The following is a 57317-nucleotide window of genomic DNA, read 5'->3' on the forward strand; positions in this document are numbered from 1 at the left end:
ATCGGGCTGCAGTACCAGTACTCGCTGCTCGATCGCGGCGTGGAACTCGAATTGCTGCCCGCGGGTGACGCGCTCGGCCTCGGCCTGGTGCCGTGGAGCCCGTTGGGTGGCGGACTGCTGACCGGCAAGTACGCCCGCTCCAAGCTCGCCGATGCCGCACGCAGCGGAGGACTGCCCGGTAATGCGTCGGGTGGCGAGGCGACACGCAGCGACGACGACGGCCGGCTCGATGGCGACAATCCCTTCGGCGGCATGCTGTTCACCGAGCGCAACTTCGACATCGTCGACGTCGTGCGCGAGGTGGCCGATGCGCAGGCGCGTTCGATGGCGGAAGTCGCGCTGGCCTGGACGGTGGCGCAGCCCGGCGTGTCCTCGGTACTGGTGGGCGCCAGCCGCGTCGAGCAGTTGCACCAGAACATCGCGTCGCTCGACATCACGCTGACCGCGGACCAGCAGCAGCGCCTGGATGAGGCGAGTCGCCCGCCATCACTCAACCCCTACTTCATCTTCCAGCTGCCGCCGCAGATGCGCTTCGGCGTTGAACATGCGACGGGGTGGGCACAGCGGTAGCGGTGCAGCGCGAGCGCGCGGGGCGCCAAGGGGGCGCAGGCGAACCGTGATGCGGACCTGGCGTTACGGGAGCAAGCCACTCTTGGTCAGGAGTGGCTCGATATCGCGAAGGTCAGGCAGACGGATACACGGGCCAGCGATGGCAATCAGCCCAGCGCGTCCAGCGTCACATCAATCCCGTCGCGCAGCACCCGGAAATCGATCGGCTTGTAGTGGAAGTTGTTCGACTGTCCCGCGGAGCACGCGGTCATCGCGGCGACCAGCGGCATCTCCGCGCGCAGGCGGATGAAGTCGCCGGGCTTGCTCAGCGGCGGCAGGACGGACACCTTGCCCGATGCGTCGAACGCGACATGCATGAAGACGTTGAACGCGATGGGGATGCGGTCGACGCCGATGCCGTAGGGCGCCAGGGCCGAGGCGAGGTTGCCCTCGCAGCCCGGGCGGCCTTCGGTCTCGCCGTAGAGCTTCTCGAACATCGTCTTCGAGCACGGCGTCAGGGTGAAGTCGTGCCGCCCGCAGGTGTCCTCGACGATCGAGAACATGGGGTTGCTGCGGTTCGAGTAGAGCGTGTCGCCGGTGCTCAGGAACAGCTTGGACGCGTAGTCGATGGAGCGTCCCGACGACAGGTATTCGGCCGTGTCGTCGCGGGCGAAGGCGGTCAGGTCGCTGACTTGCTCGCCCATCGGGTCGATGATGATCAGCTCGTCGCCTGCCTCGAGTGTCACCGCACGCCCCGAGCAGGGCGGAATGCGCTGGGTGTTCGATTCGCTCACTTCGGGCTCCTCACGCGGAACGGGCACACCCAGTCCGCACCGGTCTTGCGACCGCTGTACTGGCGCGTCTCGGCCGCGGCGCCGAAGTCGGCGAGGTTCGGGTTGATGGAACCCTGCAGCGCAATATCGCGTTCGCGGGTGGCGACCTGCATCTTCTGGTAGCGGCCGTCCTCACGCAGCTTCTCGAACTGCTGGTGGGAATTGAACACCAGTACCGGCGTGTCGAACTGGCGCGCGATGCGCGACGCCCCGGGATGCAGGCCGATGACGAAGAAGGCGTGACCGGCCAGGCTCAGGCTGAAATGCGGATCGTCGGGGTCGCGGCTCACGTCGGGGGCCCAGCGCGTGCCGCCCTTGATGTCGAGATCGTGCAGACGCTGGAGCTGCGACCAGAGCATGGCCTCGAAACGGGACTCGTCCGTGTCGCGCGGACCCTCGAAGATCGCGACGAAGGAATGCACTGTCTTGCTGTCGTCCGGTTCCTGCTCGATCTTCCGCGCGAAGCGCGCGAGCCCTTCGAGCAGCGGCGCATCGTTGATCCGGTCCCCCATCCGCCCGAACACGTGTGGCTCCAGCGCATCCTTGGCCAGGGCAGCCTTGGAGCCGACGCAGGGCCAGTCGGCCGCGCGGATCTTCTCGAAGAACAACTCGGGCAGATGGGCGGGGGACGCAATGCCTGGCGACGTGACGGGACGCGAGACATGCGGACAACGTGCGGGTGAAGAGGCCATGAGTGCATCAGATCGGCTTGCGGGACTCGGAGCCTAGGCACTGGGTCGGGATGCGACTGTGTACGAACGGGACAAGCGGGACGGGTCGGTTAGAAGCAGGACAGCTTTGTGCGGCGACTGTCATAGGCCCCGACATTGCCGCGGTCAGAACGTGCAGACACTGCATCCTTTTCACTGCGGACGCGGCGGCATCCGCGATTCGCGCCTGTCTGCAAGCGCAGACGCGTTGTCGTGATAACGCGGCGCATCACTCAAGCGAGGGTGACGGGAGGGTGCCCGGTTTCGCCACTGCTGTTGCTTAACGACCGCGTTGCGGCTCGCAGCCCACGCCGTCGTCGTCGCGATCAAGATGCGGGCCGTAACCCGGCTCGCCGCGATGCACCGGTGCGGCGCCGGCCTCGCGTGCCTCGGTGCAGTTGCGGAACGCACCCTGCGATCGCTGCGGCTGCAGGCCGAAGCGGGGTGACGCGGGTGCGGAGCGCGATGGCAGCGGCTGCACGGACGGCGGCGCCGATGCGGCAGGGCGATGGCAGTGGTAGTCGCCGTTCTTGCGATCGTTGTGGCAGCCGTGCCGGTCGAGCCCGCCGCCGTGCGCATGCGCCGCGCCGACGCCCAGGGCGAGGACGAGCGCGATCAGGTGGCGAGGCGGTGCGGGCATGGGTATTCGCAGTGGTGATGTTACCGACAGCCTGCACCTTCCATGCCACGGCGCGCGACCGGCACCGGGGGAACCGCGGCCCCTTTCGCACGCGACCAAGGGCGCGAATGGTCAGTCCCGCCATCGGCCGAAGCCGAAGGCCGAGGTCGATTTGATATCGTCGCGGCGGCCCAGACCGATGGACGCACCCGACGCGAGGCGATGCAGGCGTGAACGACGTAGACCAACCCCGGGTTGCCGTCGTCGAGGACGACGACGAGCTGCGCGAGCAGATCCTGCTGCCGTTGCTTCGCGATTCGGGTTTCAGGGCGACCGGGGTGGCGAGCGCGCTGGCCCTGTATCGCGATCTCGTCGCGAACCGTTACGACCTGGTGCTGCTCGACGTCGGGCTTCCGGACGAGGATGGCGTCGAGATCGCCCGCCATCTGCGCCAGGTGGCGCCGGCGACGGGCCTGGTGATGCTGAGCGGGCACGTCTCGGACCGCGATCGCCTGCGTGGACTCGAAGCCGGCGTGGACGCCTACCTCGACAAGCCTGTCGAGTCCGACACGCTGGTCGCCACCCTGCGCAACGTCTACCGGCGCGTGGGAACGGGCGCCGGCGAGGCCACCGGGCGCTGGCGTCTGGATGCGGCAGGCTGGCGCATCCTGTTGCCCGATGGCCGCGCGGTCGCGATGTCGCTGCCCGAACAGCAGATCATGCGTCTGCTCGCGGCAGCGCCCGGCACGCCGGTGCGCCGCGATGCGCTCATCGCCAGCCTGTCGGATGATCGGGACGGTTTCGATCCGCACCGGCTGGAAATGCTGGTCTACCGCCTGCGCCGCAAGTGCCAGGACTCGACCGGCCTGGCGTTGCCGTTACAGACGGTGCGCGGCGTGGGCTACGTCCTGGCCTGGTAGGGCCCGCGACCGGCAGGTCGCATCTTCAAGGGCATCGCGGCGTCTCCCCTTGGTGGGACCCCACGGCCCTTCTGGGCTTCGCGATCCCGTGATGTCCGGGTGTCACTCGCCGATGGCCGAGTTCCCTCACCTGGCGTGAGGTTCCGCAACACAAGGTGCGTGATTCTGGGATGCGCATCACATATAGTGCGCGCCGCACGTCTAATCAGTCCGCGGCATCGCGGTCCGGTCGGGGCGTCCGGGGAGGCGCGTGTTGGGCAACGCGCCGAAGCAGTGATGAGAGAGGCGCCGTTTGGCGCCGGAACGCATGCGCCGTTTCTGACGGCGCAAAGGGGCAGCTACGTGTTCGAACAATCGCTTTCCGGCCGGGCGCGGACGACCGCGTCCGGCTTTCTGCTGGCGCTGGCCTTCACGCTGATCGCGGGCGTCTCGCATCTGGCGATCGCGCAGTCCTCGACGGTCACCAATGTCGCAACCGTCACTGCCCCTGCGGGCCGGAACGACGTCGACCCGACCAGCAACACCGGCAGTGCCACGGTGGCGATCGGCGCGAGCGGCCCCGACTTCTGTGCGGCGGGCGATGTCTTCAGCGTCATCAACGGCGTCGGCATCTACCGCTATTCCACGGCGTCGCAGACCGACGTCCGCGTTCCGGAACTCGATGCCCCCATCACGGGCGATCTCAATGCGCTGATGGTCGATCCGAGCGGCGATCGCAGCCGGCTGCTGTTCCACGCCGCGGGCACTGGCGTCATCTGGGCCTTCGACCCGACCCATCCCACAAGCCCCGGCTGGTACGAGACGGGCGCGGTGGTCAGTGCCAACCTGCCGCGCGCGGGGATGACGGAGTCTGGTGTCGGCTATCTGGTCAGCGCCGTGACCGGTCCGGTCACAGCCCGCGTCGCCAGCATGTACCGGCTGGAGCGCAACGGTGCCTACGGCTACACCGTCAGCGGCCCGACCACGCTGCGCTACGACGTGAGCCCGAGCGATCTGGGCTCCGGCGACATCGCGTTCGACGACCAGGGCTTCGGCTGGCTGGTCGCGGGTTCCGATCTCTATCGGGTCGACGTCACCGCCGGCACCGCCACCCGCCAGCAGAACTTCACCGGCGCGCCGACCGCCGTGAACTACGCCGGCGCCGCTTTCGGCAGTGACGGCCGCCTGTACGTGGTGAACAACAGCGGGGGCGCGTACTACGCGATGGACCTCGACACCGGCACCATGGCGCCGGCGGGCACCTCCACGAGCGGCATGGGGCGCGATCTCGCCTCCTGTGCGTTCCCGAACATCGTGCCGCCGACGCTGCAGGCGACCAAGTCGCTGGCGTCGATCACCCGCGGCGGCACAGCGGTGCCGCTCAGCGAGCCAGCCGCCCCGGGCGACGTCCTCGGTTACGACATCCAGATCCGCCACGTCGCGGGCACCCAGGCGGCGACCGTGTTTCCCGGCGATGTCGTCGAGACCCTGCCCGCGAATACGAGCCGCGGCGGCGCCTCGGACGACTTCACCTGCACCGGTGCGACCTGCACCAACACCGCGTCGCGCAACATCGTCGCCGGCGCCAGCACGACCTTCCGGTTCGAGGTGCTGGTCGACGCGAGCCTGCCCGCGACCACGACCGGGATCACCAACACGGTGGCGGTCGACGGCGTCGACTGCAGCACTGCGGGGAACGACTGCACCGAAACCACACCGATCGCCCTCGCGCCGGGTCTGGACAGCGAAAAGACGCTGACGGCAGTCAACGGGGTTCCCGTCACCGTGGTCGAACCCGTCGCCCTCGGCGACGTGCTGACCTACACCATTACCGCGACGAATGTCGGCAACGTCGTGCTGCCGACCGTGACGCTGACCGATGCCCGCATCACGCCTGGCGCCATCACCTGTGCGCCGCTCGCGACCGCTGCGGTCTGCACGCTCACGGGCACGTACACGGTCATCGCGGCCGACATCGTCGCGGGCACCGTTTCGAACACGGCCGTCGTCACCACGCCGGACACGCCCGAGCTGTGCCCGGCCGGTGCGACCGACGTGGCCTGCCGTCCGAGTCTCGATGTGCCGACTGCCGCCGCCGCGCCGTCCCTGACCGTGGTCAAGACCGCCGGCACGCCGACCGGCACCATCGCCGGCAGCACGATCGCGTATTCGTTCCTGGTGACCAACACCGGCAACGTGCCGCTCGCCGATCTCGCGATCGACGACGACCGGCTCGATGCCCCGGCGGTCTGTCCGGTCACCACGCTGGCACCCGCGGCGTCGACGACCTGCACCGGCACGCACACGATCACCCAGGTCGAAGTGGACGCGGGCGAGGTGCTGAACACCGCGACCGCGACCGGCACGCCGCCGGGCGGTGGCACGACGACCAGTCCGCCGGACGATGACGACGTGACGCTGGCGGCGACGCCGTCGCTGACCGTCGTCAAGACGGCGGGCACGCCGAGCGGCAACGCGGTCGGCAGCACGATCGGCTACACGTTCCTCGTCACCAATACCGGCAACGTCACGCTGACGGGCCTCGCGATCGACGATGCCCAGCTCGATGCCGCCGCCGCTTGCCCGGTCACCACGCTGGCGCCGGCCGCGTCGACGACCTGCACCGGTACGCACACGATCACCCAGGCCGAAGTGGATGCGGGCGAGGTACTGAACACCGCGACGGCGACCGGCACGCCGCCGGGTGGCGGCACGACGACCAGCCCGCCGGACGACGCCGACGTGGACATCGTCCGCAGTCCCGGGCTTGCGACCAACAAGGCGCTGGGCGCGAACGCCGACGAGGATGGCAGTGGCACGGTCACGCTCGGCGATACGCTGACCTACACCGTCACCGCGACCAACACCGGCACGGTGACGCTGGCCGATGTCGACGTGCGCGACGATCGCATTACGCCCGACCGCATCGTCTGCGCCAGCCTCGCGCCGGGCGCGAGCTGCGTGCTCACCGGCACGTATGCGGTGACGCAGGCCGACGTCAATGCCGGCCAGCTGGTCAACACCGCCACCATCGCCACGGGCGAGCCCGGCGTCTGTCCTGCAGGCAGCACGTCCGCCGCGTGCAGCCCGACCGTCACTGTCGGCATCACGCCCTACGAGATCGCCGCCAACGACGACAGCTTCGGCCCGGTCAACGGGACGGACGGCGATCCGTCGGTCGGCAACGTGCTCGACAACGACACGCTCAATGGCGTGCCCGCAACGCCGGGCACGGTGACGATCACGCCCGGCACGGTGCCGCCGGGTCTGACGCTCGATCCCACCACGGGTGTCGTCGGTGTCGCGCCCGGCACGCCGGCGGGCAGTTACACGTTCGATTACACGATCTGCGAGACGGCGAATCCGGCCAATTGCGACACCGCGACCGTGACGGTCGTGGTCGAAGCGGCCGAGATCGTCGCCACCGATGACAGCTACGGCCCGGTCAACGGCGCCGACGGCGATCCCTCGGTCGGCAACGTGCTCGACAACGACACCCTCAATGGCGTGCCGGCAACCCCGGGCACGGTCACGATCACCATTGGCGCGTTGCCGGATGGCGTCACGGTCGATCCCACCACGGGTGTCGTCGGCGTCGAGCCGGGCACGCCGGCCGGCAGCTACACATTCGAGTACACGCTCTGCGAGACGCTGAACCCGGCCAATTGCGACACCGCCACGGTGACCGTCGTGGTCGAGGCGGCCGAGATCGTCGCCAGCGACGACAGCTTCGGACCCGTCAGCGGCGCCGATGGCGATCCCTCGGTCGGCAATGTGCTCGACAACGACACGCTCAATGGCGTGCCGGCGACGCCGGACACGGTGACGATCACGACCGGCACGCTGCCGCCCGGGATCACGGTCGATACGACGACGGGTGTCGTCGGTGTCGAGCCGGGCACGCCGGCGGGCAGCTACACGTTCGAGTACACGATCTGCGAGACGCTGAACCCGGACAACTGCGACACCGCAACCGTGACGGTCGTGGTCGAGGCCCCGGCGATCGACGCGGTCGATGACGGCGCGACGACCGACCAGAACACGCCGGTCACGATCCCGGTGCTCGACAACGACACCCTCAACGGCGTCCCGGTCGATCCGGATGCGGTCACGGTCATCGAAGTGACGCCGCCGGCCAACGGTCGCATCACGATCAATCCGGACGGCACGATCACCTACACGCCCAACCCCGGCTTCTCGGGCGACGACGTGTTCGAGTACCAGATCTGCGAGACCAACAATCCGTCGAACTGCGCCACCGCGACGGTCACGGTCACGGTCATGCCGAACATCGTCGAGGCGATCGACGATGACGCGGGCACGGTCGAGTCCGGTGTCCCGACACCCGTCCTCGTGGTCGGCAACGACACCAGTACGGGTGCGCCTCTGGATCCCGGCTCGCTGACGATCCTGACGCCGCCCGGTCACGGCGCGGTGGACTGCGCGAACGGGATCTGCACCTACACGCCGGCGTTCGGCTATACCGGCGAGGACAGCTTCGTCTACCGCGTCTGTGATACCTCGTACCCGACGCCGGTCTGTGACATCGCGACGGTGCTCGTCCGCGTCGAAGGCGTGGCGCCGTTGCGCGTGACCAAGACCGCCGCCGTGCGCGAGGTCAAGGTCGGCGATCTGGTGCGCTACACGGTGACGGTCGAGAACATCGGCAATACCGTGGTCTCCGGCGCCAGCGTGGTCGACACGCCGCCGGCGGGCTTCAGCTACGTCGACGGGTCGCTGGCCGCCAGCGATGGCCGCGCGCTGTCGATGACGGGCGCGCGTCCGATCCGCATCGCCAGTCTCGATCTCGCGCCGGGCGACAGCCTGACGATGAGCTACCTGCTGCGCGTGGGCGCCGGCATCCGCGCCGGTGGTCACGTCAACCAGGTGCAGGCGCAGAGCGCAGGCGGCATCGCGCTGTCCAACGTCGCGACCGCGCAGGTACAGACCGCGTTCGATCCGCTGCTCGACGACAGCCTGGTGTTCGGCACCGTGTTCGACGATCGCAACGGCGATGGCTGGCAGGCGAGCGCGGCGCTGCGCGATGTGCGCGTGCAGGGCGGCTTCGCACCGGGTGCCTACATCGCAGGTTCGACGACGATCGATCATGGCGACGGCCCGCAGCCGCTCGCCGACGCCAGCGCGCCGCTGCTGCACGGGGTAGCGCTCGACACGATCGCCGGTCGCCAGTCGGTGGCCGATCCGATCGAAGCGAACCAGATCGTGATCCGCCAGCGTCTGCGCAGTGCGGACTTCACCGGCGACTTCGTGCTGACCAGCGTCGACGGCGCGACGCTGCGCATGGCGGCCGACGGCAGCACGCGCCTGGAGCGCACTGGCGACGTGGCGAATGGGCTGTCGGCTGCCGAGCCGGTGGCGACCCGTCGCGTCTCGCAGGACGGCGAAGGCGTGCTGGTCGAGTACGTGATCGGCAACGTCGGCATCGACGAGCGCGGCATTCCGGGCGTGCGGATCGCGTCGGTGGAAGGTCTGCTGATCGAGACCGACCAGTACGGCCGCTACCACCTGGTCGACGTGCCGGGCGGGACCGCCGCGCATGGCCGCAACTTCATCCTCAAGGTCGATCCCGCGACGCTGCCGCCGGGCACCACGTTCACCACGGCCAATCCGCTGGTGCGTCGCGTGACCGCCGGTCTGCCGGTGCGCTTCGATTTCGGCGTGCGTCTGCCGGTGGTCGAGCTGCAGGCACCGGGCGAGACCGTCGAGATGACGCTGGGCGACGTGATGTTCGATCCCGACAGCAGCGCGCTGCGCGCGGACATGCTGCCGGCGATCGAGGCGATGGCGCGCGAGGTCGACCGCCATGGCGGCGGCAGCCTCGTCATCACCGGCGAAGGTGGGCAGGAAGCGCTCGCGTTCGCACGTGCGGCGTCGGTGCGCGATGCGCTGCAGGGCAAGGTCTCGCCGGCGGCCGCGCAGGCGCTGCAGGTCGAACTGCGCACGCGGGTCGAGGATCCGCACGCGTTGGTGGCCGGTGTCGGCAACGGCGACGTGCTGCTCGGCACGGTGCTGTTCGAGACCGACCGCGCGACGATCCGGCCCGAATTCGCGGCACTGCTCGATGCCGTGGCCGCACGTCTGGAGACCCTGGGCGGCGGCGTGGTCGGCATCGTCGGACACACCGACGTGCGCGGCCCACATGCCTACAACGTCGATCTGGGCTTGCGCCGCGCGCGGGCGGTCTACGACGCGCTCGCAGGACGCCTGAGTCCGGAGGTGCGTGCGAAGACACGGGTCGAGGCCACGCGCGATCCGGCTGCACCGGTCGGGGAGGTGCGCAAGTGAACGGGAACCGCAACATGAAGATGAAACTGCTCGACGCCACCCTGCTGGGCATTCTGGCCAGCATGGCGTCGGCAGCCGCGACGGCGCAGGACGCTGTCGCGACGGACGCAGCGAACGCAGCGCCGACCGGTACCGCAATCGATTGCGACGATTCGGGGTGCCGCGACGGCGATACGACGCTGTTCCAGCTGCGCACGCGCAGCTTCGGCCAGCCGGTGACCACGGGCACGTCCGCGCGTTCGTCGTCGGCCGCGTTGCAGCCCGATCGCCGCGTCAGCGTGGCGCTGGAGCAGCCGGGACGCGCGACCGCGCTCGGTCGCTTCTCGGTGCAGTTGCCCGGCGGTGGCGCGATCTGGGCGACCGAAGATCCCGATCTCGGCCAGCCCGAGCTGTCGGTGTCCGGCCCGTCGCTGGCGCCGTTCGAAGCCGGCCGCATCACGCGTCCGGTGCGCTTCTACGCGCGCAGCAACTATGTCGACTTCATCGATCGCCTCGAGCTCACGCTGTATCGCGCCAGCGATGCCGATCTGATCGAGCCGATTGCGCAGTTCGACCTGCCGCACGCGGCCGTCGCCGATGCGGAGTGGGACGGCACGCTGCCCGCCGGTCGCCAGTTCCGTCCCGGTGACGAGCTGGTCTACGTGCTGCGTGCCTACGACGCGCAGGGCCACTTCGACGAGACGTACACGCATCGCCTGCAGCTGGTCACACCGGCCGAGGCCGATCGCGGCGACCAGATGCTGCGCTCCGGCACCGAGCGTGCACTCGGCACCGCGCTGACCGCCGACGAGGCGGCCACGCAATCGCTGGTCGATGCCGTGTTCTCCGGCAACGGCCTGCGCCAGCAGAACATTCCGGTGTACGGCTCGCGCGTGCGTATCCAGGGTCGCAACCTGGCCGAAGGCCAGACGCTGCTGATCAACGGCGACAGCTACCCGGTCGATCTTGAACGCAAGTTCGTCGCCGAGTATCTGATGCCCGTCGGCCAGCACCGGTTCGACATCGGCCTGCAGAACCGCAATGGCGACACCGCGCACCACGCGCTGGATGTCGACGTCAGCGGCCGCTATTTCTTCGGCGTCGGCATCGCCGATGTCACCGTGTTCCAGAACAAGGCCAGCGGTCCCGGCCGCGAACTGGCACTGGCCGGACGCGAAGACGACATCCTCAGCGATGGCCGCCTGGCGTTCTACGGCAAGGGCAAGATCGGCGGCAAATACTTGATCACCGCGCAGGCCGACACGCAGAACCGGCCGCTCGGCGATCTGTTCGACGGCTTCACCGCCGCCGATCCGCAGGACATCTTCCGCCGCGTCGATCCGGATCTCTACTACCCGAGCTACGGCGACGATTCCACGACGTATCGCGACGTCGACACCATGGGCCGTTTCTACGTGCGCATGGACTGGGACAAGAACCAGGCGCTGTGGGGCAACTTCTCGACCGGCTTCACCGGCACCGAGTACGGCCAGTACCAGCGTGCGCTCTACGGCGCGGCGCTGGCGTGGCGTTCGCGCGCGGCCAATGTCTGGGGCGACCCGGTCAGCGAACTGCGTGCGTTCGGCTCCGAAGCGCAGACCGCGCCGGGTCACAGCGAATTCGTCGGCACCGGCGGCAGCCTGTACTACCTGCGCCACACTGACGTGTTGCCGGGGTCGGAACAGGTGGTCGTCGAAACGCGTGACCCGACGACGGGCCGCGTCGAAGTTCGCAGCGTGCTGCTGCGCGGCGCCGACTACGAGATCGACGAGCTGCAGGGCCGCATCATCCTGACGCGTCCGCTGATGCCGGTCTCGCGCGACAACGTGCCCACGATTACCCGTGACGCACCGCTCGACGGTTTCGAACAGCGCCTGATCGTCGACTACGAATGGGTGCCTGCGGGCTTCGATCCCGACGAGATCGCTGCCGGCGTGCGCGCCAAGCAGTGGTTCGGCGATCACGTCGGCCTCGGCGCGACCTGGGTCGACGAGAACCGCGCCGGCGAGGACTACACGCTGATGTCGGCCGACCTGACCCTGCAGGCCGGCAAGGGCACCTACCTCAAGCTCGAGCACAGCCGCACCGAGTCCACCGGCGCGCCGGTGTTCTTCTCCGACAACGGCGGTTTCACCTTCACCCAGCTCAACCCGGTCGGTCCGCGCGAAGGCGAGGCGAGTGCGGTCGAACTGCGCGCGAACTTCCGCGAGCTCGGCTGGACCGCGCAGGACTGGAGCACGGGTGCATGGTGGCGCCGCGTCGATGCCGGCTTCTCGGTCGCGCGCTTCGACACCGGCGCCGACATCGAGGAATACGGCGCTGAAGTGCTGGGCGAGTTCACGTCCGACATCGGCTTCTACGCGCGCTACAGCCGCGCCGAACGCGGCGTCGATGCGCTGGTGCAGGCGCAGGCGACGACCGAGTGGCGCTTCTCCGATGTCTCCGCGCTCGCCGCCGAACTGCGCCGTGTGCAGGAAGAGCGCGCGGCGACGGCGGACATCGCCGGCACGCTCGGCGCCTTGCGCTACACGCATCGCTTCGGCACGTCGCTCGACGTCTACGGCGTTGCGCAGCTGACGCTCGACGATGACGGCGGCCGTTACGCGGACAACGATGCGTTCACGCTCGGCAGCCGCTACAACTTCGCCAACCTCTCCACGCTGGGCGGCGAAGTCACGACCGGTGATCGCGGTGACGCGGCGCAGGTCAACGGCGAGTACCGGCTGTCGCCGCAGCATGCGCTGTACGGCGCCTACACCTACTCGACGGACACCACCGAGTACGACCCGCTGTTCAATCCGACCCGCCAGAACGGCTGGACGCTCGGCCAGCGCTGGCGCCTGTCGAACCAGGTCAACATCTTCAACGAAAGCCAGTTCCTCAAGACCCGGCAGGAGTCGGGCCTGGCGCACACCTACGGCATGGATTTCTATCCGGGCGTGGGCTGGAACCTCGGCTTCACGCTGTCGGACGGCGAGTTGACCACGCGCGATGGCGGCCAGGTCGACCGGCGCGCGATCAGCGTCTCGGGCGGTCGCGCGTCGAACGTCACCGACTGGCAGAGCAAGATCGAGTGGCGCGAGGACACCGGCGCGGAACGTCGCACGCAGTGGATCACCACCAACCGCGTGCAGCATCGTCTCAACGAAAGCTGGCGCGTCGCCGCGCGCTTCAACTACGCCGACACCCAGGACGATCTCGATCCGCGCGCCAGCGCGAAGTTCATCGAGAGCAACCTCGGCTTCGCGTACCGCCCGTGGGACGGATCGCGCTGGGGCCTGTTCGGCCGTTACACGTATCTGTACGACCTGGCGACGCTGGGCCAGCTGGGCGGCGCGGACTACGACCAGAAGTCGCAGGTGCTCTCGCTCGAAGGTGTGTACCGCATCGACGACCGCTGGGAAGTCGCCGGCAAGCTCGCACGCCGCGAAGGCGAAGCGCGCTACGGCCGCGGCACCGGCGCTTGGTTCGACTCGGCGACGACGTTCGCCGCCAGCCAGCTGCGCTACGAACTGCTGCAGAAGTGGCACGCGCTGGCCGAGTACCGCTGGCTCGACGTCGATGACGGCGGCACCCGCCAGGGCTGGATGGCCGGCGTGGACCGCGACATCGGCCGCAACTTCCGCGTGGGCGTGGGCTACAACTTCACCGATTTCAGTGACGATCTCACCGATCTCGACTACGACCACCGCGGGTTCTACATCAACTTCGTCGGCAGCTACTGACGCCGCTCCGGTAACGCACAGGCTTCGCTCATGATCGATCATCGCCCCGCTTCCGCCCGTTGCCGTGCCGCGCTTTCCGTGGCGACCGCACTGGCGCTCACCGTTGCTGCAGGCGGCGCGTCCGCGCAGGTCGGCATCGCGGCCGTGCAACGCAGCTTCATCAATCTCAGCTTCGAGCAGCCGAACCTGCAGACGGTGGGGTGTCGCGTCTATATCGGCGAGCAGTACGTGCCCGGCTGGACGACGACGCACAGTGCGCAGCCGCAGGAAAATTCCGGAGGCTGCGTGACGCCGCCCGGCTTCGTCGTCGGCGCTTCAGCACCGATCATCGAGCTGTGGCGCACGCCACGTACGAATGGCTTGACCGTGAACGCGCGCAATGGGTCCCAGCTGGCCGAGCTGAATGCTTCGGAGCTGTCGCGGATCTCGCAGAACGTCTGCCTCGTCCCGGGTGACGACGTGCGCTGGCGCTTCAGCCACAAGGGACGTGACAGTGCCACCATCCCGGACCGGATGCAGTTTCTGCTCGGCACCGCACCCATCGTGGAGGTGGGCACCACCAATACCGGCGACGGCGGCGTGACCTCCACGTTCATCGGCACATCTGGTTCCAGTGCAGGCCCCGACGGCTGGCGCGACTACGACGGCGAGTTCGCCTACGCAGGCGCTGGCGGTGTCACCAACATCGGCTTCGAAGCGCTCTCGGGCACGGCGACGACGGGCAACTTCCTGGACGAGATCCAGGTTCTGCTCAAGCCCTTCATCGAACTGGCGGGCGCCGGCTTCGAAACGGTCGAGGGCGCGGGTGCGGGCGCACCGTCGCTGCGCATCGTCGGCACGCTGGAGGCCGACCTGACCATCGAGGTCACCATCACCGGCGGCACCGCGGAGAACGGCGTGGACTACACGACGCCGTCGGGTGGCGCGACCTTCAGTGTGGTCGTCGCTGCGGGCACGTACGAGGGGGACGTGCTGCTGCCCCTCGGGCTCACGTCCATCGGCAATGCCCTCATCGACGGCAGCCGCACCGTGGAACTCGCACTGGCGCCCAGCCCCGACGATTTCCTGCTGAGCTCGACGGAGGCCTGCGGCGGTACCGCCAACCCTGCTGGATGACGATCTCGACCTGCAGATCCAGAAGACCGCCTCCGTGGCCAACGCGGCCGTCGGCGATCCGGTGACGTTCACTCTGCTCGCCACGCACGCCGGCGGCGCCGATGCCGACGGCGCCGTGGTCCGCGATCCGGCGGTCGCGGGTCTCGACTGCAGCGCGGCCGTGCCCACCTGCAGTGCGACCGCAGGCGCGGTCTGTCCGGCCTCGCCGACGATGTCCGCCCTGCAGGGCGCGGGACTGGTCATTCCGACCTGGCCGGCTGGCGGCACGATCGAAATCGGGTTCACCTGCGAAGCGACCGGCACGCCCTGATGTGATGGCCGCACGCACGCGAGCGCATCGACGCTAGGCCGCGACCTGATCGGTCGCGAGCGGCAGACGCATGCGGAACCGTGTCCCGCGGCCGGGGGTGCTGTCGACGGTCAACGTGCCACCGGCATCCTCGACGAGGCCCGAGGCGACGGCCAGGCCTAAGCCCGTGCCCTGACCTGCCGGTCGGGTGGTGAAGAACGGCTCGAAGATCCGCGCCTGCAGGTCGGGCGGGATGCCGTGGCCCGTATCGACGAGATCGAGCTGCATCTCGCCGTCTGCATCCGACGCGCTCAGATGGATGCCGAAGCGGCCCCCGTCGGGCATCGCCTGCGCGGCGTTGGCGGTCAGGTTGAGGACCGCGAGGGCGAACTGCGCCCGGTCGAAGAGGATCGGGCTGGCGATTTCCGTCAGGTCCAGATCCAGCGCGATGCGCGGTCCCAGCGTCTGCCGCAACATCGGCACGGTCTCCCGCAGCGCGTCCGCCGCGTCGAAATATTCCAGATGGCTCGGGTCGTTGCGGGCGAAATGCAGGAGCTTGTGGGTGATCGCAGTGGCCCGGCGCACGGCCACGTCGAGGCCGCTCAGCACGGCATCGATCTCATCCGGGTCGCGGCTGCGACGTCCCCGCTCCACGTACCCGAGCATCAGCGTCAGCAGATGATTGAAATCGTGGGCCACGCCGCTGGCCATGCGGCCGACGGCTTCGACTTTCTGCGCATGCAGCAGCTGGGTCTGGGCGCGCTCGCGCGCGGCCATCTCTTCCGACAGGCGCGTGTTCGCCTTGGCCAGCGCCGTGGCCTGCCGGGTCGCCTCGGCCAGACTGCTGCGCAGGGCCGAGGACCTACGGTCGACGACGATCGTGATCAGCAGGAACATCACCGAACGCACACCCACGTCGGCGAACGTCGGGACGAGGGGCTCGCCGGTCCGGCCGGCATCGGTATAGCCGCCGGCCACCATGGCGACGACCAGTACGCCGTACATCGCCCACAGCGCGCCACGTCCGATCATCATGCCGGCGACCAGGAGCCACATCACCTGGATCGGCTGCTCGAACGTGTGCGACATCAGACCGGCCATCGCGTACGAGACCAGCATCATGCCGGCGACCACGACGAGAAGCTGACGGATCGCCCACTGGAAACGCCCACGACGAATCAGCAGCAGCGACCAGACGGCGACCGCGCTGATGACCAGGCTGGTGACCAGGGACGCGGTCTCGCCCGGTTGCCAGGGAAGGCCGCTTCCGAAGACCCGGTACAACCAGAGCAGTGGCGGGATGCTGCCCAGCAATCCGAGCACGAGCTGCAGCATCGGCGCATTGCGACGATCCACGGGATCGTGGATTGCCGGCACATCCAGCCATCGGGAAATCGGTCGCATCCGGGGTGCCCTCGTACGTTCTGACGTCGCTGCCCACGTGCGCGGCAGCGACTGGTGTGTGGTTGTAGCGTCGTGCGCGACGCCCGAGAAGCGGGCGTCCTGCATCCCGAGGACGGTCGCGCGGTCCTGCGTGTTGCGAATGGTATCGCCGGGAGCGCGTCGTCGTGATGTCCGCCCCGTTGCGCGCGTCGACGTCGTGGCGGCACGTGTGGCGAGGACCCGTTCGCGGATCGTGCGCAAGGCGGATCGCAATCGCGAGACGGTCGGTGCAGGCAGCGGCCTCACTCCTCCCGCGTCTCACCCCGTGACCCGCACCCGGCGCACCCTGCGCCGATGGAATGGCAGACCGACCCCCTGCTGCGGGAAGAGATCGAAGCGGTGCGCAAGCCGTCGCGTGGCATGACCGTGCCCTACCAGTGGAGCGCCAGCGCCGGCGTGACCATGCTGACGTGGAAGGGCCAGGCGGTCGGCGCGGTGTATCCGGGCGGGCGCTACTGGCTGCACTGGCGCCGTCGCGAACATGCCGGCCGGGCCGCGTCGGCGGCGCAGGCCAAACGCTTCATGACGCGCTGGCTCGGCGCGCATCGCACCGCCGCGCCCCTGCTCGACGACGACCTGCCGCCGCCGACCCTGGTGCCGCTGGCGACCTTCCTCCGCGAACACGAGGAGCAGATCGGCTGACGACGCGGAGACGCCGGACCCGGCTCCGCACGGACGCTTCCGGTCCTTTGCCGGACGCGCCAGTTCGCCGGAGCAGACGCTGCCGCGGTCCGGAAACGCGGATCCCGGCGTGCCGATCCGCACGCTGGAGGCGCCGGCACGGGCATGGGCATCGCGTCGCAAGGTGATCGAATCCATGGGCCGCAGCGCTACCATGCGCCCTCCCTGGGGAGGCGCGTCATGAGTCGAGCAGGTTTTTCCTTCCACCATCCCATCGCATTCTGGCTGGGCTGCGCACTCATCATGGCGGGCGTGCTGTCGCACGGCCCGATGTTCATGATGGGCGAGCACACGCAGTGGCAGATGGTCGGCATGGCGATGACCACCGCGATGTGGATCGGCATGGCGATCATTCCGTTCGGCCTGGCGCTCTCGGCTTACGGCATGTTGCCGCGTTCCCCCGCGAACCTGCATCCCGGCATGGGCACGCCACTCGATTTCCACGTGGCCGATGGGGTGCCGCTCAGTCGCGCGCACTGGACGCTCGTGACCGTGCTCGTGGTGACGCTTGCGATCGATGTCATGAAGCCCGCCACGCTGGGCTTCGTGATGCCGGGCATGCGCGCCGAATACGGCATGGACACGTCCGGGGCCAGCGTGCTGGCGCTGTTCGCGTTGACAGGCACGACGGTCGGTTCGGTGGTGTGGGGGCGCGTGGCGGATCGCTTCGGCCGTCGCTCCGCCATCCTGCTGTCGGCGCTGATGTTCATCGGGACGGCCATTTGCGGCGCGATGCCATCGTTCGGCTGGAACCTGGCGATGTGCTTCCTGATGGGCGCCTCGGCTGGCGGCCTGCTGCCGATCACCTTCACCCTGATGGCGGAGACCGTGCCGGCCCTCCATCGGGGTTGGCTCCTGGTCGCCTTGGGCGGCCTCGGTACCTCCGGCGGCTATCTGCTGGCGGCCGGTGCCGCGGCAGCGCTGGAGCCGATGTTCAGTTGGCGCGTGCTGTGGCTGCTCGGCCTGCCTACCGGTGCGCTGATCATCGTGCTCAACCGGTTCATTCCCGAATCGCCGCGCTTCCTGGCGAGCATGGGAATGCACGCGCAGGCACGGGCACTGCTCGCGCGCTTCGCGGGGCCGGACGGTCGCGTCGAACGTGACGACGCGGCGCATCCGGCGCCGCCCGTCATCGACGAGGGGCATCCGGTCGCGGGCGTCCGGGACCTGATGCGCGGCCGGCACGCGCCCATCTCCATCAGCCTCCTCGTCGCGGGTACCGCCTGGGGACTCGTGAATTTCGGCTTCCTGCTGTGGCTGCCGACGAATCTGACCGAGTTGGGTGTCGATGCCGCCGCCGCGAGTGCCTTGCTGGCCAGATCGGCGATCTATGCGTTGCCGGGCATCGCTCTGGTGATCTGGCTCTACTACCGCTGGAGCAGCTTCAAGTCCCTGGTGCTCTTTCTCGGGCTGACCGCCGCATCACTCCTGGTCTTTGCCGCGCTGGATCTCCTGGGCATTCGCTCGTCCACCCTGACCACGAGCGCGATTGCCGCATTGCTGGTCAGCGTGAGCGGCGTCATCGCGATGCTGATTCCCTACGCGGCGGAAATCTATCCACTGCGGCTGCGCGGAACGGGCTCGGGTGTCATTGCGGCCAGTTCCAAGTTCGGCGGCATTCTGGGCGCAGGCCTGGGCGTGCTCGGCTTCTTCGACCATTTCGCGCTGTCGGCCGCATTGCTGGCACTGCCGATGGCCGCCGCCGCGATCATGCTCGGCCGCAGCGGCGTGGAGACGCGCGGGCAGGGGCTCGAGGAGATCCAGACGCGGTTCGCCTGATCGGGCATGGCGAGAAACCGCCAACCTGGACGCTGACGTCACCACACCGGGCGTATCTGCGCCGAGGGCGGCGGCCCAGCGCGCCGCCGCTCTCCGCCACCGGGCGGTCGCGCTCCAGCCGCTTCCTTGCCTAAGTGCGGAATCGCGATGACTCGTCTGAAGCCGGTCTGCTCTAATGCGCGACCGCAGCTCCACTTGGAAGGACCGAACGCATGCGATTGGCCGACTTCATCAGGCAGCACGCCCCGGACATCATGGACGGTGCCGAAGCGTTCGCGCGGACGCAGTCGCCCGCGGGTGTGGAGCTGAGCGCGAAGGCGCTGCGCAACCATATCCCCGAGATCCTCAAGGCCATCGTCCTCGACCTGTCGGAAGACCAGAGCGCGCAGCAGCAGCTGGCCAAGGCCGAAGGCCGCGCGCCAGTGAGTACCAGCGGCGAGACGGCGGCCAGCATCCACGGCCGGATGCGGGCGGCCGACGGCTTCGACGTCAACCAGATGATCGCGGAATACCGCGCGCTGCGGGCGTCGGTGCTGCGGCTGTGGATCGCCGAGGCGCCGCTGACCACGGACTCCGTCGAGGACGTGATCCGCTTCAACGAAGCCATCGACCAGGCCATCGCGGAGTCGCTGGCGCGCTTCAACACCGAGGTCGAATCCTGGCGCCAGGTGTTCCTCGGCGCGCTGGGGCACGACCTGCGCGGCCCGCTGACCGCGATCGTCTATTCGGCGGACCGGCTGTCCGACACCGTGCAGGGCACGCCGCACGCGAAGTACGTCGATCGCATCGTCAGCGGCGGCGCGCGTATCCACGACCTGCTCGACGACCTGCTGGTCTACACCAAGAGCAAGCTCGGCGCGGGCATGGTCATCAGCCGCGATACCTGCGATCTCGCCGACGCGCTGCACGAGGAAGTCGACCTGATCCGCGCCGCGCTGCCGGACGTGCCGCGCTGCTTCCATCCGCGAAGCGCTGCACAACCTGCTGACCAACGCGGCGAAATACGGCGCCGCGGGCGAGGACGTGTGGGTGACGGTGAAGGGCGATGCGGACCGCGTGGTCGCGACCGTCTGCAACATGGGCGAACCGCTGCAGGAAGGTGCGCTGCACGGCATGTTCGATCCGCTGCGTCGCGGGTCCAGCACGGCGGCCGTCGGCGAACACACGAGCCTGGGGCTGGGCCTCTTCATCGTCCGCGAGATCGTCAACGCGCACGGCGGCGAAGTCACGGCGAGCTCGTCGAACGGCAAGACCGAATTCACGTTCTCGCTGCCGCGCCACGCCTGAGCGCGCACGCCGGAAATGGCCGGGCGCGCCGCCGCGCGGGCCGGTCGATCGCGGGCAACACGGCATGGCAACGCGCGCCCGCTTAGGGTGACGCGCTCCGGGCTCGCGCCCGCACTGCAGGAACGTGCCATGCCAGAGCCGACCATGACCGCCATCGCCGTCCGCGGTGGCACGGGCGAGGCCGATGCCTTGCATCCCGTGTCGCTGCCGCGGCCCGTGCCGCAGGACGGCGAGGTGCTGATCCGCGTGCGCGCGGCCGGCGTCAACCGCCCGGACATCGCCCAGCGTGGCGGCCACTACCCGCCGCCGCCGGGTTCCCCCGAGACTTTGGGTCTGGAAGTCGCGGGCGAGATCGTGCGTGGCGCGGGGCGCTGGAAGGAAGGCGACCGCGTCTGTGCCCTGCTGGGCGGCGGGGGTTACGCCGAATACGCCGTCGCCGATGCGCGCCACGTGCTGCCGATTCCCGACGGTCTCGACTGGGTGCACGCGGCGGCGCTGCCGGAGACCGTGTTCACCGTCTACGCCAACGTGTTCGAACACGGCGCGCTGCAAGCGGGCGAGTGGCTGCTGGTGCACGGTGCGACGTCGGGCATCGGCGTCGCCGCGATCCAGATGGCGAAGGCCGCCGGCGCGCACGTGCTGGCGACCAGTCGCGGCGCGGACAAGGCGGCGCGCACGCACGCGCTGGGCGCGGACGTGTCGGTCGACACGACGACGATGGACTTCGGCGTAATCGCCAGGGAACACGGCGGCATCGACGTGGCGCTGGACATGGTCGGCGGGCCGACGCTGCGGGCCACGCTGGACGCGCTGAACCCGAAGGGCCGCATCGTCTACATCGCGACGCTCGGCGGGCCGACGCTGGAGGTGCCGGTCATGCAGCTGATGCAGAAGCAGGCGGTGATCACGGGTTCCACGCTGCGTCCTCGCAGCGCCGATGAGAAAGCGCGTCTGGCCGTCGCAATCGAGCGCGTGGTCTGGCCGTGGATCGCTGCGGGCCGGGTCAACGCGATCGTCGATCGGACCTTCCCGCTGGCGGATGCTGCCGCCGCGCACGCGTATCTCGAAGGCGGCGCGCATGTCGGCAAGGTCGTGCTGGAGGTCGCATGAGCGCAGCGCCCACGTTTCCGGTCGGCGACGTCGACGCACTCTGGACTCCACGCGACGACGACGTCATGGGCGGACATTCGCGCAGCCACGCCGAGGTGCGGGACGGCGTGCTGACGTTCGCTGGCGCGACATCGCTCGACGACAACGGCGGCTTCGCCTCGATCCGCGCGCGCGGCGCGTTCGGTCTCGCCGACACGACCGCGCTGCGCCTGCGGCTCCGCGGCGATGGCCGCGCCTACCAGCTGCGGCTCGCGACCGATGCACGGCATCGCGGCTCGCCGGTGTCCTGGCGCGGCGACCTCGACACCCGCGCCGGCGTCTGGCACGAGGCCACCGTCGCGTTCGCCGACATGCGGCCGACGTATCGCGGCACGACGCTCGACGGCCCGGCGCTGGACCTGGCGAAGGTCGAGGAAATCGGCCTGCTGATCGCAGATGGCCACGCCGGCGACTTCGCGCTGGACGTCGCGTGGATCCGGGCGGTGCCCTGAGGGCACGCAGGGCGTCACGACCGCGCCGTGCACGCGCGCTGGCGTGACGGCGGCGCGTCCGCGAACCTGACGGGCATCGAGTACATCGTGTCGGCGCGCGTGTTCGCCGGCTTGCCGGATGGCGAGCGCGACTACTGGCACCCGCACAACGGCGAGATCCTGTCCCGACAGCTCGTCGCGCCCGGATTGCCCGAGGTCGCGGAGCGTGCGCGGATGGCCTCGAAGATCAACGGCTACGGCAAGACCTGGCACACGTGGCATCCGCACGGCGACGCGGGTGCGGACGGTGCGATGCCGCTCGGGCCGGCCAGGCTGGCCTGGTCGTTCAATCGCGATGGCGAACTGGACCCGGCCCTGCTGGCGGCACGCGATGCGCGCCTGGACATCGACAGCGCCGCCCTGCGCGCGGCGCGTCAACCGCTGACTGCCACCGCCAGGCCGCAGTCCGGCGTGGATGCACTGGCGCCCCGGTTTCCGCAGGCGACACCGATGCCCGGCGTGACCGACGCCGACGCGCCACCCGCGACGGGGCTGCCGCGCTGATCGCGGCGCCGCCCGTGCACCGCATGCCGATGCACTAGGCGTCCCGCGATCACGCCGTCGAAAGCCGCGGAAACTCGCGTCTGTTTCACCTCGTCGCGAAGACGCTGCACGTCCTCCTCCTTCGGCGCCACCCCATGAAATTTATCCACGTCCTCACCCTGATCCTTCTCATCGTCGGCGGCATCAACTGGGGCCTGGTCGGCGCGGCGCAGTTCGATCTCGTCGCGGCCATCTTCGGCGGCCAGGATGCGATCGGCGCACGGGTCGTCTACATCCTCGTCGGCCTGTCCGCGGTGTGGCAGGCGGTGACGCACCTGATCCGCAACGACGCCACCGGCACGCGGGCCACGACCGGGCGTCTCTGACCCGCACCGTGCACCCGGGCACGTCCCGGGTGACGCCCCGACGGACGGGCTCCAGGCCATGGGCATCCGAGACTGCATGCTGGCCGCCGCCATCGCGCTGGTCCTCGTCGCGGCGATGGCGATCCTCGCCCTGATCGTCTGCACGCTGCGCAAGATCGCCGCGCACTGCGATGCGAGCTGCATCCATCCGACGCTCGCCCACGAGGACCTAATGGCGCGCGTTGCATCCAACGCGCGTCTGCAATGCGGCGTCGTCGTCGTCGCGCTCGCGGCGTCGATCGCGGCGCTGGTCTGCGCCTGGCTGTCGCAGTACGCCTGCTGTCCTGACGGAATCGGGAGCCGCGCCGCGGCGTTCCACCGGGTATTGCGAGGCGGCGGCGTTTTGCGGCGGCCCTCCGGAATCCGAGGCCGCGCAGGTGCGTTCTTCACGATGGCAACAGGTGGGCGTGGCGAGGATGCGCACTCCCGGCCGCGCCGATCCGGCGCCACGGCCGCATCACAGGAACCGACGCATGCGCATCCCCCGCTCCGTATTCGACGCCACGCGCTTGTCGCAGGCGATCAGCCTCGGCCTGGTGGCCTGCGCCCTGCTCGCCGGCTGCACGCCGGCCGACGACGCGACACCGGCCCAGGCGACGGCGACGCCCGCCCCGGCCGATGCCGCGCCTGCGCCGATGGACGCGACCACGCCCGATACGGCGGCACCTGCCGCGACCGGTGCGACGACCGGCGGGGACGGCTCCGAGATCCAGCTCGACGCCCTGACCGAATCGGACCTCGCAGGCGCCACGCTCGCCGGCGAGCTCGCCTGCAGCTTCTCGCTGGACGGCGCGCAACCGCTGCTGCTGGCGAAAGGTGATGTCGCGTCCGACGCGCCGGCGCAGGGGGTCGTCAAGGTGGCGGGCTACGTGGAACCGGTGCGCGCGCCCGGCGGCTTCGACGGCATGACGAAGGATCCGACCTTCAGCGGTCAGGGCAAGACCCTCCGCATCGTCGAGACCGGCGCGCCGATCGGCGGCGGCGAATCGCCCGCACGTCCGGCGACGCTGACCTACCAGCGTGCCGACGGCGCCAGCCGCACCTTCGACGGTCGCTGGCAGTGCGGTCCCTGACCGCGGCCGTATTGCGTAGATGATCCATCGCAGGTCCACGCCGCGTGCGTGGGCCTGCGTCATCGAGATCGTCGGGGATCTGTTCGGCGCAAGCCGCCGTAGTCGGCGTGTCGCCCGCGCTCGCGTGCTGCAGCCCCTGATCGCGTTGGTCGTCCGACACCGGCGCGGATTCATACGCGGCGAGCGGATGTGCGCGATCGCGGCCAGGCGTGTTCCGGACGCCGGATGTACGGCCATCGCGGGACCCCCGCGATGCATCCGCGTCGCGCATCCGCCCGCGCGATGCGCACGGTGCACGACGCGTCACGCGTCCGGCGGGGTGTCGTCAGTCTCGGCGTACCACGCCGCGTATGGCGAATTCTTCACCAGATGGCGGTTCCAGTCCTGCGCGCCGTCCGTCCACCACACCGGCCCGCGTTCGCCGAGCTCGACTTTCGCGGCGTCGACCTGGCAGCGTGCAGCGGCCAGCGCCGCCGCATCCTCCGCGCGCATCGCCGCCTTGACCGCGCGGCGCGCGTCCATCAGCGCCGCGACGAGACGCGTGCGGGTCGCGTCGGAGAGGTGCGGATTGGCGGCGCGCCACAGGTGCCCGCGCACGATCAGATAGCGCCCGTCAGGCGTGGTCTGCGCCGGCATCGTCGGTCCGGGCAGCGCACGGGCGCGCTGCGCCCCGCGTGGATTCCCTGCGCGGTCCCGGGGAACGCAGTGTGCGATCCGGACCCGATGAAACCGTACCGGCCGGCATGCGACCCGCTGCGGTGGTCCGCGCCGTATCGCCGTCAGCGCGCATGCTGCAGGCAGAACGCCAGGATCAGCGCCGAGGCATCCGGCCCCTGCGCATCGGTGTGGCTGCCCGCAGCATCGCCGCCGCTCCAGGCGTGGCCTGCGCCGGCGATGACCACGTGCTCGACCTGCACGCGACCGGCGTCGTCGACATAAGCGGTGCGCGTCGCCTCGCGGCCGTTGACGCGCAGGGTCTCGGTCGGCCCGGCGCGCAGCGGTGGCGTGGCGGCATTGCCCGCGGTCGCGTCCTCGACGATCGCGGTGCCGTTGCCGGCCTGCACGGTGTGATCGGCGCTGCCGTGGAGGACGATCGTCGGCATGCGCTGTGCGGCGACGGCGTTGGCGCCCGGCGCGGTGCGGGCCGTGCCGCGGCCCTGCATCGCGGCGAAGGCGCCGGGAACATCCTGCGCGGCGCCGAACGGCAGGCCGGAATGCGCGCCGACCGCCGCGAAGACATCGGGATACGTGCGGCCGAGAATCACCGCCATCGCGGCGCCGGCGGAAAGGCCGGCGACGTAGACGCGGCGCGGATCGACGCGTTGGCGAGCGGCGATGTCCGCGACGATGCCGGCGAGGATCGCGGGCTCGCCCGAGCCGCGCTGCTGGTCTTCGCGGCGGAACCAGTTCCAGCAGCGCGAGCCGTTGTCGCGCGCGGTCTGCGACGGATACGCGACCAGCACGCCATGCGCATCGGCGAGCGCGTTCATGCGCGTGCCGGTGGCGAAGTCGTCGGGCGACTGGGTGCAGCCGTGCAGCATCACCAGCAACGGAGCGGGCGCAGCGTCGCTGGCGTCCAGACCGGGCGGGACGTACAGGGTGTAGTCGCGCGCGCCCGCGGCCCCGCTGTAGCGGAAACCGCTCGAGGTGCCGCGCGCGGCAGCGGTCGGCGACGCGGACGGCGCGGTCCAGGTGCGCGGCTTCGCGGGACCCGCCGGGGTGTCCGCAGTGCTCGCGTCGGATTGCGCACCGGGCGATGGCGACACCAGGCCGCTCTGCTGCAGGGCATCGCGGATCGTCTTCTGGGACGGCGGGGACGCTGGATGGTGGCCTGCACGCGCGCGGCGTCCGGCGCGACGGCCGCCGCCTTCTCGCGCAGTTTCGGCAGCACATCGGACACGGACTTCGGCGGCTTGAAGCGCCGGAACAGCGGATCGAAGGGATTCAAGGGCATATCCAGGCGGTGGGGGAGTCCCGCCGGTACAGGCTAGCCCGTGCGCCGTGAGCAGGGCGGGTGCACCGCACGCGTCATCGCGGCATGGGGCTGCACGACATGCACGCGTGGACCCGGCCGTGGCGACGAGATCGCCAGCTCACAACGCCAGATCTGCAGCAAGCGCGCGTGCCGGCGACGGACCGGCCGCCGGCACGCACGGCGCTCAGTCCTCGCCGCCGAAACCCGGGCTCGACTGCGCACCGGCACGCGGCGTCGCGGTCATGTCGGCCGACACCTTGGTCAGCAGGGGCGTCCGCGGCGCCGGCGCCCGCTCCGTGGCGTCCTCCAGCGAGGCCGGTTCTGCCGTCGGCTGGCGGCCTTTCCACGCCTTGTACGCGAAATAGCCCAGTGCGCCGACGGCGGCGATCTTCAGCATGCCCATGTCGAATCTTCTGCAGTTGTGCGGGGCGGGCAGGATGCGATGGCCGCGGTGATCCGGGCGTGACCTGCGGCGCGCGGCGCATCGCTCGCAGTGCGACGAAGCGGTGGTCGACGCCGCACGCCGTGACATGGCTGCGCACCCATCGCGGGCGTGTGCACAACTTTCAGGCTTGTCTGATTGCGCCCGGTGGCGCCCGCGCCGCAGGCTCTGCGCCCCGGGCCCCGTCCCGTCCAGGAGCCGGTGTTGCGGAGTCCACGTGTCCTGCTGTTGCTGCTGTGGTGCTGCGGGCTGGTCGCGGGCTGCGATCGGGGTCCGCGCTGGCCTGCGCACAGCGCAGCCGATCCCGCGGTCGCCACGCCGGCGATGCCGGTGACGATCACCGGCGAAGACGGATTCCTGGCAGAGGACGTTGCGCAGGCTACGGCTGCGCGTTCGACGCTGCGCAGCGGCATGGCCTACGGCGACTTCCGGGCACAGCTGCTCGACCACGGCTGGACGCCGGTCGTCGATCGCGACTGCCGTCCGGATTCGCCCGACGCCGCCGCCGTCGCGTGCGCACTGCAGCCGGACCTGTCGGATTGCGGCCCCTGCGCGGCGCTGCCCGAACTGCAGGCCTGCAGCGCCGACGGGCGCTGTCGCGCGCGCTTCCGGCATGCGGTCTCCGGCCATCGTCTGGAGGTGCGGGTCGCCGGCGACATCGACGCATGGCAGGACACGGGTGTGGACCCTGGCCTGCACCTGCGCGACTGGACCCTCGTGCCGGCGTCCGGCTGACGCCGCGCGGGCGTGCACATGCCGCGCGCGGCAGCGGGTGACGCCTGGCGACACGATGGGACGCGGCGCGATGCACGCGCGTCTCGACCGCGATGGCGGCCACGGGCCGAAACCGCTGGCGTCCGGACCGCGATCGGTCGTACCGTCGGGTGTCCGTCAGCCAGGCCGAAGTCGTACGCAATGCAGAATCCCCTCGCCACGCCGGCCACCGCATCGACGCAGGGCCGCCGTGCGTACGCGGGTGGCGGCATGTCGGCGTTGTCGCCGCTCGGCTGGGCGGTGCTGGCCCTGGTCGCGGGCCTGGCGATCACCGGCATCCTGGCGCGTCGCGAATGGCTGGAGGCCCAGGCGCATGCGGCGGCGATGCACGAGGCGCTGGCCGATGCCGCGCAGGGCCGGCTGCTCGCCTCGCTGGATTCGGCCTCGATCGCGCTGCGCGCGATGCAGACCGTCTTCCTGTCGAACGACACGATGGACCAGGCGGCGTTCGACCGGTACCAGTACAACCTGCGCGCGGCGGACGAAGTGCCCGGCTACCGCCTCATCGGCTTCGCGCGTCACCGGCCAGGCACCGGCGGCGTGCCGCCGGCCTACGTTTACGAACTGGTGACGCCGCTCGCCGGCAATGCGCGGCTGCTGGGCCTTGACGTCGCCACGCAGCCGGCCAACCTGGCGGCGCTGCAGCATGCGCGCGACACCGATACGGTGAAGATGTCGGCACCGTTCCGGCTCGCCCAGATCCAGGCACCGGGGACCGCCGCGCTCGGCGTGACCCTGCGCCTGCCGGTGTATTCGCAGGGGCCCGTGCCGGCGGATGTGGCGGCGCGGCGCGCGCGCGAGATCGGCGCGCTCGCGATCAGCCTGCAGCTCGAGCCGATGGTGCGGGATGCGCTGGCCGGACGGATCCTCGAGTTCCTGCACGTCGACGTGCGCGATGCCGGCGCCGCGCCCGGCGCGCAGGCCGTGTTCGTCGGCGGGTCGCGACCGGCGCACGGCGGCCAGGTGATGACGCGAGCGCTGGCGTTCGGCGGGCGTCGCTGGGAGCTGCGGCTGCAGCCCTACGCCGCCCGGCCCGACACCGACCAGGTGCGCGCAGCCGTCGTCGCGGGCGTGGCGATCAGCGTGCTGCTGTCGCTGCTGTTGTGGTCGATGGCCAGCACCCACCGTCGCGCGCTCGCGATGGGCCAGCGCATGGCCGCGCGTTTCAGCGAGAGCGAGGCGCGCTTCCGCACGCTCAACGAACTACTGCCGGTGCTGGTGCTGCTGGCGGACGAGGGTACGCGGCACGTCACCTATGCCAACCAGGCCGCGCGCCAGCGCCTCGGCGACGTGATGGGACGGCCGCTGGCGTCGCTGTTCGTCGACACGGCGATGGTCGATGCGCTGGTGGCCGCCGACGACGACGATGCCCACGAGGCCTCGATCATCGCGAAGGCCGGCCGTTTCTGGGCCCGCGTGTCGCTGGCACCGGTGGTGGTCGACGGCGCGCCGCACCTGCTGCTGACCGCGACCGACATCAACGAGAACCGCGAGCTGACCGAGCGGCTGAGCTACCAGGCCTCGCACGATGCGCTGACCGAACTGTGCAACCGCCGCGAGTTCGAACGCCGGCTCGACGCGGCGTTGGCGCGGTGCGCTGCCGGGCCGGACCAGCCGGGCTTCGCGCTGCTGTATTTCGATCTCGACCAGTTCAAGGTCATCAACGACCTGTCCGGGCACATGGCCGGCGACCAGCTGCTGGTCGAACTCGCCCTGGCGCTGCGCCTGAACATGCGCGAAGGCGATCTGCTCGCGCGGCTGGGCGGCGACGAGTTCGGGCTGCTGGCCTTCGATGTCGATCCGCCGATGGCGCACGCCCTCGCCGAACGCCTGCGCCGCTGCATCGACGCCGTGCGTTTCGTCTGGCACGGGCGCACGTATTCGGTCAGCGCCAGCATCGGCGTGGTCATGGCCGACCGCGCGGGGCTCAGCCTCAAGGACGTGATGGCCTGGGCCGACAGCGCCTGCTACCAGGCGAAGGAGAACGGCCGCAACCGCGTGCATCTGTACCGCGAGGACGACGACAGCACGCGCCGGCACAGCGAGATGGAGTGGGCCAACCGCCTGCGCGGCGCGATGGAGCAGGACCGCCTGCTGCTCGATTTCCAGGAGATCGTGCCGATCGACGCCGATGCCGACACCGGCGCGCACGTCGAACTGCTGCTGCGCCTGCGCGACGAATCCGGCCAGGTGGTCATGCCCGGGACATTCCTGCCCGCCGCGGAACGCTACGGCCTGATGCCTGCGGTCGACCGCTGGGTCATCCGCACCGCCGTGTCGCACTTCGCGCAGCTGCATCCCGCCGGCGCGGACCTGCGCACCTGCGCGATCAACCTGTCGGGCGCCAGCATCGACGACGACGCCCTCGCCGATTTCATCCTCGACTGCATCGCCGAGCACGGCGTGCCCGCGCACCGCTTCTGCCTGGAGATCACCGAGACCGTCGCGGTGCGCAGCCTGTTGAAGGTCGCCGGCATGATCGAGCGCCTGCGCGCGGCCGGCTGCCGCGTCGCGCTGGACGACTTCGGCGCGGGCATGTCCTCGTTCGGCTACCTGAAGAACCTGCCGGTGGATCTGATCAAGATCGACGGCAGCTTCATCCGCGAACTCGACACCGATCCGATGAGCCGCACGATCGTCAGCGCCATCGTGCAGATCGGCCACCAGCGTGGCCTGCAGGTCGTCGCCGAATGGGTCGACGACGTGCGCATCCGCGACGTGCTGGCCGACCTCGGCGTCGACTACGGCCAGGGTTTCGCCCTGCACAAGCCGGCGCGGGTGCTGTTCCAGCGCTGATCGCGTTTTCGCCGCATCGTGCGACGCATGTTCCCGGCAGGCGGACGCAAGGACGTCGGCCTCGCGTCCGGTCGTGCATCAGGGCGTGATGTTGCCTTCGATCGAATCGTCCAGCGTCTTGCCGAGCGCCGCGCCGATGGCCATCTTGGTCGCGGCGACGAAATCGCCGTGCTTGTTGTCCCAGTAGTAACCGGCGGTCGGGTTGACCTCGATCACGGTGATGCGCGGGTCGTCCTTGCCCTCGGTGAACCAGGTTTTCAGGATCGGGTTCCACAGTTCCTCGATCTTGGCGCGGTCGCGGCTGATCGTCGCCGTGCCCTCCAGCGCGAGGAAGCCCGAGTGCTTCGACGACTGCAGGAACAGGCGCACGTGCGGATCCGCCTCGATCTCGGCGTTCTTGTGGCTGTCCGAGGCGCTCATGAACCAGAGCACGCCTGCGGCGTCGGCTTTCTGGATCGACATCGGACGGCTGCCGCCGGTCTCGCTGCGCGCCAGCGGTGTGGTGCAGAAGAAGCAGGAATCCGCGTCGTCGGACATGTCCTGGATGCGCGAGATCGCATCGGCGCCGGCGAGATCCTGGCGGTTGTGTTCCGGCTGGTTACGGTTGATCGAATCCATGGAAAGCTCCGTGCGGGAATGGGGCGGCCGCAGCGCCGACGGCGTCGGCGCATGGGCCGGAGCGGATCAGACGGTGGTCGGGCCGGTCTGCGGGCCGCTGCGCGTCGACGCGGTGGTGTCGGTCGTGGCGGTGGCGAGCGGGTCGCCGTGCGGCGCGGTGCGCGTGCTGTCGTCGGTGACGGCGTTGGTCGCGGGGGCGGCCTGGCGCTTCTGCCATGCCTTGTAACCGAAATAGCTCAGTGCGCCGGCGGCGGCGAGTTTCAACATGCCCATGAGGGGTCTCCAGTGCGGTGGGTCGGAGCGGCAGAGTGGCGAGGCCGCGGTGATCCGCGCGTGACCTGACGCGCGGCCGTGCATCCGGTTCACCTGCGGCTGGGGAATGGCGCGGCGGCGTGTACGCGGTGGCCGGTCGACGTGCCCCCGCGTCGGCACGGCTCGAGGTCGCGCCCGCCAGAACGACGGTCGGCCCCCTTTCCGCGACGCGTTCCGCCAGAATCGCGCCTGGCCATCCGGCCCATTCATCGGGAGTCGCTGCATGCGCGTCGCTGTCCTCGTCCTGGCCGTCTCGGCCGCGCTGGCCCTGTCGGGCTGCCACAAGTTGCTGCCGGGAAGCGGAGACGCTGCCGCCGCGGCCGATGCGCCGGGCGCCGCGACGCCGATCGCACTCGACGGCTCGGTCGCCGGCGAGATCACCTCGTCGAGCGGCCTCAACTACAGCGACGGCCGCCGGCACCAGTTGCACACGCTGGCGCTGAGCGAGGACCAGGCGGTGACGCTGCGGCTCGACCGTCCGCTCGCGGGCGCGCGGTAGGTGTTCCAGGGCACGACCCTGGTCGCGGCGACCACGCCCGAGGCCGAGGAGACGACGCTGGCGTTCCGCGCCGCGACGGCCGGCGACTACACGGTCGCGGTCAGCGGCGACTCCGCCGCGGCCTATGGCCCCTACACGCTGCAGGCGCAGGCACTGGCGGCCTACGACGGACAGGCGCTGGTGGCCGGCAGCGATGTCGTCGACTGGCTGACGCGCGCGCGCCAGGACTACACCCTGCAGGCCGACAAGGCCGGCCTGTACACCCTCACGCTGGCCTCGACCGCGTTCGACACCGTGCTCGACGTGCGCGGTCCGGGCGTGGACGCCAACAATGACGACGGCGGCGATGGCACCGATTCGCGCCTGCGGCTGTATCTGGAACCCGGCACCTACACGCTGACGGCCTCGGCGCTGGAGGGTAAACCCGGCGCCGGCGATTTCGCGCTCGGCGTGCGCTTCGCCGACGTGCCCGGTGGCCTGGTGCGCACCGATGGCACCGCGTTGACGTCGGGGCAGACCGTCCATGGCGAGCTGGGTGGCAGCGGCGCACGGCGTTTCGTGCTCGACGTGGCGGCCGCGTCGACGGTGCATCTGGATGCGCGCTCGGGCGACGTCGACACGGTGCTGCGCGTGACCGGTCCCGGCGGCAGTTTCGAGGACGACGATGGCGGCTCCGGCACCAACGCGCGGATGGCCCTGTCGTTGTCGCCGGGTCGCTACGAGGTCGTCGTGTCGGCGCTCGACGACAGCCCCGGCATGTTCGAGCTCGAGACCCGCATCGAAGGTGCGGATGCCCCGCCGGTGGCGGACGCGGCCGCCGTCGTCGGCGCGGGTTGAGGAGGCAGGTCGCCTCGCCGCGATCCCGCGCGCGGCATCACGCGGCGCTGCGCGCGGCGCCTGCGTCCGGCGCGGCAGGCGCCGCCCGGATCACCGCCGGATCGCGAGGACGCCGTCCAGCGCCAGCTGGGTCCTGAACCCGGCCTTGTCGAGGCGCCGGGCGACTTCGCGCGGCACGTCGCGGCCGGTGGTCAGCTTGTTCGGGCTGCCGGTGTAGTGGAACAGGCGGCCGTCCTTGCGCAGCACGCGCGCGAGTTCGTCGTAGAACGTGCGCGCGTACAGCTCGCCGGCGATGCCGAAGCGCGGCGGGTCGTGCAGCAGCGCATCGACCGAGGCATCGGGCACCGTGGCGATCGCCGCGGTGATGTCGGCGTGGGTCAGCACGAGGCGACCGTCATGTTCGGGCGCGTCGGGATCCGGCGACCACGGATTGAGCGTGCGCAGCCACAGCACGTCGGCGTTCTTCTCGAACGACAGGATGCGCGCCGCGCCGGCCTCGAGGCAGCACGCGGCGAAATAGCCGAGCCCGCCGCAGGTATCGAGCACCACCTTGCCGCGCGGCGCGACCAGCGCGACCTTCTGGCGCGCGTCCTCGATCGGCGAGATCCGTGCCGAGACCAGCATCTTGATGCCGTCGATCTCGAACGTCGGCGCGCCCCATTCGGTCGGCACCAGCTTGATCAGCGATCCGGAGAAGCAGGCGGCACGCGTCCAGTCGTCGCCGTCGCGGTAGTACAGCGTGCGCTCCTTGAGCTTGCCCGGGTAGGGCTGCGGCACGTCGTTCCACAGCCAGTGATCGCGGCGCAGCGTCGCGGTGCCGGTGCTGCGGCCCAGATCCAGCGAGCCCGTCCACACGCCGCGGCGGGCATCCTGCGCGGCGCGCAGCGAGGTCGCGGTCTCGCGGGTCAGCAGGGGGCCGGTGTAGTGGGGCATGACGGGCCGGGGCAACAGGGCCGGGCATCGTAACCGAGGGCCGCCCCGCGGCGCTCGATGACCGGGGGCTGCGGCCGCGCAGGTGCGTCGCCCGCATGGTGGATCACGTGCAGCATGGACAGTGCTCGCACCGGTCGTCCTGTGTCGTTGTCGGAGGCGCGGAGATGCGCATCGAACGAGGCGCCGCATCGCGCGCACGCCTGGACCAGTCACCACCACGTGCAGCGAGCGACGCCGCATCGCCATTCGTGAGTACGCAGGCGTTATGTCGGAACGCGTCCAGGGCGTCTTGTTGGCGCACCGCAAGGCACGCGCAGCAGCGCTGTCGCGCCATCGCACGCCTTCGCAGCGACATCACCCGCTTGAACGCGCGTTGAACCCGGACGTCGAGTTTTCGTCCAGCGGAAGTGAAGGTTTGATTGCGCTTCAGCTGCGGAGGTTCCTACTGCCCACCGCGCGCAGGCCACGAGGGCTTTGTGCGTGACCCAACAGGCTTGCGCTCCCCCGTATTGCGCAGGTCCAAGACCAAGTAGAGAGGAACCTCCCCGATGAAGAAGTTGCTTGTGCCCGCCGCTTTGGCGGCCGCCATGTTCGCCCCGTCCGCATTCGCCCAGAGCATGGGCGGCGATACCTATCGTCCCGACCTCCAGGTCGGCGAAGGCAATGCCTTCGTCGCCGGTAGCGTCGGCCGCACCGACGGCGGCACCGCCGGCCGTTTCGGTACCGGTGATTTCAACGTGTTCGAAAGCCGCGAAGGCCGCAAGACCGGCTATGGCCTGGTCGGTGGTTACCGCTGGAAGGTCGCCGAGAGCTTCGGCCTGGGCCTCGAGGGCGGTTACGCCGATCTCGGCAATCTCGTCGTGCGCAACGCGTTCAACGACGACGCCGTCAACCAGCGCGAAGACGAGAATGCGCTGCGTGGCTGGGTGGTCGGCGGTAATGCGCGCTTCAACGTGACGCCGGCCTGGTACATCGGTGCGCGCGGCGGCTTCTTCCGCGCCTCGGACAACAACGCCGATTACTACAACAGCGTCGGCGAAGACCTGGGCCTGGAAAGCGGCGGTCGTGATGGCCGTAACAGCTGGTACGCCGGTGTCGGCACCGGCTGGAACGCAACGCAGAACTTCAGCGTCGGCCTGCATTACGACTACTTCCGCGCGAAGTCGGGCGACCTGCGCGATCCGGTCAGCGGCGACAGCTTCGAAGGTCCGAAGCGTTCCACCGCGCTGCTCGGTCTGACCGCGGAATACGCGTTCTGATCGAACCGGTGCCGGGCGTGTCCCGGCATCGAAGGAAGCGGGCGCCCCAGGGCGCCCGTTTTTTTTTCAGTCGTCCTCGCGATTTCGTGGCGCGGCGCACGCAGCAGCGCGCTCGCGCGGCGGGCGCATTTGCGTCAGAGAGCGGGCGGCGCGCGCGACGGCGCCGTGTGGGCGCAGTCTTCTTGACGGGCGCCGGGTGAACCGGTCGGCCTGTCGCGCGCGAGCGCGCTCCTGCAGGGGCGTGGTGGCGTCCGCGTCGACGCGGTGCGCGTGGCGCCGCGTGTTCGTCTCGATGCCGGACCTCAAAGCGCGCGCCGTGCGCGCCGGATCAGGCCGTGGATGTAGGCCATCTTGTCCACCACCGGCTTGCGGATCACGAAGGGATACAGATCCGGCTGGCCCATTGCGCGGTTGAGGCTGTTGACTGCGTAGGTCAGCGGCAACCAGGCGTCGATGAGCCGTTGGATGTCGGCGACGCGGTGGGGATCGAAGCCGATCTCGGTCGTCATCGCATCGTCGTCGGTGATGTCGGGATCGATGCGGATGCCGAACGCGGCGGCCATCTCCAGCGTGTCGACGATGTGCAGGTAATGCGCCCAGGTCTCGGCCCAGTCTTCCCAGGGATGCATGGTCGCGTAGCTGCTGACGAAGGCCTGCTGCCAGTCGTCGGGCGCGCCGTTCTCGTAATGCCGCGTCAACGCATCGGCGTAGCTCGCGCGTTCGTCGCCGAACAGGTCGCGGTAGCGCGCGAGTTCCTCGTCGCCGCCGTCGCGCACCAGCTTGTCCCAGTAGTAATGCCCGACCTCGTGGCGGAAATGCCCGAGCAGGGTGCGGTAGGGCTCGCCCATCCGGACGCGCGCGGCTTCGCGGGTCGCGTCGTCGGCCTCGGTCAGCGCGATCGTGATCAGGCCGCTGGCGTGTCCGGTGATGACCTTCTTCTTCGCGCCCGGCTGGTCGGCGAGAAAGTCGAACTCCAGCGGTTCGGGATCGCCGCTGGCCGCGGTCGGCATCGGCAGGCGCAGCCGCAGCAGGGTGTAGAACAGCCGGCGTTTCGCGGTTTCGATCTTGCGCCAGTGCTCGCGGTTGTCGGCCTCGGCGAGATTGGGGATCGTGCGGTTGTGGCGGCACGCGCGGCAGTAGGTCTCGCCGTCGCCGGCGGGCAGCATCCAGTTGCAGGCGTTCAATTCCCAGTTGCGGCAGAAGCGGTAACGCGGGCCGGGATCGGCATGCGCGATCCAGTTGCCGCCGTCGGGCGTCACCGCGCTGAGCTGGGCCAGGTCGGGCAGGTAACCGAGCCGGCTGTTGCAGCGGGTGCAGGCGGTGTTCTCGAAATAGACCACCTGGTCGCAGTGCTGGCATTTGAAGAGTTGCATGGGGTCTCGTGGTCGGGGCCGTGCGGTCGCGTGCCGGCGGCACGATGGAACACGGCACGCGCGGCGCGCGGCGTGTGGATGGTGCGCCGTGTGCGTGAAGGGCGGGTGGCGGTGCTGCGGACGGATGCAACCGATGCGGCAACACTCCGTTGCAGCGTGCGGTGAATGCGCGCGACATCGCGGTGTGCCTGTCTTCCTCGATGCGCGCATCCGCCACGTTCATGCGGCGGTGCGTTTCGGCGCGCGGGTTTCACGCGCATTGACTCGTCCCGCTCGCAGCATGGCCCTCCCGTTCGTCGACCAGGAGTCGCCATGTCCCCCGCATCCACTGCCGCACCGGTCCGTCTGCACGTCGAAGATTCCGGCGGCACCGGCCGTCCGGTCGTCCTGATCCACGGCTGGCCGCTGTCGGCCGCGTCGTGGAGCAAACAGGTCGGCCCGCTGAAGGACGCCGGCTATCGCGTCGTCGCCTATGACCGCCGCGGCTTCGGTCGCTCCGAGAAGCCGGCCGACGGTTACGAGTACGACACGCTCGCCGCCGATCTCGCACGTGTGATCGAAGACCTGGACCTGCGCGACGTCTCCCTGGTCGGGTTCTCGATGGGCGGCGGTGAAGTGGCGCGTTATGTCGCCAACCATGGCGAAGACCGTCTGCACAGCGTGGTGTTCGCGGCCGCGGTGCCGCCGTACCTGCTGAAGACGCAGGACAATCCGGACGGCCCGCTGACCGAAGACAAGGCCAGGGAAATGGAAGACGGCCTGAAGGCGGATCGCGCGGCGTTCTTTGACGGCTTCACCACTGACTTCTTCAGCGTCGATGGCGATCTGAAGGTCGACGAGGCGCAGCGCCAGGACGCAATCGCGCTCGCGCAGCAGTCCGACCAGACTGCCGCGCTCGGTTGCATGCAGGCCTTCGCGACGACCGACTTCCGCGAGGATCTGAAGCGCGTCGCGGTGCCGACGCTCGTGCTGCACGGCGCCGGCGACGGCACGGTGCCCTTCGACGGGTCCGGCAAACGCACCCATGCGGCGATTGCCGGCGCGGAACTCGCGGTCGTCGACGACGCGCCGCACGGCTTCAACGTCAGCCACGCGGACGTGTTCAACCGCGCCCTGCTGGCCTTCCTCGAGAAGTAATCGCGATGCGGCAGGCGGCCCGGCGCGCCCGGGCGGCCTGTCGTCGCCCCTCGGGACCGCCGCGTCACACGCGGCCCGATGCCCACCGGAGCACGTCGATGTCCGCCCCTTCTTCCACGCGATACGCCCGCTACGGCGAACGCCTGGCGCAGCCCGGTCCCGACGAGGCCGCGGTGTCGGCCGAGTTGAACGAGGTCCTGCGCTCGATCTCCGAAACGACGTGGGAGGACGAAGGCCACGGCCTGCGGTCGGTCCACGCCAAGAGCCACGGCCTGCTGAGCGCCGAGGTGCGCGTCCCCGCGGGCCTCGCCCCCGAACTCGCGCAGGGCATGTTCGCCACGCCCGGCCGGTTCGCTGCGGTGCTGCGGTTCTCGACGACGCCGGGCGATCTGCTGGCTGATGCCGTGTCGACGCCGCGCGGCGTCGCCCTGCGCATCGCCGGTGTCCCGGGGGCGCGCTTGGAAGGCGCGGTCAACACGGAAGGCCAGGATTTCATCTTCGTCAACGGCCCGGTGTTCAAAGCGCCCGACGGCAAGACCTTCCTCAAGACGCTCAAGCTGCTGGCGAAGACCACGGACCGCATGGACCGCAGCAAGCGGGTGATCTCCGCGATCCTGCGCGGCACCGAACGCGGGCTCGAGGCGCTGGGCAGCGAGCGCACCGGGATCAAGGCCATGGGGGGCGAGCCGCCGACGCACATCCTGGGCGAGACCTTTTTCAGCCAGCTGCCGCAGCGCTACGGCGACCACACCGCCAAGCTGCAGCTCGTACCGGTCTCGCCCGCCCTGCGCGCGCTCCACGGCCAGGCCGTGGACCTGTCGCACGACGACGCGATCCGCGAGGCCGTGGTGGCGTTCTTCCGTGACCACGACGCCGAGTGGGAACTGCGCGCGCAACTGTGCACCACGCTGGCGGCGATGCCGGTCGACGACGCGACCGCCGAATGGGACGAGGACGCGAGTCCCTTCCGCACCATCGCGATCATCCACGCGCCGCGCCAGGACGCCTGGACGCCCGAGCGCAGCCGCGCGATCGACGACGGCATCGGCTTCAGTCCCTGGCATGGCCTGCAGGCGCATCGGCCGCTGGGCGAGATCATGCGTCTGCGGCAGAGCGCGTATGCCTCGTCGCAGGCGTTTCGTGCCGATCGTAACGGGGTGTCGCTGCATCCGGGTTGCCCGGTTCTGGAGGTCCGCTCCGGTCGCTGACGGACGCGCACGCCGGCCGGGACCGGGCGTGCGCGCCCTGCAGGACTAACGCGTCAGCGCGTCCAGGATCACGCCGGTGGCGGCTTCGATCAGCAGGTACTGGTCCTCGTTCTGGCGCACCCAGCGCTGCCCGTCGCGCGGCGCGTGCAATCGCTGGGCGCGATAATCGTCGACGTAGTAGCGGCCGTCGACTTCAGCCAACGGCAGCCGCTCTCCGCGACGCCACGCCTTCCGGTCCCAACCCGGCGGCGTGCGGTCGCGATCATGGTGATGGTCATGATCATGCCGGCCATGCGGGCCGCCCGCATGCGCGGGCGGTCCTTTTCCGGCCGCGTGCCGGGGCGGATCGGCGAGGGCGACGGTGCTGACGAGCACCAGGGCGGACAGGACAGCAGCGAGCGTGGTCGGACGCATGTGGAAACTCCTCGAGGCGATGCAGCGACACTAGGCCCCGTCGCGTGAACACCAGGGCACGCGGGTGTCGAGAACCCATAGCGCCTCGCAGTGGGGCGGCATGCCGCCGACCGGCAGCGCGACTGGCATCATGGCGCGATGCCGTCGCCGACCCTCGACCAGTTGCGTCGCCACGCCGTCGCCCGTTCGCTGTTCCGGCCGACGACGTTGATGCGCGCGATCGCGCGGCTCGGCTTCGTCCAGGCCGATCCGATCCGTGCGCCCGCGCGGGCGCAGGACCTGACGCTGCGGCACCGGGTCATCGGCTATCGCGCCGGCGATCTGGAACGGCGCTACCCGCGGCTGGCGCTGGAAGAGGATTTCTTCGTCAACTACGGTTTCCTGCCGCGCGCGCATCAGGCACTGATGCATCCGCGCACCGCGCGCGAGGTCTGGACACCGGCGCGCCGGCGCCAGGCCGAGGCGGTGCGTGCCTTCGTCGCATCGCGCGGCACCGCGCATCCGCGCGACGTCGACGCGCAGTTCGCCCACGGCAAGGTCACCAACTGGTTCGGCGGCGCATCGAACGCGAGCACCCACCTGCTCGACGCCATGCACTACCGCGGCCTGCTGCGCGTCGCGCGCCGCGAGGGCGGCACGCGCGTGTACGCGGTGCGCGAGGGCGATCCGGCGGCGCCGGCGGCGGACGCGATCGAGCGGCGACTGGATGCCCTGCTGGATCTGCTGGTCGCGAAGTACGCGCCGCTGCCGCGGGCGAGCCTGCGCCAGCTGCTGTCCTATCTCGGGCGCGGCGTGCCGCAATGGGACGCCGCGCGCGCGGGCACGCTGGCGCGTGCGGAAGGCCGCCTGGGCGGGGCGCGGATCGACGGCGTCGACTGGCTGTGGCCACTGGACGAAGCGCCGGCCAGCCGGCGCTGGCGTCCGGATGCCGATCGCGTGCGCCTGCTGACGCCGTTCGATCCCGTGGTCTGGGACCGGCGCCGGTTCGAGCTGCTGTGGGGCTGGCGTTACCGCTTCGAGGCCTACACGCCGGCGCCGAAACGCCAGCTCGGCTATTACGCGCTGCCGCTGCTGTGGGGCGAACGGGTGATCGGCTGGGGCAATCTGGCCGTCGTCGACGGGCGCCTGGCGGCCACGTTCGGCTACGTCGACGGCCAGGCGCCCCGCGATGCGGCGTTCCGCGCGGCGCTCGACGACGAGCTGGCGCGGATGCGGGAATTCCTCGGGCTGGCGTGATGCCGTGGGCGCGTTACGGCTTCTCGCCGACCCACACCTGCATGTCGACCGTCTGCATCCAGCCGTAGTTGGTCAGGAACGCGACATCGGCGGCGTCGCGGCCGTAGGCGACGACGATGCGGCCGCCGCGCGGCGCATCCTGGGTCGCATCGAAGGTGTACCAGCGCCCGTCGAGATAGGCCTCGAACCAGGCGTGCAGATCCATCGGTTCCAGCCCGTGCAGATAGCCGACGACCATGCGCGCCGGAATGCGCAGGCTGCGGCACAGCATGATGCCGACGTGGGCGTAGTCGCGGCAGACGCCGGCGCCGTGCGCCATCGTGTCGAGGCCGTCGGTCATCGCATTGCTCTCGCCGTAGCGATAGGCGATGTGCTTGCGGATCCACGCGACGATCGCACCGACCTGGCCGCTCTGCGGGCCGGCCGCATCGACGATCTCCTGGGCCTGGTCGAAGGTCTTGTCCGACGGGCAGTAGCGGCTGGGCAGCAGGTATTGCAGGGTGTGGTCGGGCAGCAGCGCCGGCGGCGTCGCCATCGTCCATGGCGCGATCGCGATGCCGGCCTCGGTCTCGACTTCCAGCTCGGCGCGGATGCGCATGCGCCCCGCGGGCACGACGAAGCGCTGGCAGAGGTTGCCGAAGGAGTCGACGAATTCGGTGGGCTGCACGTCCGGGTCGAAGGCGTAGCTCTCGCTGACCAGCCACTGGGCGTCGCCGCTGCGCGGGCGCAGCATCGCCACCACTGCGCAATCCACGTCGGCTTCGACGACGAGCTCGCAACCGGCCAGCAGGCGCATGGGGAATTCCTGATTCGGGAGCGCCCACGCTAGAGCGCGACCTGTGTAGCGGGTGTGGGTGTCCGGCGTCGCGTGTGGAAGGTGCGGGCCGTTGGGCGTAGGCTCCAGCCGTCCAGGACCGGACCGACCGCGATGCATGACACCCACCAGACCCAGCGCGATGTCGAGGCCGTCGGCCGCATCGCCGCCGTGCCGCGGATCCTCGAGGTCGTCGCGCGCACGACCGGGCTGCGCTTCGCCGCCGTCGCGCGCGTTACCGAATCGCGCTGGACCGCGTGCGCGGTCCATGACGAGCTCGACTTCGGCCTGCAGTCCGGCGGCGAACTCGACGTGCGCACGACGATCTGCGACGAGATCCGCCAGCACCAGCAGCCGGTCGCGTTCGGCCAGGCCAGCACGCATCCGCAGTTCAGCACCCACCGGACGCCGCAGCTGTACGGACTCGAGAGCTACATCTCGGTGCCGATCTTCCGCGCCAGCGGCGAGTTCTTCGGCACGCTGTGCGCGATCGATCCGCGGCCGTCGCGGGTCGACGACCCGGACACCATCCGCACCCTGGAGCTGTTCGCCCAGCTGATCGGACTGCAGCTCGAGAGCGACGAGAAGTTCGCGCTGAGCCAGGCCGCGCTGCACACCGCGCTGGATGTCGCCAAGCTGCGCGAGCGTTTCATCCGCGATGTCAGCGAGGATTTCCGCGAGCCGATCCAGGCCGTGATCATGGAGACCTATCTGATCAAGACCGGCGCGACCCTCGATACCGACACGCGCGAGCGCGTCGGCCGCATCGAGGAGCACATCTGGCAGATGTCCTCGCTGCTCGACGACATCGTCGACTTCGCGCACGACAAGCTCGCCGCCGGCCTGCCGCTGGCGCAGGTGTCGGCGGCGGCGCTGTCGGCCGAGCTGCAGCGGGTGTTGTCGCAGGTGGTGACGGCGCATCCCGATCGCGCCTTCGCGAGTGCGGTGCGCATCCACGCCGACGTCGACTGCGACCCTCCGCGCATCGGCCAGCTGCTGGTGAACCTGGTGCTCAACGTGGTGCGCCACGACGACACCGCGCAGACGGTGGCGATCGATGTCGGCACCACGGCGGATGCCCTGGTGCTGCGCGTCGGCGTCGCCGGGCTCGCGCTGCCGGACGGATTGCTCGACACGGTCGCCGGGCCGCTGCCCAATCCCAGCGGCGATGCGCGTCGCACCGGCTGGGACTTCTTCATCGCCGGCGAGATCGCCCGCGCGCACGGCGGCCGGATCGATGCGGTGCAGATCGCCGGCGGAGGCGAGCTGGTGTTCACGATGCCGCTGCGCGTGTCGGTCGCGGTGCCGGCGGCGTCCGAGGCGGGACGCGTCGACGCCTGACGGGTTCGGCGCCGCGTCCTGATCGCGGCTACGGCAGGCGTCTCGGCAGCGAAGCAAACGCGCCCGTCCGCGCGCCCGCATCACGCCGGATTCGCCTCGCTGAATCGATGCGTGCCGACGGTGCGCAGCCTGCAATCCCTTCACCCGCGCATGGCGATCTGCGGTCTATATCGTCTGCACCCTGCAATCCAGCAGGCGGAGCGATCGACATGGACAAGAACCGTACCGATGGTCTGAAGAACCAGGTCAAGGGCACCGCGAAGGAAGTCACCGGCAAGGTGACCGGCAACAAGACCAAGGAACTCGCCGGCAAGACGCAGAAGGAAGTCGGCAAGGCCCAGAACGCCGCGGGCAAGGCCGTCGACGGCGCACGCAAGCCGCGCTGAGATGGGCCGGCCGGGCAGGCGCCTCGCGAGGCCTGCCCGGCGTCAGGATGTCCGGCGACAGGCGGCTCCGGCCGCCTGTCCTGCGTGACGGCGGTGGCCGCCCGCGTCGCTCAGCCGATGACGCGCTCGAACGGCGGCAGTGCGTCGAGGATGCGTTTGCCGTAGCGGCGGCTGATCAGCCGCGAATCGAGGATGATCACGCGGCCGGTGTCGCTGGAGGTGCGGATCAGGCGCCCGGCGAACTGGGTCAGCGTGCGCAGCGCATGCGGCACCGCGATCAGGTTGAAGGCGTTGAGGCCGCGGCCTTCGAGCCATTCGCTGAGCGTCGAGGTCTGTGGATCGGTCGGCACCGCGAACGGCACCTGGGTGATGACTACCGTCGTACAGGCCTCGCCGGGTAGATCGAGACCTTCGCCGAACGAGTTGAGGCCGAACAGCACCGAGCCGTCTTTCGCCGCGACACGCTTGAGATGCTCGGCGACGACCTGCGACTTGTTGGTGCTGGTCTGCATCTGCACCTGCGCGCGGCGCGAGGCAGGCAGCAGCTCGGCGACCTTCTCCATCTTCCAGCGCGAGGTGAAGAGCACCATGCTGCCCTTCTTCCAGTCGAGCTCGCGCACCAGGTACTCGGCGATCGCCTTGGGGTGGCCTTCGCGGTCGTCGGGCGTGACCGGGAAGTTCGGCACGATCAGCTGCGCCTGCCTGCGCAGCTCGAAGGGCGAGGGCAGCGACGCGGTCTCGGCGTGATCCGGCAGGCCGGTATCGATGGCGAAGGACTGGAAATCGCCGCCGCCGGTCAGCGTCGCCGAGGTCATGCCCACCGAGTCGACGTCCTTCCACAGCAGTTGCCGCAACACCTGCGCGGCCGAGACCGGCGAGCAATGGCAGACCAGGTCGCCTTCGCGGGTCGCGGTGACCCAGCGTGCGAACGGCGGCTGGCCCTCGCGGTCCTCGCGGCGCCAGCCCGACCACAGGTCGTGCTGCTGCTCGACCATCTCCAGCGCCATGCCGAGGCTGCGCTGCAGGCGCTCGCGCGCGGGATCGTCCTGCTTGCTGCGGGCGACCAGGGTCTGCGCCGCGTGCACCCAGTTGAACAGGGCGCGGGTGTCGTCGCCGAGCACCTCGATCGCCGGCAACCACGCGTCGGGCAGACGGCCGTTGGCGGCGCGCCACATCGGATCGCGGTCGTCGGGTTCCGGCCGCCACACGGCGTCGATCTCGGTCCGGAACGCCTTGAGCGCCTTCGCCACCCGCGTCGCCAGTTCGATCGCCTCGTTCGGCAGCAGCGTGCCGATCTTGTCCTTGTCGACGAGGCGGTAGGCGCCGGCGATCAGGATCTGCAGCCGCGACACGCGCCGCGCCATGTCGCCGAGCGGCAGGCGCGCGGCGCCCTGGTCGATCGCCACGCTGGCGACGTGATGGCCTTCGTCGAGCACCAGCAGCATGTCGGCCGGCGCGGCGAGCAGTGGCTGGCCGTTCTCGACGTCGCCCAGCGACAGCGACGACAGCAGCAGCGCGTGGTTGGTGACGACGATCTGCGCCTCGCGCACCGTGTTGCGCGACTTCAGCACGGGACACTGCTGGGCGAAGCTGCAGCGGCGACCGGCGCAGCCCGAGGCCGGCGTGGTGATGCGCGTGCGCAGCGCCGGCGAGACCGGCTCGGGCGCGGCATCCAGATCGCCGTCCCACAGCCGGTCCGCGTGGGCCTCGAGCAGCCGCCGCGCGGCGTCGGCCTCGTGCGGCGCCAGCGGGCGGTCGTAGAGCTGGGCCTCGTAATCGCCGCCTTCGTCGGCGCCGAGCGGCGCATCGCCGAACGCGGTGTCGCCGAAAATATGGGTCTGGCTGGTCTCGCCATGCAGTTCGGCCGCGTTGCGCGTGCACAGGTAACGCGTGCGGCCCTTGGCCAGCGCGACAGTGGCCTCGATGCCGGTCGCCTTCAGGAAGGCGGGAATGTCGCGTTCGACCAGCTGCGACTGCAGCGCGACGGTGCCGGTGCTGATGACCAGCTTCTTCTTCGTCGCCAGCGCGATGGGCACGCCGGCGGTCATGTAGGCGAGGCTCTTGCCGACGCCGGTCGGCGCCTCGGCGATGCCGATGCCGCCCGACGTCGCCAGGGCGCGCGACACCAGCGCGATCATCTGGCTCTGCGAGCGGCGCGTGCTGAAGCCCGGCGTGTTCGCCTGCAGCTTCGCGTACGCATCGCGGATGTCGGCTTTCAGCGCGTCGGTCAACGCGCGCGGCGTCGCGGCGGCCGGTTCGGCCGGCGACTGGAGGTCGGGTTCGCCCATGCGCGCATTTTCCCACGTGCGGTCGCGCAGGCCGAGACGGATTTATGAACGCTTGACGGGCGGGCCCTACCGGGCTGCTAGATTCGCCGCCACGACCCTTGAAGGACACGCCATGGCCGCCGGCACGCAGGAACTCGACACGTTCGTCCGCGAGGCGCTGCAGCGCGGCGCCAGCCGCGACGAGGTGGCGACGGTGCTCGCCGGCGCCGGCTGGCCGGACGAGCAGGTGCGCAGCGCGCTGGCCGTGTATGCCGACGTGCCGTTCGTGGTGCCGGTGCCGCGCCCGCGCCCCTACCTGTCGGCGCGCGAGGCGTTCCTGTATCTGGTGCTGTTCGCGACCTTGTACGTCTCGGCCTGGCAGCTGGGCAGCCTGCTGTTCGACCTGATCAACCACGCCTTCCCCGATCCCACGGATCCGGAGTACCGGGTGCAGCGGCTGGGGCCGTCGATGCGCTGGGCCGTCGCGTCGGTGCTCATCGCGTTCCCGGTGTTCGCCTTCGTCGCCCACAAGCTCTCGCGCGAGATCGCACGCAATCCGCTGAAGCGGCTGTCGGCGGTGCGGCGCTGGCTGACCTACATGACGCTGTTCCTCGCGGCGACGGTGCTGGTCTGCGATCTCATCGCGCTGGTCTACAACGTGCTGGGCGGGGAGCTGAGCGTGCGCTTCGTGCTGAAGGTGCTGGTGGCGGGCGCGATCGCGGGGGCGATCTTCACCTTCTATCTCCTGGATCTGCGGCGCGAGGAGGTCGAGGCATGACCGTGTCGGGCTTCGGACGCGGGCTGTTGATCGCCGGCGGCCTCGTCAGCCTCGCGGCGGTGGCCGCGGCGCTGCTGTTGATCGGCTCGCCCGGTGCGCAGCGCGAGTCGCGGCTGGACGCGGCGCGGGTACGCGATCTGGCGCGGATCGAAGCGCTGGCCGCACAGCAACTGCGGCGCGACGGCACGTTGCCGGCCTCGCTCGATGCGCTGCGCGGCGAGGCGCGCCGGGTCGATCCCCTCACTGGCCTGCCCTATGGCTACGCGGTCGTCGACGCCCGCACGCTGCGCCTGTGCGCGACCTTCGCTACCGACAGCGGCGATGCCCTGCGGCAGGCCGAACCCTGGATGCATCGGGACTGGCCGCACGGCCCCGGCGACGCGTGCTTCGAGCGCACCATCGCGCGCGATGCCGACGACGCGACCGGCGTGCCTGCCCAACTGCAGTGACACGGGACTGCGGGCGTCGCTCGTGCGCGTTGCGCGCCCGCAGGGACGGGCGCTCGCCGGGCATCCGAAACGGGGCCGTTCAGGACGCTGCGGCCTCGCAGGGCGCAGTGGCGGTCAGCGCCGCACGCACGAGGTCGGCCGCATTGCCGCGACGCGCGGCCGCGGGCAATGCGTCGAGATGCGCGAAGACGCGCGCGACGAGCTCGTGCGGTTTGACCAGACCCTGGCCGCACCAGACATCGCGCCCCGACGCATCGGCGACGCCGGCGACATAGGCGGCCGCCGTCTGCGCGGCCGCTTCGCGGCGGATCGCCTCGTCGCGGAACGTGTAGGCCGCATTGCCCTTCAGGGCGTCGAGCAGTTCCTCCCCGCTGTAGAGCCAGGTGCCCGCGCGCGTGGAGGCGTCGACGGGCGATGCCGGGGCGAAACCGGCCGTCAGCAGGCCGACGAGGACAGCAGCGCGGAGCAGGATCGTCATGCAGGGAGCGTAGCGCGTCGCATCCGGCGGTTCACGAACAGCGGCTGTCCGTCCGGGCTCCATCGACGGCACGAAATGGCAGGTTGGTCAGGAGTGCGAATGCGGGGATCGCGCGCGCCTCGATACGGCAAATGGAGGACCGCTTCGTCAGCCGCGAACCACTCCGAGTGAAGCTGCGGACGCAGGCGTCTCGTAGACCGAGGTCTGCGGGTTCGCAGGCAGGTCGATCTCGAACGGCTTGCGCGTCATCCAGGTCGCAGCCGCTGCGAGCACGACGCCGAGCAACCACATCACACCCACCGCGATCGCGACCGTTGCCCCGATCTTGAACCAGATCGAGCGGTAGACGGCGCCGCAGTGGGGGCATTCGATCGCCGTACTGCTGATCTGTCGCGCGCATTCCGCGCAGGGAATCCATCGCCATCGTCTCGCCTCACGCCGTCCTGGTGGGCGGCCAGCCTAGCAGGCAGTGCGCCGCAATCAGGACGCCCGCTTGCGCGCCTTCGGCAGCGCTGCCATCCGCGCCTCGAAATCGCGGGCGACGTCCGCCAGCGTCACGTCGCGCAGCCGCTCGCGCAGCAGGGTCTCGGCATCGTGCAGGGCCGTGCCCAGGCTCGCGTTGACGGCCCGTTCGACGAGGCATTGCGGATCGTCGTTGGCCATGCCGATCGCGAACAGGGCGGGCTCGCCGAGCGCGGTGTAGATGTCGAGCAGGGAGATCGCATCCAGCCGCCGCGCCAGCGACCAGCCGCCGCCGTGGCCTTTCTCGGAACGCACGTAGCCGGCATCGCGCAGGCCGCCCATGGTCCGGCGCACGACGACCGGATTGGTGCCGAGCATTCGCGCGATGTCGTCCGACGTCGCCGGCCCGTCGCGCTCGGCGAGGTGGATCAGCACGTGCAGCATGCGGCTCAGACGACTGTCGTTGCGCATCGCGCATCCCGGGGGCTGGAGAACGGACGACATCTTACGACACCACAAAAGTTGCACGATGCAAGACACTCGCGCATCATGGCACTTCATAAGTGGCATGAAGCGGCGGTATCCGGCGCCGCGCCGCGCAGGGAGACGACGTGACATACGACGTGATCGTGATCGGAGGCAGTTTCGCCGGCCTGGCGGCAGCGCAGGCGCTCGGGCGGGCGCGGCGGCGCGTGCTGGTCGTCGACGGCAGGCAACCGCGCAACCGGTTCTCGGCGGCCGCGCACAACATCCTCGGTCACGACGGCAAACCGCCCGCGCAACTGCTGGCCGAGGGACGCGCGGAGCTGGCGCGCTATGCGACGGTCGCGCAGCGGGAAGGCCATGTGCGCGACATCACGGGCGCGACCGGCGGGTTCGAGGTCACGCTGCACGATGGCAGCGTCCAGCAGGGCCGGCGTCTCGTGCTGGCGACCGGCGTGCGCGATACCCTGCCGGACATCCCGGGCGTCGCCGCGCGCTGGGGCGTGACGGTGCTGCACTGCCCCTACTGTCATGGCTACGAGGTCGCGGATCGCGCCTTGGGCGTGCTCGCCCACCATCCGGGCGCGACGCATCACGCGCTGATGCTGCCGGACTGGGGGCCGACGACCTATTTCAGCCAGGGCCGCTTCCCGCCCGACGCCGAGACCGCGGCCAGGCTCGCCACGCGGGGCGTCGTCGTCGAAGACAGCCCGATCGTGGCGCTGCTCGGCGCCGCGCCGGACCTTGACGGCGTGCGCCTGGCCGACGGCCGTATCGTCGCGATCGGCGCGTTGTTCACGATTCCGGCGAGCGACGCCGCGAGTCCGCTCGCGTCGCAACTCGGCTGCGCATTCGACGACGGCCCGCTCGGGGCGTTCCTGCGCGTCGATGCGATGAAGCAGACGACGGTGCCGGGCGTCTTCGCGGCGGGCGACGCCGCCAGCCCCCTGCACGGGGTGGCCGGGGCGGTGGCAGCCGGCGTCATGGCCGGCGTCGGCGCGCACCAGTCGCTGGTGGCCGACGCGGCGGGCGGCACGCCGCCGCACTGAGCCACGCGCGCAGGGCGCGTTCACTGCAGGTACCCGCGTGCATTCCGATACTGCGGACATGACCCGTTGGCTTTCCCTGCTGCTGTGCGCGCTGTTGGCCGCGCCGCTCGCCTCCGCGGCCGACGCGCCGCTCGATCAGGTCCTCGACGCCGCCGGCGACCTGACGCCCCTGCGCACGGTGCTGGTCGCGCGCGACGGCACGGTGCTCGCCGAGCGCGGCTATCGCGGCGCGTCGCCGGGGCGTGCGACCAACATCAAGTCGGCATCCAAGTCGGTGGTGTCGGCGTTGGTCGGGATCGCGATCGAACGCGGCCTGCTCGACGGCGTCGACCAGCCGGTCGCGCCACTGCTGGCCGACAAGCTTCCCGGCACGCCCGATCCGCGGCTCGCATCGCTGACCATCGGTCACCTGCTGTCGATGCAGGCCGGCCTGCAGCCGACATCGGGCCGCCAGTACGGGCGCTGGGTGGCGCAGCGCGACTGGGTGCGGGCCGCGCTGGCGCAGCCGTTCGTCGACGATCCCGGCGGCGGGATGCTGTATTCGACAGGCTCGACGCATCTGCTGTCGGCGATCCTGACGCGCGTCGGCGGCAAGTCGACGCTGGCGCTCGCGCGCGACTGGCTGGGGCCGCAGGCGGGCTTCGCGATCACCTCGTGGGACCGCGATCCGCAGGGCATCTATTTCGGCGGCAACCAGATGGCGATGACGCCGCGGTCGCTGCTGGCGTTCGGCGAGCTGTATCGCAACGACGGCCGCGCGGCGTCCGGTGCGCAGCTGCTGCCGGCGACGTGGATCGCGCAGTCGTGGCGTCCGCGCACGCGCTCGATCTACACCGGCGACGGTTACGGCTATGGCTGGTTCGCGCGCCGCATCGGCGGGCACGACGTGCGCTACGGCTGGGGCCATGGCGGGCAGATGCTCTACATCGTGCCGAGCCTCGGCATGACGGTGGCGATGACCTCGGACGATGCCGCCGGCGCGGCGGGCTCCGGCCATCTCGGTGACCTGCATGCCTTGCTGGCGCGGATCATCGCCAGCCAGGCCTGAGCCGAACGCTGCACGGCGCCGCGGCGCCAGCGACGCGCATGCGCGAGCGTTGCGCACCTGTGACAGAGCATGGCGCCGGTGGGCCTTCCGCGGCTGCGTCGGCGGCGCCATTCCTGCAGCGCGCCCGGCATGCCGCCGGTACGTGGATCCGGAGTCGCCCATGCCCGTCCTGCCTTCGCTCTACATCTCGCACGGCTCGCCGATGACCGCGCTGACGCCCGGCCTGGTCGGCGAACGCCTGGCCGCGCTCGCGCGCGACCTGCCGCGGCCGCGCGCGATCGTCGTCGCTTCCGCGCACTGGTTGACCGCGCGGCCCCGGGTCGGCGGTGCGGCCGCGCCTGCCACCGTGCACGATTTCGGCGGCTTTCCGCAGGCGCTGTTCGACCTGCGCTATCCCGCACCGGGCGAACCGGGCCTGGCGCAGCGGATCGCGGCGTTGCTCGACGCGGCGGGTCTGCCCGCATCGGTCGATCCCGCGCGTGGCCTTGATCACGGCGTCTGGGTGCCGCTGCACCTGCTGTTTCCGGATGCCGCGATCCAGGTGGTGCCGCTGTCGATCCAACCCCATGCGGGCCCGGCGCACCAGTTCGCGCTCGGGCGTGCGCTGGCGCCGCTGCGCGAGGACGGCGTCCTGCTGGTCGGCTCCGGCAGCATCACCCACAACCTGCATGAGGGGCGCGGCGCGGACCCTGAGGTCGAAGCGCCGTACGTGCGGCCCTTCATCGGGTGGATCGAACAGCGCCTGGCCGCCGACGATCTCGCCGCGCTGCTCGATTACCGGCGCCAGGCGCCATTCGCGCAGCGCGCCCATCCGACCGACGAGCACCTGTTGCCGCTGTTCTTCGCGATGGGCGCCGCCGGCGGCGAGCGGCTCGGCGCCCGGCGCATCGACGCGGGCATCGACATGGGGTTCCTGGCGATGGACCTGTACCGCTTCGACGGCGCGGCGACGCGCGCGACGCCGCCCGGGCGCGCGTGATCAGTCCGGCTGCGGCACCGGATACGGCTGCGCCTGCAACACGCGGGCCAGGTGCACGGCATTGCTGGCAATGACGCGCAGCGTGTCGCGCACCTTGTCGGGCGTGGTTTCGAGATCCTGGTAGTCGACGCTGCCCATGGCCTCGCCGACCCAGTACGGCGGGCTGCCGCCGGGGATCGTGAAGCCGACATCGGTCAGGCCCTGGTAGAGCTGCGCGCAGGTGTGGTGCGCGCCGTCCTCGTTGCCGACCACCGCCGCTACCGCGACCTTGCCGAAGGTCGGGTACATGCCGTCGTCGTCGATCTCGGAGAGGAAGGCGTCCATGCGTTCGAGCACCCGCTGGGCGATGCTCGAGGGATGCCCCATCCAGATCGGCGTGGCGACGACGAGGATCTGCGCGTCCATGACCCGCTGGCGCAGCGCGGGCCACTGGTCGCCGGCGCCTTCGTCGGCGGTCACGCCGGGGCGGACATCGAAATCGGCGACGCGGGCGGAATCCGTCTCGACGCCGTAGCGGCCCAGCGCCGCGAGCATCTGGTCGAGCAGGCGTTGCGTCGACGACGGGGCGTCGCCGGATTTGAGGGTGCAGTTGAGTCCGAAGGCGCGCAGGGCCATGGCGGGGTGTCCCGGAAGGAAGGTCCGGCGACTATCGCCAGCGCGGCGTCCACGACGCGTCATCCCGGACGCGTGGCACGACGCGACGTGTCGACGCCGTTGTGGATCGACGTCAGTGCGCAGCGGCGTAGGCGTCACGGGTGTCGTAACGCGCGGTGTAGTCGCTGCGTGCGTCGCGGCTGATCCGGGTCGCCAGGCCACGGCCCGTCCGGGCGGCTCGCCGCAGGGCCGCAAACCGGCGTGCGCCGAGGCGGCGCGCGCTGTAGACGTAGACCGCGCCGTCGCGGAACTCGATCGCGAGTTCGCGCGCGTCGAGCCGCCAGGCCTGCACGCCGCTGTCGCCGTGCAGATTGGCGTAGGGCTGCCAGACCGCGCTCATCGCCGGGCGCACCGGATGCAGGTCAACGGCTCGGCGAGATGCCGGACGCACGCTGGCGCCGGACGGATCGCACGCGTACGTCGCGCGCCGCATGCGATCGACACGGGTGCGGCATCCGTCCGCGTCACGCGCACGCTGCGCGGGATCAGGCCACCTGTTGCTGCTGCTGGCATCCGGCGGTCGCGGCCTGCACGCTGGCGACCATGTCGCTCTGGCGGAACGGCTTGGACAGCACCGTCAGCCCGGCATGGACGCTGTCGACGTTGGCGTAGCCGCTGACGACCACGACGGCGATCGAGGGCAGGCGCTGCTTCACCGTGCGCGCAAGCTCCGAGCCGGTCATGCCCGGCATCAGGTGGTCGGTCACCAGGATGTCCGGCTCCAGGCCGTCATCGAGCTCGCGCAGCGCTTCTTCCGCGGATGCCGCCTCGACGACGCGGTAGCCCATGTCGAGCATCACGTCGGCGGTGCACATGCGCACCGCGTCCTCGTCGTCCACGACCAGTGCGACGCCCTTGCTGTCACTCATGTCTTCCACTGCGGTGTCCTCTTCGATTGAATGTGCGGCATCGCCGTGTACCGGCAGCCAGAGTTCCATAGTGCTGCCTGCGCCGGGCGCGCTGTCGATCACCAGCGCGCCGCGCAGCTGTTGCGCCAGGCCATGCACCATCGACAGGCCCAGCCCCGTGCCCCTGCCGACGCCGCGCGTCGAGAAGAACGGCTCGATCGCGCGTTCCCGGGTCGCCTCGTCCATGCCATGCCCGGTGTCGCGCACCGACAGGACGACATAGTCGCCGCGCGCCAGGCCGTTCGCCGCCTGGGAGACGCGCCGGTTGCGCGCCGACAGCGTCAGTGTGCCGCCTTCGGGCATCGCATCGCGTGCGTTGACGCTGAGATTGAGGATCGCCATTTCCAGCTGGTTCGCATCCGCGACCGCGTGCGCCAGCTTCGGCTGCACGTTGAGTTCCACCGAAATGCGCGGATCGCAGGTGCTGGCGATCAGCTCGGCCATGCCGCCGAGCAGCTTGTCGACATCCACGTCGCCGGCCTGCAGCGGTTGCCGGCGCGCGAACGCGAGCAGCCGCTGCACCAGCATCGCCGCGCGATCCGCGGACTGGCGCGCGACCGAAACCATGCGCCGGGTGCGCTCGCGGTTCGCGTCGGGCGTGTCCGCCAGCTCCAGCGCGACGACGATCGGCGTCAGCAGGTTGTTGAAGTCGTGCGCGACGCCGCCGGTCAGCTGGCCCATGGCCTCGAGCTTGCGCGACTGGCGCAGCGCGTCTTCCGCCGCGCGCCGGTCGGTGGTGTCGATCGCCTCGGGCACGACGGCGATGATCGCGCCGGCAGGATCGCGGATTGGCCGCAGCGACAGGTCGTAGGAACGCATGCCGGCCGCGACCGACACGGTGATCTCGCTGCGCACGGTCTCGCCCGCCCTGGCGCGCTGGAACGCGTTGCGGACCAGCTCGGACATGCCCGGCGTCGCCGCGAACCACGGCGTGTCCCAGTAAGGCTGCCCGACGACGGCCTCGAGCGTGCAGCCGATCGCCTGGAGCGCGGTGTGGTTCGCGTCGACCAGGGTGCCGTCGAGCAGGCACATTCCCTGCAGCTGGTAGCTGGTCTCGAACAGGGTGCGCAGCCGGGCCTGGGAATGCGCGAGCGCCTGGGTCGCGGCGCTGAGTTCGGTGACGTCGCGGGCGCTGCAGTAATAGCGGCCGGCCTCGGGCGTCGCCACCCACGACAGCATGCGGTAACCGCCGTCGCGGGCCCGGTAGCGGTGTTCGAAGTGCAGCACCGGGCGGCCGTCGCGCAGTTCCTCGATGGCGTCCTGCAGCGCGGCGGCGTCCTCGGGATGGACCAGCGCCCGCAGCGGCTGGTCGGCCAGGTCTTCCGGCGCCCAGCCGAGCAGCTGCTGCCACGCGGGATTGGTCTTTTCCAGCACGCCGTCGGGGGTGACCACCGCCAGCAGGTCGGGCGTCACCTGCCAGGTGCGCGAGCGCTCCTGCGCACGCTCGAGCACCTGCTGCTCGAGGTTCGCGTTGAGCGCGCTGAGCTGCGCTTCGCGGTCGCGCAGGGCCAGGTCGCCGAGGGTGCGCGCGGTCACGTCCACGCCTTCGACGAAGACACCGGCGATGCGCCCGTCGTCGTCGTTGATCGGCTGGTAGACGAAATCGACGTAGCGCTCCTGGATGGGCCCGTCGGGATCGGCCTGGACCATGAAGGGCGCGCTGGTCGCGGAGAAGGGCTCGCCGGTGCGGTAGACCCGGTCCAGCAGTTCCAGGTAGCCCTGCTGCACGGCGTCGGGCAGGGCCTCGGCGATGGTGCGGCCGACGACGTCGCGATCGCCGATCAGGCGCGTGTAGCAGGGATTGACGAACTCGAAGCGGTGCTCGGGCCCGGTCAGCAGCGCCATGAAACTCGGCGCCTGTTCGAACAGCCGCACCAGCTGCTGGCGTTCGGTGGCCAGGCGTCGGGCGTTGACGACCTTGGCCGTCATGTCGGTCGTGATGTTGAGCATGCCCGCGACGCGGCCCGACTCGTCACGCACCGGCGTGTAGGAGAACGTCCACCACGTGTCTTCCGGATAGCCGTTGCGATGCATCTCCAGATACATGTCCTCCTGCCAGGTCGACACGCCCGACAGCGCGCTGTCGACCAGCGGCGCGATGTCGGGCCAGACCTCGGGCCAGACGTTCTCCAGCGGCCGGCCCAGCGCATCGCGCTGCCGTGCACCCAGGAACGGCGCATAGCTGTCGTTGTAGAACAGGACGAGCTCCGGGCCCCACGCCAGACACATCGCGAAGCGCGAGGCCAGCATGATCGACAGCGTGGTGCGCAGCGATTGCGGCCACTCCGTCAGCGGACCGAGCGGCGTCTGCGACCAGTCGAACGCCGCGACGCGCTGCCCCATCTCCCCGCCGTTGTGCAGGAAGTCTTCGGGAGGTGGCGCGGCGGACGGATTCACGCGGCAGGCTCGGGCGAGGCAACAAGGGGCCGCATGCTGCCATAGCGATGCGCCCGAGTGGCGTGACGGATCGGGCGGCGCGCCCGTCGTCGGCGGCCGGTTCAAGGCGCGCGGCCGCGCCGTTCGAGCTGCGTGCGCACGGCCAGCGCGTCCGGTGTCGCGGCGCCGCGGGCGGTGTTGTCGAAGATCACCCACGTGGCGTCGCCCGGGGCGGCCCCTGCCGCGACGGCGGTGACGAGCGCCCGCCGCGCGGCGGCGTCGTAGGCGCTGACGTAGATCTCCGGACTGCCGTGCCAGCGCCAGTAGCGGCAGGCGGGATCGCCGCCCGGGACATCCGCGCCGGGCGCACGCGCCGGATCGGCCGCCACCCGCGCGATGCGATGGCGGGCCAGCAGCGCGTCCGCACCGGCGTCGAACCAGCTCGGGTGTCTCGGCTCGCAGGCGACCTGGCCGGGCCAGCGTCGACGCAGCGCGGCGAAGAAGGCGGCCGCGACGCGGGGCGCCAGCGCTAGGCTCGGCGGCAGCTGGACCAGCAGGCAGCCGAGCGTCGGGCCCAGCAGGCCGGCACCGGAGAGGAACGCGTCCAGGCCGGCGCCCGGCGCGGTCAGGCGCTGGTCGTGGGTCAGCGTGCGCGGCAGCTTGACCGAGAAGCGGAAGTCGGCCGGCACGCTGTCGCGCCAGCGGCGCCAGGTGTCGGGCCGGTGCGGGCGGTAGAACGAGGAGTTGATCTCGACCGCGTCGAAGCGGGTCGCGTAGCGCGCCAGCTGGCTGTCGCCCGCGCCGAACCGGCGTTTGTGCACGGACGCGATCGACCAGCCCGCGCAGCCGATCCGCAGGCGCGCGGTCGGCGTTGCGGACGGGTCTGGCGGGGTGGCGGCAGGGTCGGGCATGACGCAGGCATATCAGGCCGGCGACGCGCGGCGGGTGAACCGCGCCGAACGCGGGAACACGGCATCCCGCCATTGCGGCTGACACCTATGCTGCGATGCAACATAATTCGAGATTGCACGCTGGAGAGCCGCGATGGCATCCGCCCATCCGTCGCCCGCGACACCGATGTCGCGCCGCACCTACACGCTGATCCTGTTCGCGCTGGCCATGGGCGGGTTCGCCATCGGCACCAGCGAGTTCGCGATGATGGGGCTGATGCCCAACCTCGCCCGCGGCTTCGGCGTCAGCGAGCCGCAGGTCGGCCATCTGATCAGTGCCTACGCGATCGGCGTCGTCATCGGCGCGCCGCTGCTCGCGATCCTCGGCGCGCGGCTGCCGCGGCGCCGCCTGCTGCTCGCGCTGATGGGCTTCTACGCCGTCGGCAACCTCGCCAGCGCGCTCGCGCCGACCTACCCGGCCATGCTCGCCGCGCGCTTCGTCGCCGGCCTGCCGCACGGCGCGTACTTCGGCGTCGCGATGCTGGTCGCCGCGTCGATCAGTCCGCCCGCCCAGCGCGGCACCGCGGTCAGCCGGGTGCTGCTGGGGCTGTCGATCGCGATCCTGGTCGGCAATCCGCTGGCGACCTGGCTCGGCCAGCAGCTGAGCTGGCGCTGGACCTTCGCCCTGGTCGCGGTGCTGTCGATGCTGACCGCGTTCCTCGTCGCGCGCTTCCTCGCGCCGGATCCCGACGAAGCGGTGCAGACGCCGATGCGCGAACTGCGCGCGTTCAACACCTCGCAGGTCTGGCTGGCGCTGCTGATCGGCGCGATCGGCTTCGCCGGCATGTTCTGCGTCTTCAGCTATCTGGCGCCGACCCTGGTCGACGTGACTGCGGCGTCGGCGCGATCCTCGGCAACGTCGCCGGCGGCTGGCTGGTCGATCGCCTGCAGTTCCGCGCGGTGCCGGTGATCCTCGGCTGGTCGCTGCTGGTGCTGCTGGCGTTTCCGTTCGCGGCGCAGGCGGCCTGGTCGATCCTGCCGGCGATCCTCGCGGTCGGCACGATGGGCGCGCTGGCGCCGGTGCTGCAGACCCGGCTGATGGACGTCGCCGGCGAGGCGCAGACGCTGGCCGCCGCGTCGAACCATGCCGCGTTCAACACCGCGAACGCGCTCGGTCCGTGGCTGGGCGGCATCGCGATTTCCGCCGGGCTCGGCTGGACGTCGACCGGCTATGTCGGCGCCGCGACCGCGGCCGCGGGCCTGCTGGTCTACGTCTGGGCGCGTCGCGACGAACGCCGTACGCGCGCGCTGCCGGCGGCCGGGCACGCGTCCTGACGCGTCGCGCAGCGCGGACTTCTTCACGCGAGGCAACTGCACGGGCGACAACACTGCGGGCCTCTCATCGATGGAGCGCACCATGGCAACCCGCAAGCAGAGCAAGGCCGAACAGGACGCGGAAACCCTCGCGAAACTGATCGAGGACATCGACATCACGATGTTCACCACCGTCGGCAAGGGCGGTGCGCTGGTCAGCCGTCCGCTGTCGACGCAGAAGGCCCAGTTCGATGGCCAGCGGGTGTGGTTCTTCGTCTCCTCCGACAGCCCGAAGATCGCCGAGATCCGCCGCAACGCGCAGGTCAATCTGGCGTATGCGTCGAAGTCGAAGAACACGTACGTGTCGATGTCCGGCGACGCCCGGGTCAACAACGATCCGGTCAAGATCGAAGCGCTGTGGAACGACGCGCTGAAGGCCTTCTATCCGAAGGGCATCCGTGACCCGAAACTCGCCCTGCTCGAAGTGCAGGTCCGCACCGCCGAGTACTGGGACGGTCCCGGCTCATTGATCGGCAAGGCGATCGCGTTCGCCGTCGCCCGCGTGACCAAGCGCGAGGAAGCGATGGGCGAGAACCGCATCATCGACCTGCAGGGTCGCAAGACCTCGCGGTTGCCGCCCTCGCACGCCGATGCCCGCGGCGGCGCCAAGCGGGCGCCGGCGAAGCAGGCGGCCAGCAAGCAGGCCACCAGCAAGAAGACCGCAACCGGCAAGGCAGCGTCGAAGAAGACGGCGGCCCGCGGCGACGACATCGGCCAGCAAGAAGACCGCGCGCCGCGCCTGACGCGCAGGCCAACGCGCGGCCCCGGATTGCGGTTCCGAGGCGGCACGTTGGCCGCTTTGCGGCACACTGGGCACCCTCAGTTCCGCGCCGACCGACGATGATGCTTCCCGACACCGAATTCGACCCCGACGACAACTTCGCCGGCGGCGAGGCCGACGACACCGAGTTCGACGACGAGGCGTCCACCGA

51 protein-coding genes and 2 pseudogenes (2 of these 53 only partly in view) are annotated in these 57317 nt (G+C 70.4%); 32 read left to right on the forward strand and 21 right to left on the reverse strand.

Going from position 1 to position 57317, the window contains the following annotated elements; all coding sequences use genetic code 11:
* Positions 1-570 carry the 3' portion of an aldo/keto reductase gene (locus CJ022_RS14150; protein ID WP_101927270.1) on the forward strand. 540 nt of this gene lie to the left of the window's left edge, so the window shows 570 of its 1110 coding nt (coding positions 541-1110); the start codon falls outside the window, past its left edge; it ends in the stop codon at positions 568-570.
* 146 nt (positions 571-716) lie between these two features.
* On the opposite strand, the gene CJ022_RS14155 is transcribed toward CJ022_RS14150, so the two are convergent.
* From CJ022_RS14155 to CJ022_RS14165, 3 genes are all read right to left on the reverse strand, one after another.
* Positions 717-1343, reverse strand: a complete 627-nt coding sequence (locus tag CJ022_RS14155; protein WP_101927271.1) for a DUF1989 domain-containing protein — start codon at positions 1341-1343, stop codon at positions 717-719.
* A complete protein-coding gene (gntA, locus tag CJ022_RS14160) occupies positions 1340-2074 on the reverse strand; it encodes a guanitoxin biosynthesis heme-dependent pre-guanitoxin N-hydroxylase GntA (protein ID WP_101927272.1) in 735 nt (244 codons plus the stop codon). The genes CJ022_RS14155 and gntA overlap by 4 nt, the downstream gene beginning before the upstream one ends.
* Before the next feature lie 298 nt (positions 2075-2372).
* A complete protein-coding gene (locus CJ022_RS14165; RefSeq protein WP_101927273.1) occupies positions 2373-2732 on the reverse strand; it encodes an excalibur calcium-binding domain-containing protein in 360 nt (119 codons plus the stop codon).
* 209 nt (positions 2733-2941) lie between these two features.
* On the opposite strand from CJ022_RS14165, the gene CJ022_RS14170 reads away from it, so the two are divergent.
* From CJ022_RS14170 to CJ022_RS14190, 5 genes are all read left to right on the forward strand, one after another.
* Entirely contained in the window at positions 2942-3631 is a 690-nt protein-coding gene (locus tag CJ022_RS14170; RefSeq protein WP_101927274.1) for a response regulator transcription factor, read from the forward strand.
* A gap of 342 nt (positions 3632-3973) precedes the next feature.
* Positions 3974-9916 (forward strand): DUF7507 domain-containing protein, encoded by a 5943-nt coding sequence (locus CJ022_RS14175; protein ID WP_158238431.1) that lies wholly within the window; start codon positions 3974-3976, stop codon positions 9914-9916.
* A 14-nt stretch (positions 9917-9930) separates the two neighbouring features.
* Positions 9931-13620 carry an outer membrane protein gene (locus CJ022_RS14180; RefSeq protein ID WP_199171560.1) on the forward strand — a complete coding sequence of 1230 codons (3690 nt, stop codon included), beginning with the start codon at positions 9931-9933 and terminating at the stop codon, positions 13618-13620.
* 30 nt (positions 13621-13650) lie between these two features.
* Complete coding sequence (locus CJ022_RS14185; protein WP_143703996.1) at positions 13651-14736, forward strand: hypothetical protein; 1086 nt, start codon at positions 13651-13653, stop codon at positions 14734-14736.
* A gap of 16 nt (positions 14737-14752) precedes the next feature.
* The gene (locus CJ022_RS14190; protein WP_255407593.1) at positions 14753-15046 is read left to right on the forward strand and encodes a DUF11 domain-containing protein; all 294 of its coding nucleotides are present in this window, start codon (positions 14753-14755) and stop codon (positions 15044-15046) included.
* Between the two features lie 33 nt (positions 15047-15079).
* Here the strand turns inward: CJ022_RS14190 and CJ022_RS14195 are convergent, their stop codons facing one another.
* A complete protein-coding gene (locus CJ022_RS14195) occupies positions 15080-16669 on the reverse strand; it encodes a sensor histidine kinase (protein ID WP_143703997.1) in 1590 nt (529 codons plus the stop codon).
* A 93-nt stretch (positions 16670-16762) separates the two neighbouring features.
* Between CJ022_RS14195 and CJ022_RS14200 the strand changes: the two genes are divergently transcribed.
* From CJ022_RS14200 to CJ022_RS14235, 8 genes are all read left to right on the forward strand, one after another.
* Complete coding sequence (locus CJ022_RS14200) at positions 16763-17110, forward strand: hypothetical protein (RefSeq protein ID WP_101927279.1); 348 nt, start codon at positions 16763-16765, stop codon at positions 17108-17110.
* Positions 17111-17329: 219 nt separating this feature from the next.
* Positions 17330-18928, forward strand: coding sequence for an MFS transporter (locus tag CJ022_RS14205; RefSeq protein WP_101927280.1), 1599 nt, complete (start codon positions 17330-17332; stop codon positions 18926-18928).
* Between the two features lie 218 nt (positions 18929-19146).
* Entirely contained in the window at positions 19147-20301 is a 1155-nt protein-coding gene (locus CJ022_RS17815) for a histidine kinase dimerization/phospho-acceptor domain-containing protein (RefSeq protein ID WP_458351496.1), read from the forward strand.
* Positions 20302-20344: 43 nt separating this feature from the next.
* Positions 20345-21325: an NAD(P)H-quinone oxidoreductase gene (locus tag CJ022_RS14215; protein ID WP_101927563.1), complete on the forward strand. Its 981-nt coding sequence runs from the start codon at positions 20345-20347 to the stop codon at positions 21323-21325.
* Entirely contained in the window at positions 21322-21816 is a 495-nt protein-coding gene (locus CJ022_RS14220; protein ID WP_101927281.1) for a CIA30 family protein, read from the forward strand. The genes CJ022_RS14215 and CJ022_RS14220 overlap by 4 nt, the downstream gene beginning before the upstream one ends.
* A gap of 27 nt (positions 21817-21843) precedes the next feature.
* The gene (locus CJ022_RS14225) at positions 21844-22359 is read left to right on the forward strand and encodes a DUF1264 domain-containing protein (protein ID WP_101927282.1); all 516 of its coding nucleotides are present in this window, start codon (positions 21844-21846) and stop codon (positions 22357-22359) included.
* Positions 22360-22493: 134 nt separating this feature from the next.
* A complete protein-coding gene (locus tag CJ022_RS14230; RefSeq protein WP_101927283.1) occupies positions 22494-22724 on the forward strand; it encodes a DUF378 domain-containing protein in 231 nt (76 codons plus the stop codon).
* Positions 22725-23236: 512 nt separating this feature from the next.
* The gene (locus CJ022_RS14235; protein WP_101927284.1) at positions 23237-23836 is read left to right on the forward strand and encodes a hypothetical protein; all 600 of its coding nucleotides are present in this window, start codon (positions 23237-23239) and stop codon (positions 23834-23836) included.
* A 303-nt stretch (positions 23837-24139) separates the two neighbouring features.
* Here CJ022_RS14235 and CJ022_RS14240 read toward each other — a convergent pair whose 3' ends face one another.
* The 3 genes from CJ022_RS14240 to CJ022_RS14250 all read right to left on the reverse strand — a co-directional run bounded on the left by CJ022_RS14240 (position 24140) and on the right by CJ022_RS14250 (position 26214).
* The gene (locus CJ022_RS14240; RefSeq protein WP_101927285.1) at positions 24140-24472 is read right to left on the reverse strand and encodes a hypothetical protein; all 333 of its coding nucleotides are present in this window, start codon (positions 24470-24472) and stop codon (positions 24140-24142) included.
* 143 nt (positions 24473-24615) lie between these two features.
* The gene (locus tag CJ022_RS14245) at positions 24616-25602 is read right to left on the reverse strand and encodes an extracellular catalytic domain type 1 short-chain-length polyhydroxyalkanoate depolymerase (protein ID WP_199171561.1); all 987 of its coding nucleotides are present in this window, start codon (positions 25600-25602) and stop codon (positions 24616-24618) included.
* A gap of 393 nt (positions 25603-25995) precedes the next feature.
* Entirely contained in the window at positions 25996-26214 is a 219-nt protein-coding gene (locus CJ022_RS14250) for a hypothetical protein (RefSeq protein WP_101927287.1), read from the reverse strand.
* Positions 26215-26457: 243 nt separating this feature from the next.
* Here CJ022_RS14250 and CJ022_RS14255 point away from each other — a divergent pair, with 243 nt between their 5' ends.
* Entirely contained in the window at positions 26458-26988 is a 531-nt protein-coding gene (locus tag CJ022_RS14255; protein ID WP_143703998.1) for a hypothetical protein, read from the forward strand.
* Positions 26989-27168: 180 nt separating this feature from the next.
* Positions 27169-29823 (forward strand): bifunctional diguanylate cyclase/phosphodiesterase, encoded by a 2655-nt coding sequence (locus tag CJ022_RS14260; protein ID WP_233198811.1) that lies wholly within the window; start codon positions 27169-27171, stop codon positions 29821-29823.
* A gap of 78 nt (positions 29824-29901) precedes the next feature.
* Here CJ022_RS14260 and CJ022_RS14265 read toward each other — a convergent pair whose 3' ends face one another.
* Together CJ022_RS14265 and CJ022_RS14270 are read right to left on the reverse strand one after the other, a co-directional pair.
* The gene (locus CJ022_RS14265) at positions 29902-30441 is read right to left on the reverse strand and encodes a pyridoxamine 5'-phosphate oxidase family protein (RefSeq protein WP_101927289.1); all 540 of its coding nucleotides are present in this window, start codon (positions 30439-30441) and stop codon (positions 29902-29904) included.
* Positions 30442-30507: 66 nt separating this feature from the next.
* Entirely contained in the window at positions 30508-30714 is a 207-nt protein-coding gene (locus tag CJ022_RS14270) for a hypothetical protein (RefSeq protein WP_101927290.1), read from the reverse strand.
* Positions 30715-30976: 262 nt separating this feature from the next.
* On the opposite strand from CJ022_RS14270, the gene CJ022_RS14275 reads away from it, so the two are divergent.
* Entirely contained in the window at positions 30977-31252 is a 276-nt protein-coding gene (locus CJ022_RS14275) for a hypothetical protein (RefSeq protein ID WP_101927291.1), read from the forward strand.
* Positions 31253-32089: an ABC transporter substrate-binding protein gene (locus CJ022_RS14280; protein WP_101927292.1), complete on the forward strand. Its 837-nt coding sequence runs from the start codon at positions 31253-31255 to the stop codon at positions 32087-32089.
* 90 nt (positions 32090-32179) lie between these two features.
* Here CJ022_RS14280 and CJ022_RS14285 read toward each other — a convergent pair whose 3' ends face one another.
* Positions 32180-33022, reverse strand: coding sequence for a class I SAM-dependent methyltransferase (locus tag CJ022_RS14285; RefSeq protein ID WP_101927293.1), 843 nt, complete (start codon positions 33020-33022; stop codon positions 32180-32182).
* 548 nt (positions 33023-33570) lie between these two features.
* Here CJ022_RS14285 and CJ022_RS14290 point away from each other — a divergent pair.
* Positions 33571-34281 (forward strand): outer membrane protein, encoded by a 711-nt coding sequence (locus CJ022_RS14290; protein ID WP_101927294.1) that lies wholly within the window; start codon positions 33571-33573, stop codon positions 34279-34281.
* 302 nt (positions 34282-34583) lie between these two features.
* Here the strand turns inward: CJ022_RS14290 and CJ022_RS14295 are convergent, their stop codons facing one another.
* Positions 34584-35654, reverse strand: a complete 1071-nt coding sequence (locus CJ022_RS14295) for a zinc-binding metallopeptidase family protein (protein WP_101927295.1) — start codon at positions 35652-35654, stop codon at positions 34584-34586.
* A gap of 312 nt (positions 35655-35966) precedes the next feature.
* Here CJ022_RS14295 and CJ022_RS14300 point away from each other — a divergent pair, with 312 nt between their 5' ends.
* On the forward strand, positions 35967-36791 hold the full coding sequence (locus tag CJ022_RS14300) for an alpha/beta fold hydrolase (RefSeq protein WP_101927296.1): 825 nt from the start codon (positions 35967-35969) through the stop codon (positions 36789-36791).
* A 98-nt stretch (positions 36792-36889) separates the two neighbouring features.
* Positions 36890-37999: a catalase family protein gene (locus CJ022_RS14305; protein WP_101927297.1), complete on the forward strand. Its 1110-nt coding sequence runs from the start codon at positions 36890-36892 to the stop codon at positions 37997-37999.
* Between the two features lie 45 nt (positions 38000-38044).
* On the opposite strand, the gene CJ022_RS14310 is transcribed toward CJ022_RS14305, so the two are convergent.
* Complete coding sequence (locus CJ022_RS14310) at positions 38045-38413, reverse strand: RcnB family protein (RefSeq protein ID WP_101927298.1); 369 nt, start codon at positions 38411-38413, stop codon at positions 38045-38047.
* A 138-nt stretch (positions 38414-38551) separates the two neighbouring features.
* Between CJ022_RS14310 and CJ022_RS14315 the strand changes: the two genes are divergently transcribed.
* Positions 38552-39649, forward strand: coding sequence for a DNA glycosylase AlkZ-like family protein (locus CJ022_RS14315; RefSeq protein WP_101927565.1), 1098 nt, complete (start codon positions 38552-38554; stop codon positions 39647-39649).
* A 13-nt stretch (positions 39650-39662) separates the two neighbouring features.
* On the opposite strand, the gene CJ022_RS14320 is transcribed toward CJ022_RS14315, so the two are convergent.
* Positions 39663-40445, reverse strand: a complete 783-nt coding sequence (locus tag CJ022_RS14320; protein WP_101927299.1) for a transglutaminase family protein — start codon at positions 40443-40445, stop codon at positions 39663-39665.
* A 132-nt stretch (positions 40446-40577) separates the two neighbouring features.
* Here CJ022_RS14320 and CJ022_RS14325 point away from each other — a divergent pair, with 132 nt between their 5' ends.
* Both CJ022_RS14325 and CJ022_RS14330 read left to right on the forward strand, forming a co-directional pair.
* Complete coding sequence (locus CJ022_RS14325) at positions 40578-41804, forward strand: GAF domain-containing sensor histidine kinase (protein ID WP_101927300.1); 1227 nt, start codon at positions 40578-40580, stop codon at positions 41802-41804.
* Positions 41805-42013: 209 nt separating this feature from the next.
* Positions 42014-42190, forward strand: a complete 177-nt coding sequence (locus CJ022_RS14330) for a CsbD family protein (RefSeq protein ID WP_101927301.1) — start codon at positions 42014-42016, stop codon at positions 42188-42190.
* Positions 42191-42300: 110 nt separating this feature from the next.
* Here the strand turns inward: CJ022_RS14330 and dinG are convergent, their stop codons facing one another.
* Positions 42301-44478 carry an ATP-dependent DNA helicase DinG gene (dinG, locus tag CJ022_RS14335; RefSeq protein ID WP_101927302.1) on the reverse strand — a complete coding sequence of 726 codons (2178 nt, stop codon included), beginning with the start codon at positions 44476-44478 and terminating at the stop codon, positions 42301-42303.
* A gap of 112 nt (positions 44479-44590) precedes the next feature.
* Between dinG and CJ022_RS14340 the strand changes: the two genes are divergently transcribed.
* Entirely contained in the window at positions 44591-45235 is a 645-nt protein-coding gene (locus tag CJ022_RS14340; protein WP_101927303.1) for a DUF5671 domain-containing protein, read from the forward strand.
* Positions 45232-45684: a hypothetical protein gene (locus CJ022_RS14345; protein ID WP_101927304.1), complete on the forward strand. Its 453-nt coding sequence runs from the start codon at positions 45232-45234 to the stop codon at positions 45682-45684. The genes CJ022_RS14340 and CJ022_RS14345 overlap by 4 nt, the downstream gene beginning before the upstream one ends.
* Positions 45685-45763: 79 nt before the next feature.
* On the opposite strand, the gene CJ022_RS14350 is transcribed toward CJ022_RS14345, so the two are convergent.
* From CJ022_RS14350 to CJ022_RS14355, 3 genes are all read right to left on the reverse strand, one after another.
* Entirely contained in the window at positions 45764-46162 is a 399-nt protein-coding gene (locus CJ022_RS14350) for a Rap1a/Tai family immunity protein (RefSeq protein WP_101927305.1), read from the reverse strand.
* A 147-nt stretch (positions 46163-46309) separates the two neighbouring features.
* On the reverse strand, positions 46310-46453 hold the full coding sequence (locus CJ022_RS17135) for a hypothetical protein (RefSeq protein WP_158238433.1): 144 nt from the start codon (positions 46451-46453) through the stop codon (positions 46310-46312).
* Positions 46454-46642: 189 nt separating this feature from the next.
* Positions 46643-47095, reverse strand: a complete 453-nt coding sequence (locus tag CJ022_RS14355) for an RrF2 family transcriptional regulator (RefSeq protein ID WP_101927306.1) — start codon at positions 47093-47095, stop codon at positions 46643-46645.
* A gap of 140 nt (positions 47096-47235) precedes the next feature.
* Here CJ022_RS14355 and CJ022_RS14360 point away from each other — a divergent pair, with 140 nt between their 5' ends.
* The 3 genes from CJ022_RS14360 (at position 47236) to CJ022_RS14370 (ending at position 50183) form a co-directional block, all read left to right on the forward strand.
* A complete protein-coding gene (locus CJ022_RS14360) occupies positions 47236-48156 on the forward strand; it encodes an NAD(P)/FAD-dependent oxidoreductase (protein WP_101927307.1) in 921 nt (306 codons plus the stop codon).
* Positions 48157-48214: 58 nt separating this feature from the next.
* On the forward strand, positions 48215-49204 hold the full coding sequence (locus CJ022_RS14365; RefSeq protein WP_101927308.1) for a serine hydrolase domain-containing protein: 990 nt from the start codon (positions 48215-48217) through the stop codon (positions 49202-49204).
* Positions 49205-49364: 160 nt separating this feature from the next.
* Entirely contained in the window at positions 49365-50183 is an 819-nt protein-coding gene (locus tag CJ022_RS14370) for a DODA-type extradiol aromatic ring-opening family dioxygenase (protein WP_101927309.1), read from the forward strand.
* Here the strand turns inward: CJ022_RS14370 and CJ022_RS14375 are convergent, their stop codons facing one another.
* From CJ022_RS14375 to CJ022_RS14390, 4 genes are all read right to left on the reverse strand, one after another.
* Complete coding sequence (locus CJ022_RS14375; protein ID WP_101927310.1) at positions 50184-50798, reverse strand: flavodoxin family protein; 615 nt, start codon at positions 50796-50798, stop codon at positions 50184-50186.
* Positions 50799-50910: 112 nt separating this feature from the next.
* The gene (locus CJ022_RS14380) at positions 50911-51177 is read right to left on the reverse strand and encodes a hypothetical protein (protein WP_101927311.1); all 267 of its coding nucleotides are present in this window, start codon (positions 51175-51177) and stop codon (positions 50911-50913) included.
* A 145-nt stretch (positions 51178-51322) separates the two neighbouring features.
* Positions 51323-54142 (reverse strand): PAS domain-containing protein, encoded by a 2820-nt coding sequence (locus CJ022_RS14385; protein ID WP_143703999.1) that lies wholly within the window; start codon positions 54140-54142, stop codon positions 51323-51325.
* 101 nt (positions 54143-54243) lie between these two features.
* Positions 54244-55032, reverse strand: coding sequence for a DUF72 domain-containing protein (locus CJ022_RS14390; RefSeq protein WP_101927313.1), 789 nt, complete (start codon positions 55030-55032; stop codon positions 54244-54246).
* 133 nt (positions 55033-55165) lie between these two features.
* Here CJ022_RS14390 and CJ022_RS14395 point away from each other — a divergent pair.
* From CJ022_RS14395 to CJ022_RS14405, 3 genes and pseudogenes are all read left to right on the forward strand, one after another.
* A pseudogene (locus tag CJ022_RS14395) lies at positions 55166-56346 on the forward strand (MFS transporter).
* A gap of 82 nt (positions 56347-56428) precedes the next feature.
* Positions 56429-56938: pseudogene (locus CJ022_RS17590) on the forward strand (pyridoxamine 5'-phosphate oxidase family protein); the annotation flags it as partial.
* Between the two features lie 287 nt (positions 56939-57225).
* Positions 57226-57317 carry the beginning of a DUF6630 family protein gene (locus tag CJ022_RS14405; RefSeq protein ID WP_233198813.1) on the forward strand. It continues 457 nt past the right edge of the window, so 92 of the gene's 549 nt are visible here — the first part of the coding sequence; it begins with the start codon at positions 57226-57228; the stop codon falls past the right edge of the window.

This window comes from Luteimonas rhizosphaerae (assembly GCF_002849595.1).
GTDB lineage: Bacteria > Pseudomonadota > Gammaproteobacteria > Xanthomonadales > Xanthomonadaceae > Luteimonas > Luteimonas cellulosilyticus.

Coding starts and splice junctions, on each gene's coding strand:
- dinG (WP_101927302.1), bottom strand. CDS start 44,478: ATGGGCGAACCCGACCTCCAGTCGCCGGCCGAACCGGCCGCCGCGACG.
- CJ022_RS14310 (WP_101927298.1), bottom strand. CDS start 38,413: ATGCGTCCGACCACGCTCGCTGCTGTCCTGTCCGCCCTGGTGCTCGTC.
- CJ022_RS14290 (WP_101927294.1), top strand. CDS start 33,571: ATGAAGAAGTTGCTTGTGCCCGCCGCTTTGGCGGCCGCCATGTTCGCC.
- CJ022_RS14215 (WP_101927563.1), top strand. CDS start 20,345: ATGCCAGAGCCGACCATGACCGCCATCGCCGTCCGCGGTGGCACGGGC.
- CJ022_RS14275 (WP_101927291.1), top strand. CDS start 30,977: ATGCGCGTCGCTGTCCTCGTCCTGGCCGTCTCGGCCGCGCTGGCCCTG.
- CJ022_RS14320 (WP_101927299.1), bottom strand. CDS start 40,445: ATGCGCCTGCTGGCCGGTTGCGAGCTCGTCGTCGAAGCCGACGTGGAT.
- CJ022_RS14240 (WP_101927285.1), bottom strand. CDS start 24,472: ATGCCGGCGCAGACCACGCCTGACGGGCGCTATCTGATCGTGCGCGGG.
- CJ022_RS14355 (WP_101927306.1), bottom strand. CDS start 47,095: ATGCGCAACGACAGTCGTCTGAGCCGCATGCTGCACGTGCTGATCCAC.
- CJ022_RS14300 (WP_101927296.1), top strand. CDS start 35,967: ATGTCCCCCGCATCCACTGCCGCACCGGTCCGTCTGCACGTCGAAGAT.
- CJ022_RS14230 (WP_101927283.1), top strand. CDS start 22,494: ATGAAATTTATCCACGTCCTCACCCTGATCCTTCTCATCGTCGGCGGC.
- CJ022_RS14350 (WP_101927305.1), bottom strand. CDS start 46,162: ATGACGATCCTGCTCCGCGCTGCTGTCCTCGTCGGCCTGCTGACGGCC.
- CJ022_RS14370 (WP_101927309.1), top strand. CDS start 49,365: ATGCCCGTCCTGCCTTCGCTCTACATCTCGCACGGCTCGCCGATGACC.
- CJ022_RS14345 (WP_101927304.1), top strand. CDS start 45,232: ATGACCGTGTCGGGCTTCGGACGCGGGCTGTTGATCGCCGGCGGCCTC.
- CJ022_RS14330 (WP_101927301.1), top strand. CDS start 42,014: ATGGACAAGAACCGTACCGATGGTCTGAAGAACCAGGTCAAGGGCACC.
- gntA (WP_101927272.1), bottom strand. CDS start 2,074: ATGGCCTCTTCACCCGCACGTTGTCCGCATGTCTCGCGTCCCGTCACG.
- CJ022_RS14315 (WP_101927565.1), top strand. CDS start 38,552: ATGCCGTCGCCGACCCTCGACCAGTTGCGTCGCCACGCCGTCGCCCGT.
- CJ022_RS14295 (WP_101927295.1), bottom strand. CDS start 35,654: ATGCAACTCTTCAAATGCCAGCACTGCGACCAGGTGGTCTATTTCGAG.
- CJ022_RS14325 (WP_101927300.1), top strand. CDS start 40,578: ATGCATGACACCCACCAGACCCAGCGCGATGTCGAGGCCGTCGGCCGC.
- CJ022_RS17135 (WP_158238433.1), bottom strand. CDS start 46,453: ATGTGGTTGCTCGGCGTCGTGCTCGCAGCGGCTGCGACCTGGATGACG.
- CJ022_RS14185 (WP_143703996.1), top strand. CDS start 13,651: ATGATCGATCATCGCCCCGCTTCCGCCCGTTGCCGTGCCGCGCTTTCC.
- CJ022_RS14205 (WP_101927280.1), top strand. CDS start 17,330: ATGAGTCGAGCAGGTTTTTCCTTCCACCATCCCATCGCATTCTGGCTG.
- CJ022_RS14365 (WP_101927308.1), top strand. CDS start 48,215: ATGACCCGTTGGCTTTCCCTGCTGCTGTGCGCGCTGTTGGCCGCGCCG.
- CJ022_RS14250 (WP_101927287.1), bottom strand. CDS start 26,214: ATGGGCATGCTGAAGATCGCCGCCGTCGGCGCACTGGGCTATTTCGCG.
- CJ022_RS14380 (WP_101927311.1), bottom strand. CDS start 51,177: ATGAGCGCGGTCTGGCAGCCCTACGCCAATCTGCACGGCGACAGCGGC.
- CJ022_RS14305 (WP_101927297.1), top strand. CDS start 36,890: ATGTCCGCCCCTTCTTCCACGCGATACGCCCGCTACGGCGAACGCCTG.
- CJ022_RS14220 (WP_101927281.1), top strand. CDS start 21,322: ATGAGCGCAGCGCCCACGTTTCCGGTCGGCGACGTCGACGCACTCTGG.
- CJ022_RS14235 (WP_101927284.1), top strand. CDS start 23,237: ATGCGCATCCCCCGCTCCGTATTCGACGCCACGCGCTTGTCGCAGGCG.
- CJ022_RS14165 (WP_101927273.1), bottom strand. CDS start 2,732: ATGCCCGCACCGCCTCGCCACCTGATCGCGCTCGTCCTCGCCCTGGGC.
- CJ022_RS14375 (WP_101927310.1), bottom strand. CDS start 50,798: ATGGCCCTGCGCGCCTTCGGACTCAACTGCACCCTCAAATCCGGCGAC.
- CJ022_RS14260 (WP_233198811.1), top strand. CDS start 27,169: ATGCAGAATCCCCTCGCCACGCCGGCCACCGCATCGACGCAGGGCCGC.
- CJ022_RS14200 (WP_101927279.1), top strand. CDS start 16,763: ATGGAATGGCAGACCGACCCCCTGCTGCGGGAAGAGATCGAAGCGGTG.
- CJ022_RS14180 (WP_199171560.1), top strand. CDS start 9,931: ATGAAGATGAAACTGCTCGACGCCACCCTGCTGGGCATTCTGGCCAGC.
- CJ022_RS14265 (WP_101927289.1), bottom strand. CDS start 30,441: ATGGATTCGATCAACCGTAACCAGCCGGAACACAACCGCCAGGATCTC.
- CJ022_RS14340 (WP_101927303.1), top strand. CDS start 44,591: ATGGCCGCCGGCACGCAGGAACTCGACACGTTCGTCCGCGAGGCGCTG.
- CJ022_RS14270 (WP_101927290.1), bottom strand. CDS start 30,714: ATGGGCATGTTGAAACTCGCCGCCGCCGGCGCACTGAGCTATTTCGGT.
- CJ022_RS14390 (WP_101927313.1), bottom strand. CDS start 55,032: ATGCCCGACCCTGCCGCCACCCCGCCAGACCCGTCCGCAACGCCGACC.
- CJ022_RS14285 (WP_101927293.1), bottom strand. CDS start 33,022: ATGCCCCACTACACCGGCCCCCTGCTGACCCGCGAGACCGCGACCTCG.